We start from the raw sequence: 48,340 nt of genomic DNA, 5'->3' as shown, positions 1-48,340 counted from the left end.
CGAAGAAAACCCGATGCTCGGTTTTCGCGGTGCTTCGCGCTATACCCATGAAGCCTACGCTGCGGGGTTCGCGCTCGAATGCGCGGCCCTCAAGCATGCCAGAGAAACAATGGGTCTCAACAATATCAAAGTAATGATCCCATTCTGTCGGCGCATTCCGGAGGGAGAGCAGGTTCTGGAAGCGATGGCGGGACATGGCCTGCAACAGGGGGCCGATGGCCTCGAGGTTTATGTGATGTGTGAGATTCCGAACAATGTCGTGCAGATTGATGCGTTTAGCCGGCTGTTCGACGGAATTTCTATCGGCTCAAATGACCTGACACAGTTGGTTCTCGGTGTTGACCGCGACTCGGATATCGTCGCGTTTGATTTTGATGAGCGGGATCCCGGCGTTTACGAAATGATTCGTCAGGCTATCGAAGGCGCGAAACGCAACGGAATTCCCGCGGGCATCTGTGGCGAGGCGCCATCCAACTATCCAGAGGTTGCCGAATATCTGGTAAAACTGGGTATCGATTCCATCAGTCTCAGTCCGGATGCCCTGCTGCGAACGATTGAGAGAGTGGCAGCGATCGAACAACAGAATACGCCGTAGAAAACATCTCGAGCCGATAGTGACGAAAAGCAGGAGGCTAACCTATGCGTTCATCCAGCTGGTATTCGAAACTTGCCAAAAACGCCGCCCACTTCTGCGGTCGACCAAAGATTTTTGCAGGTGCGGTAGGGATTATCGTGTTTTGGGCATTATCCGGCCCGGTTTTTGGCTTCAGCAATACCTGGCAACTGATCATCAACACCATCACTACCACGGTTACTTTCCTGATGGTTTTCCTGATTCAGAACACCCAGAACCGCGATACCGAGGCTATTCAGATCAAGCTGGATGAACTCATCCGCGCGACCAAAGGTGCGCACAACGCATTGCTCGACTTGGAGGAGCTGGATGAAGATAGCCTACAGGACTTCCTGCACCGCTATGAGCATCTTGCCTCAGCTGCACGGGAAGAACTGACCCGCGGTGTTCAGGATACCGGCACACCTGAGGCCTGACATCGGTTATCCGTTCAAATCGATCGCTTTACGGGCCTGGCAACACGCAACAGTATTTCCATCGCCAGCAGTTGCAGTAGCGCGATGGTCAGTAGCGCACCCCACTGCACCGCACTGACAGGGGATACGCCTAGCACCTCCTGCATTAGCGGTGAATACAGGCAGAGAATGTGAATACCCTGCGCCACCAGTGTCCCCAGTAGCAGTATTGGGTTGGAAAAAAATGGCTGCCGGAAGATAGATCGATTTTCTGAGCGACTATTGAACACCTGTACATTTTCAAACAGCACCATCAGCAACAGGACACTGTTGCGCGCCGCTTCCACTTCCCAACCGTGCTGTAACAGCCAGTAAAAACTGGCGAATGCGAGCCCGCCCATCACCGCCCCCGACACCAGTACTCGGCGCAACATCACAGGATTGAACAGGGATTCCTCCGGTGGGCGCGGCGGCCTGCGCATCTCGTCGCCCTCACCCGGCTCCAGGGCAAGCCCCACACTCTGGATACTGTTGGTAACGAGGTTCAGCCAAAGTAGCTGTACTGGGGTCAGAGGCAGTGGCATTCCGAAAGTCGTGCTGAGGACAAACAAGACTACTTCGGCGGCGCCGGTGGATATCAGGAAGAAGATCACTTTGCGGATATTCTGGTAGGCAATCCGTCCCTCCTCGACACCGGCCACCACCGAGGCAAAATTATCATCGGTCAACAGTAGATCGGCGGACTCCTTTGCGACTTCCGTGCCCTGCTCCCCCATCGCCACACCGACATGTGCACTGCTGAGGGCCGGTGCATCATTGACACCGTCGCCGGTCACTGCCACAAACTGCCCCTGACGCTGTAGCGACTGGACGATAGTGAGCTTCTGTTCGGGCGAAACCCGCGCGTAAACACGCGTATCTGCGGTGAGCGCATCCAGGGCCGAAGGCCCATGCGCCTCCGCCTGGGCCAGATCAATACCGGTCACCGGCTTGTCTTCGTCGCCCGCAAGTTTCAGTTCCTGCGCAATAGAAAGCGCCGTCCGTGGATGATCGCCGGTAACCATACACACGTGAATACCCGCCGCACGACACTCGGATACGGCGGCAGCGGCCTCCGGGCGCAATGGATCAAACATCCCTACCAACCCGAGCAAACAGAGCCGGTGGAGGCTTTCCGGCACAAAGTGCTCGGGCGCGCCGCCCTCGCCATCTGCAAATGCCAATACGCGCGCGCCCTGTTCGGCAAGACGCGCCATTGCAGATAGCGCCCTGCCAGCATCCAGTGGTCTGTCCCCATCCGCAGTGGCCATTCGGTTGCACATGGGGAGCAGTTTCTCCAACGCGCCTTTCACGCAGGTCAATGTACGCTGACTTTGGGTATTCGCATGGAGAGTTGCAGCAAATCCAAGTGCCGGTTCGTAGTGTATCTGTGCCTGCTGCGGCCAGTGCCCCTGGAGCGTTTTGCGCTTGATTCCGACTTTATGTGCCATCACCAGCAGGGCCTGATCCACGGCATCACCACTGCTGTGCCAATCGCCATTCTCGAGAGGACGCAATTCTGCCTCGTTACACAGTGCCGCAACTAGGGCGAGGCGTGCCACACGAACGTCACCGTGCGGAGAAAACTCCTGTGCTGATGGCAATTTGCCTCCGTCAATGGAAACACTGACGTCATCACAGAAAACGATTTTGCGCGCTGTCAGATGATTCTCGGTCAGGGTACCGGTCTTGTCGGTTGCGATCACGGTACAGGAGCCCAGACTCTCGACCGCTACCAGTCTGCGTACAATCACGTGGCGCTTGACCATGCGCCGTGTGCCGACAGAAAGCACCAGCGTCAGGGCCATGGGCAGCCCCTCGGGAATTGCCGATACCGCGAGGGCCACAGCCGTCATAAATATCACCAACGGATCCGTGTCCCGGGCGAGCTCAATCGCCGCTAACAGCGCGACGGCTACCAGCAGTGCAATGGTCAGTTTTTTACTGAAACGCTCGATACGCTGAAATAGTGGTGGCGTGGCTGAGTGCGCCGCTTCCATGGTCTGGCTCAACTTGCCCATTTCTGTCCGCAACCCCGTGGCAGTCACCACGGCACGGGCACGGCCAGCGGCAACGAGCGTGCCCGCATAGCAGAGATTGATGCGCTCTGCGATCGGCGAACGAGGATCGCAGAGCGATTCGCTATTTTTGAATACCGGAAGAGACTCTCCGGTGAGTACCGATTCGTCCACTTCCAGGCCATCGGCCTCCAGCAGACGCATATCTGCGGGAACCCGGTCGCCAGAACTTAACAACACCTGGTCTCCGGGCACCAGATTCTCCGCGGAAACCTCTAAAACCTCTCCCCCACGCACCACCCGTGTACGAATCACCATTAACCCGCGCAGGGCCTGTGCGCTGCGATTGGCGTGGTTTTCCTGAAGGGCGCCAATCAGCGCGTTCAGCATCAGGATTAAACCGATAAAGGAAGCGTCAGCAAGTTTGCCGGCAACCAGTGATACCACCATCGCCGCAAGCAATACGTAAATCAACGGACTGATGAACTGACGAATGAACAGGCGCCCGAATCCCGTAAGCCGCGGTTGTGGCAGAGTGTTGGCACCATATCGGGCGAGACGGCGGGAAACTTCAGCACCACTCAAGCCCTCTCCGTCGCTACTCAGGCGCGTCGAGACTTCCGCTGCCGACAGGTTATGCCACAGGATGTTGGGATCGGAATCAGGATTGGTCATTCTTTTTTTACTAGGAGGGTAAAAGACAACAGAAGGCATCCATTACTTGCAAAAATAGCAGCCCACCGATCATATACTTTCCCCTATGACTCGACGTTCTTCTACCGAACAACATTCCTCTACCGAATCAGTGTCGCCGGCGCGTGGCACACCGCTATGGGAAATCTTCACACGCCACTTTCATATGGTGCTGGTGATGGTGATCGGCCTGTTACTCGGGGCTGGCGGCGTTGCCTGGATGCTCGGTGCCGATCCGTCACTGCCATGGATTGCCGCCGTGGTACTGATGTTGGCCGTCGCAACAGTGGATACGCTACGTGCCATCGCCCAGCGGCAGGCGGGGGTGGACCTGCTGGCATTGTTAACCATGATCGCTGCGCTGGCGCTATCTGAACATCTTGCGGGCGCGGTAATCGCCTTTATGTTTGCCAGCGGACGCGCACTTGAGGAGTACTCCGCCGGGCGTGCGCGGCGGGAGCTTTCGGCGTTGCTAGAACGCACCCCGCGCGTGGCCCACCGCCGAGTCGCAGCCGATGGGGATTCCGGAACGCTCGCTGACGAGGCGTCCACGCTCGAAGAAATCCCAGCGGACGCGGTGCAAATAGGGGATCTGCTGATTGTAAAACCGGGCGAAGCGGTGCCGGTCGACGGGCTACTGTTATCCGATGCCGCGGATCTTGACGAGTCCGCAGTCACCGGGGAGTCAAAACCGCGCCGCCATTGCCGGGGGGATCAGTTACTCAGTGGGGTTATCAATGCCGGTAGCCCACTGGAACTGCAGGCACTGAAGACGGCGGAGCACAGTACCTACGCCGGCATCGTGCGTATGGTTGCCGAAGCCCAGGCCGGCAAAGCCCCCTTTACCCGCCTCGCGGATCGCTATGCGCTCTGGTTTATCCCGCCAGTATTGATCCTGGCTGGCGCCGCCTGGTGGATCTCGGGCGATCCGGTGCGCGCTCTCGCCGTGCTTGTGGTGGCGACGCCCTGCCCGCTTATTCTGGCTGCACCCGTGGCCATCATCGCCGCCATATCCCAGGCTGCCAGGCACGGGATTTTGATCAAAAATGGAACGGCACTTGAGCAACTCGCTGATATTCAGAATCTGTTGTTTGACAAAACTGGCACCCTTACCACCGGACGGCCACAGCTGGTGGGTATCGAAGCCACAGAGGGCTTCCTTCCCGATGAAGTTTTGCGCTTGGCTGCGTCCTTGGATCAGGTATCCCAGCACAGCACGGCACAGTCCCTCGTGGCGGAAGCCCGGCGCAGGAAGCTCATCCTTAATATCCCGGACAAGGTCAAGGAGGAGCCTGGCGAAGGACTTACCGGAGAGGTCGAAGGACACCACGTTGCCGTGGGAAGTCTGGCACTAGTTTTAAACGGAAGGACTAGCGACAGCTGGACCAAATCCCGTTTGCGACATATGGCCCAACGCGGCTTGTCCGGTGCGTTCGTGGGTATCGATGGACGCATGGCCGGCGTGCTGTTACTGGCGGATCAGATTCGCCTCGACACGCCGCGGGCGCTCCGGGCACTGCATCGCGCGGGTATTCGTCGCACAGTCATGCTCAGCGGCGATCGCGAGGATGTCGCAGAAACAGTTGCGCTGTCGCTCGGTTTTGATGCGGTACTTGCCGACCGATCACCTGCCGACAAGGTGGCAGCCGTCAAATCTGAGTGTCGGCGCGGCAAAACCGGCATGGTCGGTGACGGTATCAACGACGCCCCCGCTTTGGCAGCGGCCGATGTGGGTATTGCCATGGGTGCGCGCGGCACTGGCGCGTCGGCGGAAGCCGCCGATGTGGTGTTGCTGGTGGACCGGCTCGATTGCCTGCCACATGGCTTGGGTATTGCGCGTCGTGGCCGTCAGATTGCGGTACAGAGTGTGGTCGCTGGTATGGCATTGTCTGTGTTGGCAATGGTTGTGGCAGCATTCGGATATTTGCCTCCTGTCGTCGGTGCACTGGTACAGGAAGCGATCGACGTCGCTGTGATTCTCAATGCCCTGCGCGCACTGCGGCCGCCGCCAGACAACGAGCCTGAAGCCAGGCTACCGACAGGACTCGTTGCACACCTGCAACGCCAGCACAGTGAGTTACAACCGGTCCTGGATCGCCTAGAAGCCGCAGGCCACTTTTTTAACGGCAACGCCAACAACACGCCAGAAAATCACAAAGATATCAATGCGGAAATTCATACCGTAGCCTCGGTCATCCGTGAAGAACTGCTACCCCACGAACGCGAGGATGAGGAGAAGCTGTATCCTGCACTGGCAAAGATGGTGCGTGGATTTGATCCCATGGGCGCGATGAGCCACACCCACCGCGAGATCTTCCGCCTCGCTCGCCGGTATGAACAGCTGACAGAAGAACTTGCCGATGAACCACCGGATGAACTACAGGTGCAGGAGCTTCGGCGCGTGCTGCTGAGCCTGATTGCTATCGTGCGCCTGCACTTTGCCCAGGAAGAAGAGCTTTACTTTACTCTGAGTGATGCGCAGCACTGACCTTCCTTGCCTCTTGTTTTCTCAGCCGCGCTTAGATTTACCGGAACTCAATCCACTCCAGGTGGCTTTACAGATGTAGCACTAAGCAGTATGACTTCGATCTCTTCGGTAATCTCTTCCTGGCGCAGCTGGTTACCGCGGCGTTTGAGAGTGTCCAGATTCTGATCGAGATACCGGACTGCACCTTCGAGGTGTTGCATTCGCTGCAGGTTTTCCGCCATTAGCGAGACGTACAGTATCTCCTGCAGGGTGGCAAACAGATACTGATCGACAAGCGCGATAAGAAACTGGGTGGGAGAAAGATTCAGATTCGGTGGACCGTTTGATGCTGCGTCGCCTGCCGGAAGTTGCTGAAATGGCGGAAGCAGATCACGGACAACCACAGCTTCCTGTTCCGGATCGTGATAAAGCACCGTTAGTGTCAGCGTATGCTCTCCACGCTGAAGATCACCCAAAGTATCCACCAGCCTGTTCAGGGTTCCGGTCACTTCATCAAGTACAGCAGCTCCATCGAGATCCGCAATCAGGTGTGGATGCACTTCCATCCTGCTGCAAAGCTTTCTGCCACAGGCGATCACCGCGATATTCTTTCCGACATCCTCTTTTTCATTGATAGCCTGGTCCACGGCGCTCACCAGGCTCTCATTGAAATTGCCGCAAAAGCCGCGCTCTGATCCGACTAGCAGGAATATCTGTCGGAGCGGCTCACCGGAAACTTCTGCACTCTGCAGCGTTTGTCCATGGAACTGCAGGAAGTCCGCCGCTGCCGCTTCCATGGCCGTCACCACCTGCCTCTGTATGTCCAGAAAGTTGTCCAGGCGACGACTTTCCATAAACGCCAGGGATTTTATCGACGAAACGATCTCGCGCGCTTCCCCCAATTTCCTGAACTGGTGCAATAGCTCCCGTCGCCTGCTCATACTTCGTCCTTTACGCCGGACTGAATGCCAAGCCAGTTCTGTATATGGCTGTGCCAGTGATCACGGTCAGCTTCCAGGCTCAACACTGAGGTCGATAAACGCTGCTGTATTTTTCTCAGCTTTTCAGACACCTGATCCGGTGCCAGCGCATCCAGCAGGCCATCGTTAAACGCGACCATCCACGCAAGCTGGAACTCGATTGGCAGGGGTGCCAGGCGCTCCTGCTTTAAAATCTCGCGCAAGATACGCCCTCGGTGAATTGCCGTCTCCATGCTTTCTTCCAGTTTGGCACCAAAGCGGGTAAACATTTCCAGCTCGAGAAACTGCAGGTAGTCGAGCTTCATCCGCCCCGCCTCTTTTTTAATCGCCGGATGCTGGGCGCGACCGCCAATACGGGAGACAGATTTGCCGATGTCGATCGCCGGGCGGAAGCCACCGGCGAACAGCTCGCGGTCCAGGTAAACCTGGCCATCGGTAATGGAGATCAGGTTGGTCGGGATATAGGCCGCGATCTCACCCTGCTGGGTTTCGATAATCGGCAGTGCGGTCATACTGCCGCCGCCATTGGCGGCATTGAGGCAGGTGGCCCGCTCCAGCAGGCCCGCATGCACCGAAAAGATATCGCCGGGATAGGCCTCGCGTCCCGGGGGACGCCGCAGCAACAAGGAGAGCTGCCGGTAATTCTTCGCATGGGTAGAAAGGTCGTCATACACCACCAGCGTGTGTAACCCACTGCGCATCCAGTATTCAGCAATGCTGCAACCGGCAAATGGCGCCAGATGCTGGAGACCGGGCAATGCACTCGCCTCGGCGACAACCAGCGTCGTGTAATCCAGCGCACCATAGTCCCGGAGAAGCTCGATCGTATTGACGACCGCAGAGCGCTTTTGGCCGATCAGCACGTAAACACAATACACACCCTGCTCGCGCTGGTTGATGACCGTGTCCAGCGCCAGTGAGCTTCGCCCCAGGCCCTCATCACCCACCAGTAATTGTCGCTGCCCGCGGCCGATAGGAATCAGGGTATCCAGTACCTTGCTTCCGGTATAGAGCGGCTGACTGACAAAATCCCGTGCGACAATGCCCGGCGCACCCTTCTCCAATGGCTGCCAGCCGCTACATTCAGGAATGCCGCCACCGTCCAGTGGATTGCCGAGGGGATCAATTGTCCGTCCGAGCAATGCGTCGCCAACCGCGATGCCAAGGGGTTGGCCCCGCAGTCGCGCGGTGGTCCCGGCGGTAAGCTCCGGTGTTTCTTCGAGTAAAATCGCACCGACCAGATCACCGGTGAGGTCGAAAACCAGCCCCCGGCTGCCGTCGGCAAAATCCAGCAGGTCATCCATTGCCGCAGTGGGCAAGCCCGCTACCCAGGCAATGCCGTCTCCCACCGATACCACCCGCCCCTGCTGGTGAACACGCAGCTGCGGGCGGTAGCGTTTCAGCCATTCTTCCCGATGGGCCAACAGGCTGTCATTCACTGGGAGCCGCCTCTTCGAGGTGTGCAAACGCCTCCAGCTCGTCGCGTAAATTAGCGCCCAGCACCCAAGGTCCAATGGCAATGCGGAGTCCTGCGATCAATTGCTCGTCCTGCCGAAAGTGACTTTGCACTTCGTGCCCTGACAATTCGTTCAAACCGCTCTCAATACGCTGGCGCTGCCCGGCAGACAGTGGAAAAGCGCTCGACACTTCCACGGGACCGTGTTGTCCTGCAAGAGATTGCTGCAGTGATACGCGCTGTTCCGCTGGTAGCTTGTGCAGTGCATCGAGTAAAAATTCCAGCAGGCGGGACTCAAGCTCCGGTCCCGCACCGGCTTGCAACAGGCTCGCGGCAAATCGGCTCCCCTGCTCCAGTGCCTGCTTTTCCTGCTGCCGATGTGACTCCCTCAGCTGGCGCTGCTCAATTACATGGGCTTTCTGGCGCTTTTGCTGCAATAACTCAGTCAGATGTTTTTCCTGTTTCTCCCGTTCCATATTGAGTTCACGCTGTAATTTGGCGTGCGCCTCTTCTCGCCCCTGCTCCAGGGCAGCAAGATCATTTTCGTACGATTGCTGCAACCGCTGCGCTTCTTTCTTCATCTTCCGGGCATCGTCTAGCTGCTGCTGTATCGCCGACTGGCGACGCGCAATGGCATTCTGCAGCGGTTTATAGAAAAATCGCTTTAGCAGCCACAGCAATACCAGGAAATTGAGGATCTCGAGAAGGAAAGTCGTCCAGTTGAGCTCCATGGGGCTACCCCTACCCCTTTGCGATATATTCCAGCAACGGGTTGCGGAACAGTACGATGAGAATGATGACCAGCACATAGATGGCCAGGGACTCGATCATCGCCAGGCCAATAAACAGTGTGCGCATAATGGATTTTTCCGCTTCCGGTTGTCGCGCCATGGCCTCCAGCGCGCTGCTAATGGCGCGCCCCATGGCAAAAGCCGGGCCGAGTACGCCGATGGCAATACCGATCACGGCAGCCACAGTGGAAAGCCCTGAAAACCAGGTCATATCACTCACGCTTTTCTCCTATTCTATTTTTTCCCTTGGGATGCCTGTTTGAGCTGCTGCAGTTGCAGGCCACCGGCCACATAGATCAGCGCGAGCATGCCGAAAATGTATGCCTGCACCAGGGCCTCAATGATGTGGAGCATCAGTATCGGAATTGGAGCAAGAAAGCCTGCCACTAGCAGAACCAGTAGCGCGGCCATTTCCAGGCTCATCATGTTGCCAAACAAGCGTACCGCCAGTGCAACAGTACGGGTTATCTCACTGAGTACATGGAACGGTAGCAGTATAGGATTCGGCGAAACGTAGTGACGCAGGTAGCTGCGCAGGCCCTGATCGCGGATACCGAACCAGTGCACCGACAGAAATACCAGTATCGCCAGCGCCGCGGTGGCAGAGAGATCCCGTGTGGGAGAATGCAGGCCGGGTATCAAGCCGGTGAGATTGGCCACCACCAGAAAAATCCATAAAGTGCCCACAAATGGCATCAGCAGCTTTACATGGTCCGGGGCCACGGCGCGCACCGCGTCTTCCATTGCAATAAATACGGCTTCCGCGGCCGTTTGCAGCGCGCCGGGTTGATCCCGCAAACGCTTACTCAGCAACCAAGCCAGAAGCCCGAGTGCAGCGACAATACCCAGTGTGGTCAGCGCCGTACCGGTGAACTGCAGCCAACCAATATGAAACACGACCTCCGGAGACAGTTCTCCGCTATTCACCGGATTTATCCTCACTCCCTGATCAGCAGGTAAACATTGACACCGCCTACCACCACACCGAGAAAAATCAGGCTGAGTGTCCAGCGGGTGGAGTAACCAGCAGCGAGCTCATCGATCCACCGGCCCAGGTAGGCCCCCGCTACCACCGGCAATACGAATACCAGCCCCAGAGTGCCGATATATATCGTCTGAGCCAGCAATGTGCGGCGGTCGTGCTCGGCCTGCTTCATTCTTTTGGCCTGCCGTGTCACCTGTTGCCGCAGCTCTTCGTCTCTATTCCTTCGGTTGTCAGCCATAGCATTCCAGAGTGCATGGTTTATTCCCCACCCGATCGTCCCAGTTCCCACAATCGCCGCAGTATCGATTCCTCCATGCGACGCAGCCCCTCCTTGATCTTGTGCAGCTCACGCTCTTCGGCGACGAGCTGCTGTTGCAGGGTCAGGGAGATGCGCTCGTAATCACTATCGATCAGATAGTGCCGGGTACATATTTGCAGGTGGTTATCGACAAAATAGAGCAGCCCCCCGGGAATCGCCAGATACCGCCAGTCGTTGTCTGTACGGCGAAAACGCGCCAGACCAAAAAGCAGAACCGTCATTGACCGTTCATGCCCTGCCATAAGGCCGAAACTGCCGGAGGCATCCTCACCGACAAAGGAAACCACGCCTTCTATCCGCTCTTGTTCGGTGGCGGCGAGCAACTCCAGGGTGAACGTATTCACCGCGCTTTTTCTCCCATCCCACCGCGCATATAGCACGCCTCTTCCGATAGCTCGTCGTAGTCCCCACGAAGAAACCCCTCGCAATCGTCAAGCGTAGTTTCCAGTGGCACAGATACACCGGAAATACCGGTCTGCGAGGTGATCACCTGGAAGGGTTGGGTCAGGTACCGCTGTAGTTTTCGTGCGCGCTGAACGATTAGACGATCCCGGGAGGAAAGCTCTTCGATCCCCAGCATGGCAATAATGTCTTCCAGTTCGCGGTAGCGGGCCAGATGCTCGCGCACCGCCTCCGCCACCGCGTAGTGTCGATCGCCGAGGGTATGGCGATCCATCATCCGGCTGCTGGATAGTAACGGCTCCACCGCCGGGTAGATCCCCTTGCCTGCCTGAGCCCGGGATAACACCACCGACGAATCCAGATGGCTGAAAATGGCGCTCACTGCGGGGTCGGTCATATCGTCAGCGGGGACGTATACCGCCTGGACTGCGGTGACAGCGCCTTCGCGGGTGGAGAGAATCCGCTCCTGCAGCTCTGCTACTTCACTGATCAGTGTGGGCTGGTAGCCTACGGTGGCGGGCATACGACCGAGCAGGCTGGATATCTCGCTGCCTGCCTGTACAAAGCGAAAGATATTGTCCATCACGAACAGCACTTCCTTCTGCATTGTGTCGCGCAGGTATTCTGCATAGGCCAGTGCGGACAGGCCGATACGAAAGCGTACCCCGGGGGATTCATCCATCTGCCCGAAGCACATCAGCGTCTGTTCCATCACCCCCGCTTTGCGCATTTCGTGCCACAGTTCGTGGCCTTCGCGAATGCGCTCTCCCACACCGGCAAATACCGATACGCCACGATGCAATGACGCCACCGCGTGCATAAACTCCATCACGAGTACCGTTTTACCGACACCGGCGCCACCGAAAAGGCCGGTTTTGCCGCCACGCACAAACGGACACAGCAGATCGATGACCTTGATTCCGGTCTGTAGGGTTTCGCCGGTACCCACTACATCCCAGAGCGGCGCCGGATCAGTATGGATATTGCGGAATTCCCGGGGGCTGAGCGGATCGCCCCCGTCCAGAGGCTCGCCGAAGATATTCAGCAGGCGCCCCAGGCAATCCGGTGTAGCCGGCACATGCAATGGTGCGCCGGTATCGAAAACCGGCAGGCCGCGACTTAATCCGGCCGTACGGTGCAGGGTAATTGCGCGTACGTGGTGCTGATCCACATGCTGATGCACTTCGAACAGGTAGCTTTCATGGTCAATTGATGCGCGCAGTGCCTGTCGTAATGGCGGCAGAGTATCACAACGGATAACCACCACCGGTCCGTGTACTTCGGCAATGGTTCCGATGGGAATCGTTTTATTGGCGCTCCGTTCCAGGTCGAGCATCGTGGATGATTTCAAGTCATTTGTTTCTTCTAGAATAGAAGCTGCGATCGGTCATGGTGAAGCATCGGGAGCGGCTCGAGAATGACGGGCCGCCAATCAACAGTGAATAACCAGCTTGATAGAAACGGACAACTGAACGGGAGCGTCTGAAACGCGCTGCATAACATGGAACCAGAGAATCTGCCGGCGATCCGCGCCGAAGGTCTGACAAAAACATACGGCAGCGGGGAATCAACCGTACATGCACTGCGCGGGGTGAGCCTCTCAGTGCCACGAGGGGAAATGGTTGTACTACTTGGTCCGTCCGGTAGCGGAAAATCCACCCTGCTCAATATTCTTGGCGGCCTGGACTCCCCCACATCCGGCCGGGTCTTTTTCGACCACGATGAGCTAACTGCATTCGATGATCGGCACCTGACGCAGTTTCGTCGAGAGTTTGTCGGTTTCGTGTTTCAGTTTTACAACCTGATACCGAGCCTCACGGCACGGGAAAATGTGGCGCTGGTAACCGAGATTGCACGAAACCCGATGACACCGGAACAGGCACTGGAGCTTGTCGGTCTGGGCAAGCGCATGGATCACTTTCCCGCGCAGCTCTCTGGCGGCGAGCAGCAGCGTGTTGCCATCGCCCGCGCGATTGCCAAGCAGCCGCGGGTACTCTTGTGTGATGAGCCGACCGGCGCGCTGGATAGTAAAACCGGCATAGTGGTATTGGAGGCCATTGCCCGGGTAAACCGCGAACTGGGCACCACGACCATGGTAATCACCCACAATGCGGCCATTGCAAGGATGGCAGACCGTATCCTGAGCATGGCGGACGGCGAGATACAACGCACTGAGACCAATCCGGCTCCATGTGCGCCGGCAGAGCTCAGCTGGTAGCGGCGCCGTGATCGAATTCCTGGCTCCCCTGGACCGCAAGCTCGCACGCGATCTCTGGGCCATCAAAGGTCAGGCTCTGGCCATTGCCGTCGTGATCGGCTGTGGTGTCGGCATGTACCTGATGTCCAAAGGCATGCTGGCATCACTGGCAGATACGCGCGCAGCCTATTACGAACGCTACCGTTTCGCAGACGTCTGGGTACCGGTCAAGCGCGCCCCCAGCGCCCAGCTTGCCCACATCACCGAATTGCCCGGCGTACGCCGTGCGGAGACCCGTATCCGTGCAGGCGTCATTCTCGATGTTGAAGGCGCCTCAGCGCCGATCACCGGAGAGATACAGTCTCTCCCATTCATCCGTGGCCCGCACATCAATGACTTCGTTCTGCGCCGAGGTCGTTATCCGGACCCGGTGCGGGAGGAAGAAGTACTCGCCCTGGAAGCCTTTGCCGATGCACACAACCTGGCACCGGGGGACCATCTATACGCGATTCTCAATGGCACCAAAAAAAAACTCACGATCAGTGGCATAGCACTGTCTCCGGAATATGTATATGCGATTTCTCCCGGAGAGATCGTCCCGGACAAGAAGCGATTTGGTGTGCTCTGGATGAACCGCGATGCCCTGGCCAATGCTTTTGACCTGGACGGTGCCTTCAATGAAGTCGTGTTACTCACGTCTACCGGGGATAACCAGGAGCCTTTGCTGGAACAGCTCGACCGCTTGCTAAAACGCTATGGTGCAACCGGCGCTTATGGCCGAGACCAGCAGATATCCGACCAGTTTCTCACCAACGAGATACAGGAACTGGAAACACTGGGCCGTCTGTTACCCCCTATTTTCTTGCTGGTGGCGGCATTTCTGTTGAATGTCGTCATTGGACGACTGGTCGATACGGAGCGGGAGCAGATCGGTTTACTCAAGGCGTTTGGATACAGTAACAGCGCGGTTGCACTGCATTACCTGAAGATGATCGGCGTGATTACCTTTCTCGGCATTGTGGTTGGGGTAGCGCTGGGGTTGTGGCTCGGGCACGGCCTGGCACGTTTGTATATGGACTACTTCAAGTTTCCATTCCTGCTTTTTCGCGCTCCGCCTGAAGTCTACCTTGTGGGTATCGGCTTCTGTTTGCTTGTATCCGCAGCAGGTACGTTTACTGCTGTACGTAAAGTGGTGCGCCTGGATCCGGCAGTGGCGATGGTACCGCCGCCCCCGCCCGACTACAGCCGTTCCGGACGCTGGCTAGAGATGCTGACACGTTGGATCGACCAGCCGTCCCGCATGATCCTGCGACACCTGTACCGATGGCCAAAGCGCGCAGCGATGAGCTGTATTGGCATCGCTATGTCCATGGGCCTGCTAATTGGAGCAAGCTTTTCCATGGACGCGGTTATGGTGATGGTGGATATCAGTTTTAACGTGATTGATCGCCAGGATGTGACGGTGAATTTCGTCGAACCACGTAATATACGCGCGGTACAAGACGTGCTGCACGCACCGGGCGCCATGACAGCAGAACCCTTTCGCGCTATCCCGGTGGTGTTACGCAATGGCCCCCGAACCCGTCGCGAAGCAGTCATTGGACTTGCACCACAGCCAGAGCTGAGCCGTGTGGTCGATACCGATCTGAATCCGGTCGTCCTGCCCGATTACGGGATTGTATTGTCGGACAAACTCGCAGAGCTCTTGGCAATCGAAACCGGCGATACCCTGCGAATGGAAGTGCGCACTGGGCGTCGCCCTGAAGTCGATGTGGTGGTGAGCGGCATCGTGAAAACCTATATGGGCACCGCTGCCTTTATGGATCTTGCTGAAATGAACCGGATGTTGCGAGATGACATGGTCATCTCCGGTACCTACCTGCTTATCGATCCCGAACAAGCCGATGCATTCTATCGTGCGCTAAAAAACACACCTGTTGTTGCGGGGGTCAGTTTACAGGAGCAGGCTCAAAATGCGTTCTACGATACGCTGCAGGACAGCCTCGGTACGTTTGTATTTTTCAACACCCTGTTCGCTGGGTTGATCGCAATAGGTGTGGTGTACAACAGTGCCCGCATCTCGCTTTCCGAGCGCGGCCGTGAGCTCGCCAGCCTGCGGGTGCTCGGGCTTACCCGCGGTGAGGTATCCTACATACTACTTGGGGAATTGGCCGTGCTGACCCTGCTGGCATTGCCGCTCGGCGCCCTGCTCGGGTATCTGCTTGCGTGGACGCTGGTGCAATCGTTTGACACGGAGCTGTTCCGAATCCCGCTGATCATCAATCCCTCGACCTATGGGCATGCCGCGCTGGTCGTCCTGTTTTCCGCGGCGGCTTCGGGCTTGCTGGTACATCGCCGCATACAACGACTCGACCTGATCGCCGTACTGAAGACCAGGGAGTGAGCCAGGGACATGGGACTCCGGAGCACTATGGGCCACAAACTGTTCAAACGCATGCTAGGTCTCGCGATTCTGCTCGGGCTCGGGGCATTTTTTATCTATGCGTTCTCCCCCAAGCCGGTCCCCGTCGATATGACCGAGGTTACTCGCGGTCCCATGCAGGTGGCGGTCACCGATGAGGGCTATACCCGGGTGCACGATGTATTCGTGGTTTCCGCACCGGTCACTGGCTACCTGCTCCGCATACAAAGTGAAGTGGGCGATGTGGTAAAAACAGGGTCCACGCCTCTCGCGGAACTACTGCCCACCCACCCGCAGTTTCTGGATGAACGCGGGCGCCGTCAGGCACAAGCCGCTATTCGTAGCGCCGAGGCGGCGCTCAAGCTTTCCAGCGCAGAGCGTCGCGATGCAGAAGCACAGCTTAATTTTGCCCGGGCCGACGCCAATCGAGCGCGCAAGCTCGCCACAAAGGGGCACATTTCCAAGGTTGAGGTCGAGCGCATCGAGCTGGCACTGGATAGCGCCGAAGCCGCACTCGATACCGCCCGCGCTGCAGAGCGGGTAAGTCAGGGAGAGCTTGAGAATGCACGCGCGGCATTGATCGAACCTCATCCGGGTAAACCGGCTTTGAACAGGGAGAAAATCGTCGAGGTCACCGCGCCGGTTTCCGGTCGTGTACTCAGGTTGCTACAAGAAAGCGAACGGGTCGTACCCGTCGGCACCCCTCTGCTGGAAATCGGCAATCCGGGAGAGCTGGAGATAGTTATCGACCTGCTATCTCGCGACGCAGTCCGGGTACAGCCGAACGCCCCGGTGAATATCACCAACTGGGGTGGCGAACAGCCGCTGCATGGCCGTGTGCGACTCATAGAGCCTTACGGCTTTACCAAAATCTCCGCCTTGGGTATCGAAGAGCAACGGGTCAATGTCATCGTGGACTTTATCGATCCCAGAGAAGTCTGGTCGCGACTCGGCCATGGTTATCGGGTGGATGCTGCAATCGAAACGTGGCGTGCGCAGGACGTAGTCCAAGTACCCACCGGCGCCCTGTTCCGCCACCAGAAATCCTGGGCGCTGTTTCGGGTCATTGGAGGGCACGCAGTGCGCACAGAAATTGATATTGGCCACAACAATGGGCAAGTGGCTGAAGTGCTGTCCGGGGTTGAGCCGGGAGAGATTGTCGTGCTTCACCCCAGTGAGCGGATCGCCGACGGTATCGAGGTTGTACAGCGGGAACAGTAGCGTGGCTTGAATCCGCTGGATTTTAACCGTGTGATTTGTTGTGCGGTCATGTGCGAGAGGCTAAGTGCCCGAAGCTTGACTCATCAGGCTCACCAGTAACGGCAACCGGTTGCGCCAGTTTTCGTGCGAGCTCGAGTTGATACTCCGATGCGGGCGTCACTGGCAGCTGCTGTAATACCTGTGCGCCGCGATAAGAGTCACTGCCAATAAGAAAATAGTGATCATGCCTATCACACACTTCGGTCATGACCAGATCTCCGGGTGGGGCCATTTCGTCTCCTGATTCCGACCCCACAGAGTTACAAACACAGTCGCTTTTCGCGGGCGGGCAATTAACTGAAACGGAGAAGAAATCATGGCTCCGGTGCGCTGCACGTCCGTCCCAATGTCCCATGGCTTCCGCAACGGTACCTGACTCAGTGATCGCATGCAGCTCGCAGCTGCGTATCCCGATAATCGCCAGCGGTTGTGGATCTTCGATAATTTTTGTGATCGGATGACGCCCGGCCCCATCATGGGTTTGGGCCACCCTTCGCCAGGGAAATTGCAATGACCTGATCCACGCCCTGAGACCAGCGGCACGGCCGAAATAGGCATTCCTGGAAGAGTGAGGCCGCAAATCCGGACGATCAGCAATGCCTGCATAGAGGTCGGAACAGGACCCGATTTCTCCACAGCTGACTGCATTTTTCCGCGCTACCGGACCCAGTAGCCGGTACCCCTCGGCGCGAATCGTACGAATAAGTATCTCGAGGTCATTCGCCTGTAGCACAAAGACTTGCATGGTCTGGGCTCCCCACCCGGTCAATCACCGTGAGTTAGTGAATGTGCTCTGCCAAGATCATCAGCAGCGCTATTATTGTCGGAGATTGTAGGAACTCGTAGAGGATTTGAGAGGAGAACGATGACATTTCCCCAATCAGCGTTTATTCGCTGACCTCAAACTGGAACCCGCGTACTTTTTCCTTGATGGCCTCGTGGGCCGCCTCCTGTTCATGCAGTAACTTGCGGCGCAACATCGCCGCCTCAAAACGTTGTTTCTCTACCAGAGTTTGCGGCTTGAATGGCGGTACCTTTACGGGTTTACCATCGTCATCCAGTGCCACCATGGTCAAATAGCAACTGTTTGTATGCCGGACCACACGGGTGCGGATGTCTTCGGTCACCACTTTAATTCCCACCTCAAGGGAGGTGTTGCCGGTGTAATTCACCGAAGCGAGAAAAGTAACCAGCTCGCCGACATTGATTGCCTGCCGGAACATGACCCGATCTACAGAAAGCGTCACGACATACCGGCCGGCATAGCGACTGGCGCAGGCGTAGGCCACTTTATCCAGGTATGACAGTAACTCACCCCCGTGAACCTTACCGGTAAAGTTCGCCATATCCGGTGTCATCAGTACGCTCATACTGAGCTGGTGATCGCGAGGCTTTTCCATAACTGCTTTCCCGTTAATACTGTGGAATGGAATCTTTGGTTCGAACCGAGCCTATTCTGCGTTGGCCCCCTCAAGGGATTGTTGCAGTTGTGCGAATTTCCCCTGAAGAATGGCCTTATCCTGTAATACCTGTCGATTCTCCGCCTCTACCGCAGCAAGCTTTTCCCTCACTTTGTGCACTTCCCGCTCATACCGGTCAAAGACATTGCTGCGTAACTCAATTTCTTTTACATAGGCTTCATTACGCGCGCGCTCTGCGGCGAGCTCTCGTTTTAGCCCTTCTGTTTCTCGCTCCCCGATATCCATTTGTGCGCGCAACTCGTCAAGCAGCTGATCCTGCTTTTTCCGCACAGCGTCAATTTCAGACTCCCGCCGCATCCACTGTGCCCGCTCCGATTCCAGTCCCAGTTTCTGCGCCTGCAGCGCTTCGACATTGGCCTGGCTATCCTCTAGCCTGGCGACAGCAGTGCTCAACTGCTCATTGGTCTCCGCAAGCTGATGTCGGAGCTGGTCGCTGGTTAATCGAAACTGGTCCCTTTCGAGCTGACGATCATCCGCAATTTGCTGCTGAAAGTGCTCGAAATGCTGGCGAACATCGCGATTTTCTTGCTTCAGCTCCCCGATAGTGTCCTGAAGCTCAGTAATTCGCGTATCCCCCTGCTCCCGCAGGAACTCACTTTTTGCCAGTGCAGCTTGCCTCTCCTCAGCATTTTTCTTCAGTTGCTGACAGTCACTAGTGGACCCCTGCAACTTTTGCTCCAACTTTTCCAACTCTGTGTTTCTACTGGCCAATTGGGTCCGCAGGGCTGCTAGCTCTTCCCCGAGGGCAGTGGTCGCCGCGTTACAGGACTCGTTGATCTGCTGGATCTTCGTTTCGGCTTCCTGATGTACCCGCTGGTGCAATGCCTTCACCGCATCCAGGAGATCAACCGGCAACCCGTGGTTGTGCGCAATGCCCTCCCCGGTTTCCTGTCGCCAGCGCTTTAACAGCGGGGCGATTGTGCTCTTGCTGCCGGTACCCAGCTCGTTCCGCACTCGGTCCACCGTCGGCTCTTCTGCTCTCTGTCGAATTGCTTCCGCTGCGTTTACCACATCGATGTAACCCACACCTGCGCGCGCCATGCCGCCCCCTCGTGACTGTTTTGAAAGCGAGAATTTAATACCGTATTACATGGTACGTAATATTACATACTTTTTACTCCAAAATCCTATCTTGAGAAAAAGTTTCTAACCCACGATAATCAAACTTATCGTGAGCTAGAAACACATCAATGCTCCTTGTACGCATACAGCCCGGTACAGCTACCGGGCTCGAAGGTGCATTGGGACCACAAACCGGTCTGGGCAAATCGGCAATTCAAGAGAAAGCGACATGGATGACCTGGAAGTAGACGCACTCGAATCCGAACTCCCCAATACCCCGCAACGGGAAACTGACCGCTGCCAGGAACTCGCCCTGTCGGCCGAGCTCTCCCCCACGTCCTTTCGAAGCACATTGCAGACGTATCTGCATGCAGCCACATCGGATAGCACACGCACCGCCTACCGCTCCGCAATCCGTCAATTCGAGAAATGGGGTGGACGACTGCCCACGGATAGCCAGGTACTGGTGCGCTACCTCATCAACCGCAGTGAGGCGGTAAACCCGCGCACCCTGGAGCTGCACCTCACCGCGATCGGTCAATGGCACCTGTATCAGGGGATGACTAACCCGGCTGCGGACCCGGTGGTGCGCAAGACGATAAACGGCATACGTCGGCTTCGCGGCCGCCCCAAACAGAAAGCCAAGGCACTGCGCCCCGAGCATATTGCCGCGATGGCGCAGACGATTCGCGCCCTGCCGGACTCGAAGAAATCTCGCCGCGACCTGGCACTGGTGTTAATCGGGTACTTCGGTGCATTTCGTCGCAGTGAACTGGTGGCGATTCAGGTAGAAGATCTGCATTGGGAAGATGAGGGCGTGATCGTGCGCATTCCCCGCTCCAAGACCGACCAACAGGGACAGGGCATGAGTCGCGCACTGCCCTTCGGACCCGACAGCGTATGCCCGGCGACCGCACTCCGAGGATGGCTCGACTGCACCGGTACTAAAGAAGGGCCAGTTTTCCGGAGCATCAACCGGTGGGATCAGGTGCAGACCACCCAGCTCGGTGCAGGATCTGTAAACACCCTGCTGAAGAAGCTCGGTACCGACTGCGACTTCGACTTTGTGGACACACTCAGCAGCCACAGCTTCCGCCGCGGCATGTCTACTTCAGCAGCGCGGGAGAAAGTGGAATTTGAGCTCATCAAGAAACAGGGAGGTTGGAAAAGTGACGCCACAGTACGGGAATATATCGATGAGGGCCGCCGGTTTACCGACAATGCCACGCATATCTTGATGCAGAAAATGGCAGCTCTACTGGACTAGGAACCGATATCAGTCCCACGCCATCAACGGATCCGCAAAATGAACGAATCCCGGTTGCGGCAATTTCATCGACTCGGATACACTCCCGCCAAGTTTTGCCCGGGCTTCGGCCCGGTACACCATAATCTCAATAGACCCCAGCGCCCGCGAACCCGCCTCTGGCCGCGGAGACAGTCGCCCTTCCCTGCACAGCACTACTGAGCCCTCGATGAATACTGAAGTCTTGCGTCAACTCCTCGAAAACAAACTGGCCTGGAGCCTGCTATTGATCGCGGCAGTATTGCTGTTTCGCTACCTGCTGGTGACGCTGTTTCGGCGCTCCAGCTGGCAGCGACAGGATATCCGCCGCCGGGTGCATATGGTGCACAACTTCGCCAACCTGGTAATGGTCATCGGCTTATTCGCTATCTGGGTGTCGGAGCTCCGTGACTTTGCGCTGTCTATCGCTGCGTTTTCCGTGGCGATCGTGATTGCTTTGCGGGATGTGGTTGCGTGCCTGGTGGGAGGCATTTACCAGGCGAGCATGCGCTCTTTTACCATCGGCGACTGGGTACGTATTGGCGACCAGTTCGGCGAGGTTATCGACAACAACTGGCTCAGCACCACACTCCTGGAAATCGACCCCCACGGGCTGGGCAACGGCTATACCGGCACCACCCTGTACGTGCCCAACAATGTGTTTTTCACACAGCCGGTAAAAAACCTGAACTTTATGCGGCGCTATATCGAGCACACGTTTTCGATCGTGCGTGAGAGCAAGGGCAAGAACCCGTTCGACATCAAGCCGTTTATTACCGAACGGGTATTGGAGCACTGTGAGTCGTTCAAGGAAGTGGCGGAGCGCTACTGCAAACTGATCGAGAGTCGTATGGGTGTGGACCTGGCAGGCACCGAACCCAAGATCAAGATCAGCACCAGTGAGCTGGGCCACGATGTGCTCACCATTACCCTGTTCTGTCCACGGGAGGACGCGACGGAGATTGAGCAGAAGGTTACCGAGGATTACTACCGCTTCTGGTATGGGGACTCTGAACGCTGTCAGGAATCAGCGGTAGCGCCCAGTGCCGGGTAAGCCGGCCGGGAAACCCTTGCGCCTACTTTGTTTCACTGTCCTCTGACGATGGGGACTCGCCTTTTGCATAGCCCCTGGAAATCGCACGCAGTGAGTCCATCTGTCCGGCAAAGTTCCTGCACCCCTTGCACAGCATAAGGTGAAGCCGCAGGCTGAATTTTTCACCGCGATTGAGCGGGCGCTCCTGCCGCTGTGACAGGAGCTGGGTGGCCTGTTTACACTCCATCACGGGCGCTCTCCTTCTCTTGTTACTTTGTTATTGCCGGATTCCTCGTTATTTGTGGGGGTATTAAACCAGCTGTTTTCCAGGCACTCCCTTAATCGCAGCCTTGCGCGATACAGCAATACGTGGAGATTGCTGGTGGAAAGGCCGAGCTGATCGCAGATTTCGGGGGATTCCAATTCGATGAATTCCCGCATCATAAATACCCGCGCCTGCTTCTCGGGAAGCCCATTCAGGCATGCGTCAAACACCCGCCAGAAATGCTCGCTCTGTACACCACCCTGGGGGCCACTCCAGCTCGTGGGCCGCTCCGCACGATGCCAGTGCCCATTGGCCTTGAATAAGCCATCGATAAATACCTGATCCTGACGCTCTGTGTCACCCAGCTCGCTGGTGGCGATCACCCGCTGCCGGTAGCGCAAAATATCCGCAATCTTGTATTTGAGAATGGAGAAGACCCAGGTGCGCAGCGCGGATTGACGAGCGAATGAGCCTGCATTCTTGAGCGCACCAGCCAGTGCCTCTTGCACGGCATCCTCCGCCTGGTGTTCGTCGCGCAGCTGAAGCCGGGCAAAGCGGATCATCTGGCTGCGCAATGCCTCGAGAAACCGTGGGTCGGAAAGCGATTCGGCATTCCCCGCAGCCCCCCTGGCTGAGGAGTTTGCGGGCTTTTCGGGTGCGGTATTGTTGTGGGACATCTGTGGTGGCTCAAGCAATACGCGCCGCTATGGGCAGCGAATATGGTGGCAGCATTAAGGATAGGTCGGTGAGTACGCCGGATTCTTACACTCGGTTTTTCACGCCCCGTTTTAAGGTCATCCGGAGCATTAAAACCCAGGCCATTTCCTACTGTAAACCGTCCCCCGGATTTATGGCGCGGCCTTGTAAATACGGCCCGGAGGCGCACAGAGGTTGCGCTATTCCGACGTATCGCCAACCATATAGCGAATACCGGGTGGTGCGATACCCGATTGTGGTCAATTGGTACACAGATGCATATGCGATTCCACGGCCTTCGCCAGTACCTGCTTGGGTACGGACACAGCTTGAAAACCAGAGGGGTGGCGCTGCTCACAAGCCTCACAGCGGCGCTGGCTGCGACAACAGTTGTTGCAGATGAGGTGACCATTGCGGTGGCCTCTAACTTCACCGCCCCTATGCAGGCAATCGCCGCCCGTTACGAGGCAAGCAGCAATCACAAGATAAGGCTGGCCTTTGGCTCTTCAGGGAAGATCTACGCGCAAATCCGTCATGGCGCCCCATTCGATGCATTTTTCTCCGCTGACAAGGAGAAGCCGGCACACTTGATTAACCAGGGTCTGGCAGAGAAAGACTCGCGAATCACCTACGCGGAGGGGAAGCTGGTGTTGTGGTCCACACACAGCGATCTGGTGGACGACAGCGGCGCAATTCTGAAAACCACGCGATTCAACATACTCGCCCTCGCGAATCCGAAACTCGCGCCCTATGGAGCGGCGGCACAGCAAGTGCTGCAAAACATCCGCCTGGATGCGGACACCCGGTCCCGCTGGGTACAGGGCGAGAATATCTCCCAGACGTATCAATTCGTGGCCAGTGGCAATGCCGATCTGGGATTCGTCGCGCTGTCCCAGGTAATGCGCGATGGTGAAATCGTGGAGGGCTCAGCCTGGATTGTTCCGCAGTCCCTGTACTCACCGATCCAGCAGGATGCCGTCATACTTAAACGCGCAGCCGATAAGCCTGCGCTCGCGGAATTCTGGGCATTTATCCAGGGCCCGGAAGCGCGTGCGATCATGGCCGCTTACGGTTACTCAGCGGCTCAGGGGAAACACAGCCATGCTGAGTGAAGCCGACATCGGCGCCATCTGGTTAACTTTCCGGCTCGCTACCACCGTGACCATTCTGTTGCTGATTCTGGGTACGCCTCTGGCACTGTGGCTGGCCAAGACCCGTTCGATCATCAAGGGACCGGTCAGCGCCCTGGTGGCGTTGCCACTGGTACTCCCCCCCACGGTACTGGGCTTTTATCTACTGGTATTTATGGGCCCTAGCGGTCCCATGGGAAAGTTTACCGAGGCGTTGGGGCTCGGCACCTTGCCGTTTACCTTCTGGGGACTTGTTTTCGCGTCACTCCTGTACTCGCTGCCGTTTGTGGTGCAGCCCATTCAAAACGCCATAGAGGCACAAGGTGAGCGCCATGCAGAAGTGGCGGCCACACTGCGTGCTAGCCCGTGGGACACCTTCTGGCATGTGACTCTGCCCCTGGCCAAGCCAGGAATTCTAACCGCGGCAGTACTGGGGTTTGCACACACCGTCGGGGAATTTGGTGTTGTACTGATGATCGGCGGAAATATTCCCGGTGAGACCCGGGTGGTTTCTGTGCAGATTTACGACCATGTGGAAGCACTGGAATATACCCAGGCGCACTGGCTGTCGGCAGCGATGATCGGCTTTTCGTTTGCCGTATTACTCCTGCTCTACCTACTGCAACACCGCAAGTCATCGCGGGGACTGCGCTATGGAATATAAGCCGACATCCGGGCACGGCATTCAAGGACATTTCTATTTGCCGCGAAGTGGCGGTCACGCGCCTTTCGCCCTGGACGTGCAGCTGGATATACCCGGCCGCGGGGTAACCGGAATCTTTGGTCCATCGGGTTGTGGCAAAACCACCCTGCTTCGCTGTATTGCCGGTCTGCAACCCTGCGAGAACGGCAGTCTCGCGGTAAATGGTGAAACCTGGCAATCCTCGGGGAATAAACGGAATTCATTGCCTGTGCACCGTCGGCCGCTGGGGTTTGTTTTTCAGCAGCCGAGCCTGTTCCCACACCTGAGCGCGGGCGAAAACCTGGAGTTTGCACGCAAGCGCGCCCGGCAAAAGGTATCGGACGATGAGTACCGGGAAATCACAGAGTTGATGGGTATTACCCGACTGCTATCCCAGCAACCGGAAGCACTATCCGGCGGCGAACAGCAAAGAGTGGCCATTGCCCGCGCACTATTGATCAAACCGCGCCTGCTGTTAATGGATGAGCCCCTGGCCTCACTCGACCAGATGCGCAAACGGGAGATTCTTCCCTACCTCGAAAAACTGCACCGCTCCCTTGAAATTCCAATCCTGTACGTAAGCCACTCCGTAGAGGAAGTTGCGCGGCTTGCAGATCACCTGCTGTTGATGGATGAAGGAAAGATCGTCAATGAGGGGCCTGCAACCGCACTGCTCTCCCGCGCGGATTTTCCTGTACAGCTGGGAGACGATCTGGGCGTGCTGCTTGAGGCGCAAATTGCACAGCAAGATAGTCAGTGGAGTCTGCTCAGCGCGAGCTTTGACGGTGGCAGCCTGTGGTTGCGGGATACCGGAGAACAAGTCGGGGATTCGATTCGCGTGCGGGTTCTCGCGCGCGACATCAGTCTGACGCGGGAGGAGGATATGCAATCCAGCATCCTGAACCGATTGCCAGTACAGGTTGAGGAGATCTGTCCGGATCGCGATCCCGCCATGATGCTGATCCGATTAAAGCCACAATCTGCATCTGCAGCAGCCAGCGATGCCAATGTCTCGCGCCTGATCGCACGCATCACGCGCCGCTCCGTACATCAGTTATCGCTCGAAATCGGGACCACCCTCTGGGCACAGATCAAATCCGTGGCCATCGTCCGTTAACCAGACAAAAAAAGGCCGGGCTGCTTGCGCTAGGCCCGGCCAAGGTTTACAGACTGGTCGACTGATTACGCGGGGTCTGTAGTCGTTTCCCGCTTCTCCTGAACCTCTTTTTCAAGGGCCAGCGAATCGGTAAAGCGGCTTTCTGTGTCGATTGCCTTGCGGCCACCAAACAGCTTTTGCACCACCACGAAGAACAGTGGAATAAAGAAAATACCCAGCAGCGTACCGACGATCATGCCACCCAGTACACCGGTGCCGATCGCCTGCTGTGCACCGGAACCGGCACCGGAGGCGAGTGCCAGCGGCAACACACCCAGACCAAAGGCCAGCGAGGTCATGATGATTGGACGCAGGCGGTCGCGCACCGCGTGCATGGTCGCATCAATCAGCTCCATACCCGCCTCCAGATTCTGCTTGGCGAACTCCACGATCAGGATCGCGTTTTTACTGGTCAAGCCCACGGTGGTCAGCATCGCCACCTGGAAGTAGATATCCCGGTCGAAGCCACGCAGGTAGCTTGCAAGTACGGCACCGAGAATACCCAGCGGCGCTACCAGCAGTACGGCGGTCGGCACGGTCCAGCTTTCGTACAGTGCGGCGAGGCACAGGAACACGATCAGAATCGACAGCCCATACAGCAGCGTGGTCTGCGAACCCGCCTGCTGCTCCTGGTAAGAAAGCGCGGTCCACTCAAGGCCAAACCCTTCAGGCAACTGACTCACCAAACGCTCCATTTCCGCCATCGCTTCACCAGAACTCACGCCTACAGCGCCCTGCCCCTGGATCTGCAATGCGGGCACACCGTTGTAGCGCTCGAGCCGCGGTGAACCGTACTCCCAGTCAAAGCTGGCAAAAGAAGACACGGGCACCATCTCGCCGTTGTTGTTGCGTACAGACCACAGGCGGAAGTCCTCGGGGTTCATCCGGAACGGTGCATCAGCCTGCATGTAAACGCGCTTGATACGACCGCGGTCGATAAAGTCATCGATGTACTGGCCGCCCCAGGCAACACCCAGGGTGCTGTTGATATCACCAATTGAAACACCCAAGGAAGATGCCTTGGCGTTGTTCACTTTCAAGCGGAATTGCGGCGTATCCTCCTGGCCGTTGGGGCGCACGCCGGTCAACAGCGGGCTCTGCGCCGCCATACCGAGCAACTGGTTGCGCGCCGCGATCAGGGCCTCGTGCCCCTGGTTGGCATTGTCCTTCAGGTACATCGCAAAGCCAGCAGAGGTGCCCAGCTCCGGCAATGCCGGCGGCGAAAACGCGTAAGCGATCGCGTCCTTGATCTGGCTCAGGGCACCCATGCCGCGCATCGCTACCGACTGAGCCTGCTCCGAATCTTCCTCGCGCTCGTCCCAGTCTTTCAGCTTGATAAAGGCCATGGCATTGTTCTGGCCACTACCGGCAAAGCTGAAACCCTGCACCGAGAATACGGATTCCACCAGATCGCTCTCGTTGTTCAGGAAGTGGTCTTCCACCTTGCCCACGGATTCCATGGTGCGCTCCTGGGTCGCACCCACGGGCGTCTGGATCAGGGAGAACAGTACACCCTGATCCTCTTCCGGCAGGAAGGAGCTCGGGGAGCGCATAAACAGGAATACCATTACCCCGGCCAACAGCACGAAGATCATCATAAAGCGGCCGCTGCGAGCGAGAATGCCGCGCACACCGCGCTGATAAGATGACGCACCGCGATCGAAGGTGCGGTTAAACCAGCCAAAGAACCCTTTGTTGGTCGCGTGTGAGCCCGGCTTGAGCATGGTCGCGCACAGTGCCGGGGTCAGTACGATCGCGACCAGCACGGAGAACGCCATAGCGGCAACGATGGTGGCCGAGAACTGTCGGTAAATAACCCCGGTGGAGCCGTCCATAAACGCCATGGGTACGAATACCGCAGAAAGCACTACCCCGATACCCACAAGGGCGCCGGTAATCTGTTTCATGGACTTTTTGGTGGCTTCCTTGGGCGACAGATTTTCTTCGTGCATTACCCGCTCGACGTTCTCCACCACGACAATGGCATCGTCCACCAGCAGGCCGATCGCCAGCACCATGGCGAACATGGTCAGCATGTTGACGGAGAAGCCCATCAGCGAGAGCACGCCGAAGGTACCCAGCAATACAACCGGCACGGCAATCGTCGGAATGATGGTTGCCCGCAAATTCTGCAGGAACAGCAACATCACCAGGAATACCAGTACAACCGCTTCGGTCAGGGTATGCATCACACCTTCGATCGACACTTTCACAAACGGCGTGGTGTCGAACGGAATCACGGTTTTCAGGCCCGCCGGGAAGTTGGGCTTCAGTTCCTCGAGCTTCGCCTTGACCGCCTCTGCAGTATCCAGCGCATTCGCACCCGTAGCCAGAGACACAGCGATGCCCGTTGCCGGGGCACGGTTATAGCGGGTGATGTTGCCGTAGCTTTCCGCACCCAGTTCCACACGCGCCACGTCACCCAGCCTGAGCAGAGAACCGTCGGTATTCGCACGGATCACCACATTGCGGAACTCTTCCGGGGTCTGCATACGACTCTGGGCGGTAATGCTCGCAGTCAGCTGCTGCCCCTGAACCGCCGGGGTTCCACCGAGACTGCCGATGGCAACCTGCTGGTTCTGGTTGCGCACCGCGGCCATGATGTCAGTGGGGGCGAGCTTGTAGGCATCGAGCTTGTTCGGATCCAGCCAGATACGCATGGCGTACTTAGAGCCAAACACCTGAATACTGCCGACACCGGGTACACGGCTCAGCGGATCAACCACATTGGATACGACAAAGTCCGCAATGTCGGCCTTTTCCATACTGCCATCGGATGAGACGAAACCGGCCACCAGCAGGAAGCCGCTGCGGCCCTTGCCGACGGTGATTCCCTGGCGCTGCACCTCTTCCGGCAGTAACGGCATGGCCAATTGCAGCTTGTTCTGCACCTGAACCTGGGCAATATCCGGGTCAGTGCCGTTTTCGAACGTCAGCGTGATACCCACGGTACCAATGGACTCACTGGTAGCAGACATATAGATCAGACCATCGAGGCCTTTCATATTCTGCTCGATTACCTGAGTGACCGTATCCTCAATCACCTTCGCCGATGCGCCGGGATAAGCCGCCGAAATCGAAACCACGGGTGGCGCAATATCCGGGTAGCGCTCTACGGGCAACTTGGTGATCGCAAGGCTGCCGAACAGCATGACCACGATCGCCATCACCCATGCGAAAATCGGGCGATCAATAAAGAAACCTGCCATCGCTATTACCCCTTGCGCGCTTTGCCGGTTTGTTCTGGGCTCCCGGAAGAGTCGGACGGTGAAGCCGCCGCTTCTGCGGTGCTATTGCCCGGTGCCGGCAAATCCACCGGCGCCGGCGCAGCCGCCTCACCGGGATTTACCACGACGCCGGGACGGATCTTCTGCAGGCCTTCGACGATCACGCGATCACCGGCCTGCAGGCCGCTTTCCACCAGCCAGTTGCTGCCGACGGTCTGGGAAACCCTGACCGGACGCGCCTCAACGGTATTTCCCTCACCCACCACCATGGCGGAAGTGTTGCCTTTAGGGTCGCGGGCGATCCCCTGCTGCGGCACCAGAACCGCATTCTGGCGCTGGCCACTTCCTACCGATGCACGCACGTACATGCCAGGCAAAAGGAGATGGTCCGGATTGGGAACAACCACGCGCAGGCGAACACTTCCGGTGGTCGGATCCACACTCACTTCAGAGAATTCGAGTTTTCCAGCGTGGGGGTACTGGCTGCCGTCTTCGAGCAGAATGGTCACGGGCAGGTTCTGCGCGCTCTGCATACTGCCCGAGGCCACTGCCTGACGCAGGGACAGCAGTTCGCTGACCGACTGGGTCAGGTCTACATAAATCGGGTCCAGTTGCTGCACTGTGGCGAGCGCTGCGGACTGATTGGCGGTCACCAACGCACCCTGAGTTACCGAAGAGATACCGATCCGACCGCTGATCGGCGCACTGATACGGGCAAACTCCAGCATCACCTTGCTGCGCTGCAGCGCAGCCCTGGCGGCCGCCACGTCGGCTTTCGCCTGTTGCAGTGAGGCAATTGCGGTGTCGTTGTCCTGTTTGCTCACTGCTCCGGTCTTTACCAGGTCTTTGGTGCGGCCCGCATTCAGGCTTGCGATGTTCAACGCCGCCTGCGCGCGCTCAAGAGAAGCCTTGGCGCTGTCGTAGTCCGCTTGATAGCGCGCGTCATCCAGCTGATACAGCGCCTCGCCGGCTTCCACCATGCCGCCCTCATTGAACAGCTGCGCTTTCACCAGGCCATCAACCTGCGGACGCACTTCTGCCACCTTGTAGGGATTAGTACGCCCTGGCAGTTCGCGTGTGAGCGTGACGGGCTCACTGGTGAGCGTAACGACGGTGACCTGCGGCGTATGTCCCTGCATGGCCTGCTGCTTTTCGCCGCAAGCGGACAACAATACCGCTGCCAGCAGCAGACTGCCGGAGATCAACGACTTCTTCTTGTGCAACATGGAAACCTCGTTATTGCGTCCATACCGGCATCGAACTGCTGACGCCCGGTTGGCTGAATTCAAAAACAAAAGGCATCGCAGCCGGCAATTCCCCGGCATCACGATGCGTGACAAACGTGACGGGCTGACTGACCCGGTCAAAAACAAGACAAATTCACCAGACTAACGTGACTTATCTGGCCTAATGCATGCAATTTAAATACATGCATGAATGAATATCAACTATTTATTCACGCATGACTATGAATTAAACTGCGTCTTATAACGTGCCGTTTGGTACATAGATTTTGTTGCCGGTCAACGGCACGCATGAGAGTTACCCAGGAGCCGATTCATGGCGAAACGCAGAAAAGAAGATGCACTGGAGACCCGCGAACGCATACTCGACGCGGCTATCGACGTTTTCGACCGCCGCGGTGTTTCTCGTCCTTCGCTTACCGAAGTAGCCGAGCTGGCAGGTGTGACCCGAGGGGCGGTATATGGTCACTTCCAGAACAAGGCCGACCTGTTCAGCGCCCTCGCCGACCGCATCCAGCTGCCCGATGAATCCCTCTGTCAGGCGCCAATGGAAGGCTGCAAAGACCCTCTCGGTGAGCTGACCAACCGCTGGCTGTATATGTACCGGGAAGTGATGCTCAATGAGCAGTGGCGGAGAATCTTCTCCATCATTCTTTTGCGCTGTGAGTGGGTTGCGGAAAATGGCGAGATCCACCAGCGCTGCTCCGAAGGGCACGAAGAAGGAACCCGGCGCCTGCGAAGCCTCGTGACCACCGCAGTGGCGGTAGGCCAGCTACCAGAAGACCTCGACATTGAAATGGCGGTGCCGATTCTTCACGCTGGCGTGCTGGGCCTGCTGCAGGACTGGCTGATGAACCCGGATGCGTACAACCTGCTCGCGGTCGGTGAAAAGCAGATACCTGCGATGCTCGAGATGCTTAAATCTTCGCAACACCTGCGCAAAACCACGACGCCGGCTACGTTCAATATCTAAGGGGCATTCACCTCACAGCCAAGATACCGATATGGCTCCGAATAATCGTGCAGCTCGTCGCAGATGCGGTTCAATCCGGCGAATCCGCCCATCCGCGCCGTCGAATGTGCGATATTTGAACAGAGTGAACCGGGTCCAGCCGAAAATTTGTGCAACTTCCTGCCCGGAAACACTTGATGGCGGGAAAAGCTTTCTCCAAGCTGTCTCAGTTAAGGCACCTTTCGCCTCGATGAGGAAGCAATTCATGCCTTTCGGAGCTTTCAGCCTTTATACTTGTCCTAAGCTATAAGTCGCCACTGCTCCGGAAGACCGCTTCCGGCCCTACTTAGCAGTGGGGCGCCTTGAAGTAGGACGTATAAAGAGACTCCTTATGCTTAGCAATCGAATAGCCGCACTGATTTCCGGCCTTTCCTTTTCCTTCCTGGTTCTGACCTCGCCCGTTTCACTGGCAGAAGTCGAAGATCTCAAACCGCACGAAGATCAGGGTGGCACCGCCCGCGAGATCGTCAGCAAACTCGAAATGCTGCACTACAACAAGCTCAAGGTGGGTGACGAGATGTCCACCGGACTGTGGGATGAATACATCGACAGCCTGGATCCTACCAAAAGCTATTTCCTGTCTTCGGACATCAGCGAGTTCCGCCAATGGCGCACTAAGCTGGACGACGACCTCAAGGCCGGAAATGTCGATCGCGGGTTTGAAATCTACAACCGCTATCGCTTGCGCGTATCCGACCGCCTGAACAATATCGTGTCCCAGCTGGACAACGGCCTGCCGAACTTCGATTTCACCAAGGACGAGTCGCTAGAGCTGGACCGCGAGAAAAGCGACTGGCCCCAGTCCATCGGTGCGGCCGACGACCTCTGGCGTAAACGCCTCAAGTCCAGCGTGCTCAATCTGCGCCTGACCGGTAAGACCGACGAGGAGATCGCCGACTTACTGAAGCGCCGTTACAAGGGGCAGCTCAAACGTCTCGGCCAGCAGAATTCGGACGATGTATTCGAGCTCTACATGAATTCCCTCACCCGCCTGTACGATCCGCACAGCAACTACCTGTCACCGCGCTCGCTGGAAAACTTCAACATGAGCATGTCGCTCTCGCTGGAGGGCATTGGCGCCGTGTTGCAGATGGAAGACGAATACACCAAGGTTGCGCGCCTGGTTGCCGGCGGTCCGGCAGATCGCACCGGCAAGATCAAGCCGAACGACAAGATCGTAGCCGTGGGCCAGGACCAGGACGGTGAAATGGTGGATGTCGTAGGCTGGCGCCTCGACGACGTGGTTGACCTGATCCGCGGCTCAGCCGGCACCTTTGTGCGCCTCGAAACCATTCCCACCGGCAGCGACGGCACCCATCGGACGATCACCATCAAGCGCAGCAAAGTGAAGCTCGAAGACCAGGCAGCCAAAAAAGCCATTTTTGAGTTCTCTGATGGCGAACAGAATTACAAGGTGGGGGTGATCAACCTGCCCACCTTCTACATCGACTTCGAGGCCTACCGTCGTCGCGATCCGAACTACAAGAGCACCACCCGCGATGTAGCCCGCCTGTTGGACGAGCTGCAGAAAGAAGGCGTGGACGGCATTATCCTCGACCTGCGCAACAACGGCGGCGGCTCCCTCCAAGAAGCCACCATGCTCACTGACCTGTTTATCGACCAGGGCCCGGTAGTGCAGATCCGCCATGCCAACGAGCAGATTTCCCGTCACAACCGCTCGCGCTCACGCGCCATGTACCGCGGTCCACTGATGGTCCTGATCAATCGCCTGTCCGCATCGGCATCGGAGATTTTTGCCGGCGCCATCCAGGACTACAATCGCGGTCTGGTCGTGGGCAACCAGTCTTTCGGTAAAGGCACCGTGCAGACCATGGCGCCCCTGAAAGAGGGTCAGCTCAAGATTACCCAGTCGAAGTTCTATCGGGTATCCGGTGACAGCACCCAGCATGCGGGCGTATCCCCGGATATCAGCATGCCGCAGCTGATCGACAGCGAAAGCGTGGGTGAGAGCGCGTACGATACTGCCCTGCCGTGGGATCGCATCCACGCTGTGCGTCACGCCAAGTACTTCAACCTGAAGGAAATGGTTCCAGACCTGACCCGCAAGCACGACAAGCGCACTCAGGTCGATCCCGACTTCGTGTTCCTGCGTGCACAGTTCGACTACCAGACCGAACGGGCAAACCGCAAAAGTGTTTCCCTTAACGAGGAAGCGCGCATCCAGGAGCGGGAGGAGATGAACCAGGAGTTGCTCACCATGGAAAACAAGCGTCGTGCAGCGAAAGGGCTCGAGCCCTACGAGAGCTTCGAAGCCATGGAGAAAAGCGAATCCGAAGACACCGAGCCGGTAGGCGGCCCGGTTGAGATCACTCTGGAAGATGATCCGGTATTGAATGAAGCGGGCTACATCATGGCGGACTTTATCGGCCTAAAAAAGCACGCTAGCTCGCCGCAAGTTGCCAATTTCGACTGAGAGATTGCGCTGAGTAAATAGACAACCTGGCCGGATTACATGCCGGCCCACAATTGATTGCACACCTGGCCCGGTATTCTTGCGAATACCGGGCTTTGGTTTTTATGAATTCCGGGGGAGGAAAAATGAAAGTCGTATCGTTCAACGTCAACAGCATCCGTGCGCGGCTGCATCAGATGGAAGCACTGGTAGAAAGCCAGGCGCCCGACATTATTGGCCTGCAGGAAACCAAGGTTACCGACGAAGACTTTCCCGTCGATGTTATCCGCGACCTCGGCTACGAGGTAATTTACTTTGGCCAGAAGACCCACTACGGCGTCGCCCTGCTCTCCCGCTACCCGTTTATCAAAAAGCAATATGGCTTCCCAACGGATGCGGAAGATGCCCAGCGTCGTCTGGTTGCGGGCCAGTTCGATATTGGCGCAGACCAGCCGCTGACGGTCATCAATGGCTACTTTCCGCAGGGTGAAAACCGCGAACATCCGATCAAGTTCCCGGCCAAGCAGAAATACTACGCAGACCTGGACACCTACCTGAACCAAGAGTGCGACAGTAACGCGCCTGTTCTGGTGATCGGCGATATGAATATTTCCCCTACCGACCTCGATATCGGTATCGGCGAACCCAACCGCAAACGCTGGCTGCGGGACGGCAAGTGCAGCTTCCTGCCCGAAGAGCGGGAATGGCTTGAGAAGCTGCAGGGCTGGGGTCTTGTCGACACCTTCCGCGCGCAGAACCCTGAGACCAATGACCTGTTCAGCTGGTTTGACTACCGCAGTCGCGGATTCGACCGCGAGCCGCGGCGCGGCCTGCGTATTGACCTGATCCTTGCCAGCCAGTCCCTCGCCGACAAGTGTGTCGATACCGGAATTGACTACGATATCCGGGGTATGGAGCGCCCTTCGGATCACGCGCCGGTGTGGGCCGAATTCAAACTCTAAACCGCCGTCCGATAACCTGATTACCGGTGGTGGACGCTGCTCCATCACCGGCCTGAACCTTTCGCTTCTGTCCCGGCCGCGACCTCGCCGCTTATCCTTCCGCCCCCACATGCTACAGCGACCGTGCGCTGTGCCCGGCTACATCTGCAAATTCATATATTCGGTATTCCATATATGTGGATGATCGAATATGCTTCGCGCACATCGTGTGGAGCCTGTTCATGAACCCCGTGAATTTTTACAAATGCCTGGCGGATGATATTCGCCTGCGGAGCCTTCTGCTGATCACCCGCGAGGGAGAGCTCTGTGTGTGCGAACTCATGGCAGCACTGGATCAGAGCCAGCCCAAGATCTCGAGACATCTTGCGCAGCTGCGCCAGTGCGGATTGCTGAGTGATCGACGCCAGGGACAATGGGTTTTCTACAGCCTGAGCAGCGCCCTCCCCGCCTGGGTCATTCAGGTGCTCCAGACCACGCTCAAATCCAATTCGGACTTTATCGCGGAAAACGCAAAAGCCCTTACCCAGATGCAATCCCGCCCGGCCCGACAGGGCCAATGCGGGTGACCACAGCGGAAACCCTGTAAAACAAAAGGAATTCCATGAAGTTACTGTACATCTGCACTCACAATCGCTGCCGTAGCATCCTGAGTGAAGCCATTACCAATCAGTTTGGTGAAGGACGCCTGGAAGCGCGCAGTGCGGGTAGCCAGCCTTCCGGTGTCGTTCATCCCCTGTCACTGAAGTATCTGGAAGCCCAGGGGATCGCCATTGGCGGCCTGCACAGCAAGTCCTGGGACAACCTGGATAGCTGGCAGCCCGACGTCGTGGTTACCGTGTGCGACAGCGCTGCGGGCGAAGCCTGCCCAATCTGGCTGGATGACACCATCAAGGTGCACTGGGGACTGGCGGATCCGTCAAAGCTGGAAGGTAGTGACGAGGAAAAGGCTGCGGCGTTCAACCACACCATAGCAATCATCCAGAAGCGGGTAAGCAATATGCTTGAGCTTCAGCTCGATGGCCTGCGTGGCAGCGCACTGCAGGACGCCCTCACCAAATTGGCGACAGAGGAAAAGTAAACATGGGCATTTTTGAACGATACCTCTCTGTCTGGGTTGGCCTGTGTATTCTCGCCGGGCTGTTCCTCGGTAATTTTGCGCCGGACCTCTTCCAGGCAATTGCCGCCATGGAGATTGCCCACGTCAATCTGCCGGTAGCAGTGTTTATCTGGGTGATGATCTACCCCATGATGGTGCAAGTGGACTTCTCTTCCATCCGTCATGTTGGCGACAAGCCAAAAGGCCTCGCCCTGACCCTGGTGGTCAACTGGCTGATAAAGCCATTTACCATGGCCGCCCTGGGCTGGCTGTTCTTCCGTGTAATTTTCGCCGATCTTGTCGACCCCCAGACCGCGTCCGAATATATCGCCGGTATGATTTTACTCGGCGTTGCTCCGTGCACCGCTATGGTGTTCGTGTGGAGCCAGCTCACCCGTGGCGATGCGAACTACACCCTGGTTCAGGTGTCCGTGAACGACGTCATCATGATCTTCGCATTTGCCCCCATTGCGGCGCTGTTACTCGGTGTCAGCAATATCACGGTTCCCTGGGAAACCCTGATTCTCTCAGTCATTCTGTATGTGCTATTACCGCTGATTGCCGGAATCCTCACCCGTCGCAAACTCGATTCCGCCAATGACCATAGCCGGCTGAATAGTTTTCTCGACCGGGTGAAGCCAATTTCCATCGCCGGTCTGCTGGCTACGGTCATCCTGCTGTTCGGATTCCAGGCGCAAACCATTATCGAGAATCCGCTCGCCATCCTGTTGATCGCCATCCCCCTGCTGATCCAAACCTATGGCATATTTGCCATCAGCTATGCTGCGGCGCGCAGCATGAAGCTTCCACACAACATCGCAGCCCCCGCGTGCATGATCGGTACATCCAATTTCTTTGAACTGGCAGTGGCGGTAGCCATTTCCGTGTTTGGCCTGCATTCCGGTGCCGCACTGGCCACGGTGGTCGGTGTCCTCGTGGAAGTTCCCGTTATGTTGTCGCTGGTGGCGTTTGCCAACAGAACCCGTCACTGGTTTGGAGCCGTGTCATGAAATCTCAAGATCTACCCCCTAACACTGAGCACATGCCCAATATGGAAGCGGAATGTTTTCAGGCCACGGACCTCGCGCAATTGCAGGCGCCGATCGCCAATGAACGTCCGAAAATCCTGTTGCTGTACGGATCACTACGCAAACGATCGTTCAGCCGCCTGGCAGCCCAGGAAGCGCAGCGGATCCTCGAAGCCCTCGGTGCCGAGACCCGGATTTTCAATCCGTCCGGGCTACCCCTGCCGGATGATGCAGATGCGACGCACCCCAAGGTCCAGGAGTTGCGCGACCTCGCCACCTGGTGTGACGGTATGGTGTGGTCCTCCCCGGAGCGGCACGGCGCCATGACCGGGATCATGAAAGCGCAGATTGACTGGATTCCCCTCGCCCTTGAGGGTGTTCGCCCAACCCAGGGAAAGACACTGGCAGTGATGCAGGTCTGCGGAGGCTCACAGTCTTTCAATGCGGTAAATCAGATGCGAATTCTGGGGCGCTGGATGCGCATGGTCACCATTCCAAACCAGTCCTCGGTGGCCAAGGCCTGGCTGGAATTTGATGATGATGACCGGATGAAACCCTCGTCTTACTACGATCGCATCGTGGATGTGATGGAAGAGCTGATGAAATTTACTTATCTGCTGAAGGACAAGCGGGATTACTTCACCGATCGCTACTCCGAACGCAAGGAAACCAGCGAAGAATTTCGCAAGAGGATCGATCAACGCTCCATGTAATCCGGCGTTGGAATCTGGCAGCGTCTGGTTGAAAGCGGGTTAGCGCCGGGAGTTTCTCCAGCGCCAGATACCACCCACCTGACGAGCGAAAGCGGGGCTGAAATACAGATTCTGATCCGCGAAAACGAAAAAGGCCTGTCGCAATGACAGGCCTTTTTTTATTCCCCGAGCCAGCGTTCGAGCGTCTCCGCAAGACTGTCCTTACTCAGGGGTTTGGTGAGATAGTCGTCCATGCCCGCGGCGAGGCAGCGCCCCTCAAATTGCTCTTCGGTTGTACTGGTAAGCGCAACGATTGGCAGGCGGTCATCGGGGGAAAACTCATTCTCCCACAGACGTAATTGCTCGATAATTTCCGCACTGTGTGCCGTGTTCTGCTGGCAATCTACCAGGACCAGGTCGTAATTGTTGTCCGGCAAGCGGGCCAGCGCATCCTCCACTGCCGCCACCACCTCAACCTGATAACCCAGAGCCTGCAGCATCTCTTCGGTAACCCCGAGATGCTGGCGGGACTCTTCTATCAGCAACAGCTTGCGCTTGCGGTTGACTTCGGCATTGGCACATACGACCCGGCGGCTGGCTTTTTTACTTCCGCCGAACAGGCGCAGGACCACAGCATCGTGAAACTCCTTGCGCGTTACCGGCCGAGCGAGATATTGCGCTTCAGGCTCAGCGGCCGCCAGAGGTGTGAACTCGAGTTTATGGCCGTACCCCCCCATACACAGCAGCGGAAACTTCTTCGGCGCAGACTGCGATGAGCTAATAACCTGAGTGATGCCACTCAGCATCCGCGCATCGCCCATAGCCGGCGCCAGAACCACCAGCTGGCCACGATCCATTGCCTGCATCAGGTGATCCATCGGCTCGGTACTGCCGTCGTCCCAGTTCTTGCTGGTCACATCCATGCCGAAAGACTGGAGCATCTGCACAATACCGCTGACAAACAGGCCTTTCTGATGCAGCAGGAGCACTTCGGCATCCTGCAGTCGCCGATCCGCCTGCAGATAAATTCGCTGATTGGGCTCAATCGCAAACTTCACCACTGCCAAGTATCGGTTGCCATCGTCAGACGAATGCAATTGCAGGTAACCGCCCATCGCCTCGGCCAGTCCCTTCGCAATGTTCAGACCGAGCCCCGTGGTGACCTGGGTGGTATCCATACGCGAGAAGGCGCCGAACAGTTCGGATTCGTCGGGCAGGATCTCTCCGCGGCCATTATCGATCAGCTTCAGGGTCAGCTGCCCCTCGTCGGTGGTCAGCTGTTCAAAAGATGCCTCTCCCCAGAGCTCACCGCTCTGGGCGATCACGGTGGCGGAATCCACCAGGTTGCGAATCAACTGGGCGGTTTTGCGGTTGTCGCCAGTCACCATTACCGGCAGGTCTTCACTGATCTGGAAGTTAAACTCCAGGCGCTGCCGCTGTGCCGAGCGTGCCGCGAACTTGAATGCTTTCTCCATCGTACGTACGAGATTGAATGGCGCCTGTCGCAGATGGATGTCCTTGCGCGCAACGCGGGTAAACATGCCCACGTTGTCGACCAGCTTCAGCTGCTGGTTGTTGGAGTTTTTCGCCAACCGTACCCACTCCCGCTGGCGCGCAGATAACCGGTCGCCATCCAGCAACGCCAGGGCGCCAAGAGAATCGGACAACTGGCTGCGGAACTCCTGCCCCACATTGGCGAGAAATTCATTGGTGACTTCTACCGCTGCCTCGGAGTGCTTGCGGGCTGCCGCGAGATTGCTCGCCTTTTGCTGCAACGCCTGCATTGCCGCCACCCGGTCCCAATAGTTTTCTGATTCCCGACGCGCCTGGTGCGCCATCAACCAGACAAATGCCAGCGTCAGTGCCCCGTATATCGCGCCGAGAATATCCGCGGTCAGGAACCCCTGCAGGGCCGCAGGCACCAGCGAACCAGCGAGAAACCAGGTGAGGAAGCGATGGTAGGGAGAGAATACCGAGGCAACACTGGCGCAAAACACTACGGTGTATAGCCACAAGAACTGGGTCGCGGGCGAAAACCCGAGAAGGAATACGTGACTGAGCAGAATCACACCCCACCAGACAGCGCCGATGGTGGATGCAAGAAAATAGCGATGTCGCCAGCGCTTGGGACCGGTAGCGTAGATATGGCCGAACCGGAACACATAGTAGCCGCGAATCAGGGTTACCAGCACCAGCACGATGGCCAGCACCAGCACCAGTTTCGGCGCAATGGTGCGAAGCTCACCAATGGCAACAGCGATGGCAAACGCCACCACCGAGAAAAGCATACCCCTGCGAGAGTACTTGGCGATGCGGGTATCCGTGTTGCGGCATACCTTGCGATCTTTCTGAACTTTCAGTTCGGGGTGATCAAATAACGGCATAAGACAATTCCGGCGAACGCTCCCTGTGTCCGAAAGGGGTGAGGAGCTGGCGAGGCGCTACTGCCCCAACCCCATGACTTCGACCAGTACGGTTTTCACCACAAAGCCCAGCAAGCCTAGTCCAAGGGCGGTAAACAGGATGAAAGTACCGAAACGCCCGGCTTTGGACTCCTTGGCCAGGTTCCACACAATAAAGATCATAAACAGGATTAACCCGCCGATCCCCAGGAACAGGGAGTACTCTTCAAACAACTCAAAGCTCATGGCTCTACTTCCGCTTCGGCTTTCCGGGATTCTCGTAACAGATGCACCAGGATTGATCAGCGTTTACCCGCTCCCCATCCAAAACACTAATCTGCCCGCGAAAAATTGGCGCGTATTGTATAGGAGGAAATGGTACGAAACCACGAAATAGCGGCCGAGTTTCTTATGGCCCTGTGTCGAAATAGTCTGAAGGCGCTTAGTACCGTCCCGGCGCAACTCTAATGAAAGTAATCCCGGGCATGATCACAATGCCACGGGATCGTGTTGAGATAACTGCGTCGATCAGATCCGACGATCAGGCACCCTGGTAATAGTCGCTGTCATCAATACGGGTACCGCACTTGATACGGCGGACTTCTCTATCCCGGTAGCGGCTGTCGTGCCAACAGCGCGGCAGGGACTCACCCGACAGGAACTGCAGCTGAGCCTTATCGAACACTTCCGGGTCCTGAATTTCTTCGCCCCACAGGTATCGCCCAACCACAGTGAGCTCATAGGGATTGGCAAGCGTGACGATATCGGCCACGTCAATCAGATGGTTAGTACCGGAGTCTCGAAGCAGCATGATCTCGCCCCTGTTTCTTCTCAATACCCTTGAGTATAGGGAGAAACCGGCGCCATTTGTGGCAGAAATAGCCCTCTCTGCTCTCGATAAAGGCCGGAATATCAAAGGCAACCCAAGCTAACCCACCGAAATAACCGACAGGGTTAACACGAAAAACCCATAAATAACGCAAAAAATAGAACAATAGGCCAATAATTGGACTCAGCTAATTATTGGTTTGCGAGTGGAGCGAAATCCGGTAGAAGAATCCCGTGGATACCCGAACACGCGATCAACGCTCCAGCGTCAAGCGCGCCGACACCATCCCCTCTTCTGCTAGCGCATCCACACTGACAGAGCGAATCACAAAACGCTGCTGCAACAAGGTATTGAGCCACGGCTGCAGATCCTGGTAACGGGCTTCATCAATCCACAAGCGGATACGGCCACTGCCCTCCGGTTCAAATCGCTTGATGGTCACCTTGTGATTGTTCGCCGCCGCGGTTACGCGTTGAAGCAGGGTCCCCTGCCCCTGTGACTGGCCACCGCTGCTGCGTTCAATACGCTCCAGTTGCGGGCGCTGCTTTTCGATCCACGCAAGAAGCTCGCGGGACTGTTCCGCTTCGGTGCGGGCGCCGTCGAAAAAGGACTGGGCCGGCTGAAAGAGCCCGAACACGATAAACATGGCGCCGAGGAAAAGCCCCAGCAACCCCAACGCCCGCTGGTCACTTGCCGGTAATGCAGTCCACTTCTGGCGCCACTGTTCGATGGTTTGTTTCATAGTGATGGATTGTCTTGTTCTGATTATTCCGCTGCGCGGTCCCGTCAGCGGCTACCGGAGGCGAATGCGCCCGGATACACCCTCTTCCAGCTCGTTTGCGGCCAGTAATTCGGCCTTGAACTGGCCGCTACTCAACTTGCCGACCACGGAGTCCAGCTGCCCCAGATTGGCCGCGCGCAACTGCAACACCAGCTCGCCGCGGTTGCCGTCGAAACGCAGGGACTGCAATTTCAGCTCACCCGGTTTACCCGTTGCCCAGACTTTACTCAATTGCTGCAATTGACCGGCAAACTCGCCACCACCACCCGAGGCCTGATTCAGGTACCCGGTGATCTGACGACGGAGATCGGCGCTGGGACTATCGCCAGGGAAGATCTCCGTAAACAGGGCTTTTGCTGCCGCATCCGCCTTACCTGCCTGCACCTTGTAATAGATGCCGGCACCCACAAAAAAGCCCAACTGCAGGACAAAACAGGCCGCCACGGCGATCGCAGGCTTTTTCCACCAGGGACCGGCGTCAGACTTGAGCGCGATCTGGAAGTCACCGCTCAGAAGGTTCCCTGGAACCGCGGTACCAATCGACTTCAGGAAATCCGCTTCCGGGGACTCCGCGACCGCGTCAACAGTAGCTAGCTGCTCAAAAGTCGCGAGTTCAAGCTCGGTAGCATTCCCTCTTACACTCAGAGCCAACTCATCACTGGATTCTGATGAGGTCGCACCCTCTTCTACGGTTTCCGCCACGGGCGCAAACAGACTCTCGGCAATTACTCCTGCCAACGGACGCGCTACCGACAAACCCTTACCGCAGGACTGCCAGAAATGTGCGCGCTCGGCATCGAGCCAGACCGCAGAGCGCTTATCGGTTTCGGCGAGGATCCGATATTCCGGAATCGCTGCAATAACCGGCCAGCCCAATCGCTCGATCTGCCCTTTTAGTGCTGCCAGCTTGTCGCTAGCCACAGCCATGACACTACAGAGATCGCCTGAGACCGGCTCACACACGAAGTGCAGGTCCTCGACATCTTCCGCAAGCTGCTCTTCCACCATGTAACCGACAGCGCTGCTCTGGCGACGGGCCGCCCGCGGGATGGTCTCCAGGCCATTCCACACCCAGCTGCCCGGAATCAGGATAACTGCCCGCTCTTCCGGCTCGAAGGTCACGGCGCTGGACTGATCTCCCGATTCCGCGACATCCGCCTCGGACTCACTGATTTGAAAACCGGAGTCTGGCGCATCCGCTGCAAAAGCGAGCTGGAATGCAGTATCGGTAGTGACATCCTGCCACTCGCCTTGCTGCCAGCTCTGCAACAGCACGCTGCCCGCCGCAAGCACCTGTTCGCCACTATGCGAACCGGCCACCGGCTCACGCAGCCTTAGTAATTTCACTTCCTGGCTCAATTAATCCCCCAGTAACTCCTGCAATAATTGCCCGGAAAATTCGCGTCTTTGGCGTTGTATGACTTTGACTGCACCGGTAGTGGTGTCGACCTTCAAGATCGACTCCCAGTACTGCCGGTGTTCCGGGCCCAGTTGCACAGCAATATGCGCGACATAATACGCGCTGTTGAAATCCAGTTCGCCCCCACTGGTAATACCAAATGGCGACAGATCCGCCACCTGACTAAAAAACATCCCGCCCTCTCGCTGGTTGATAAGTCCGGCGATATTCGCTGACGGATACATCGCCGACAGCAGCGCTTCAGATGCGGTATTCACATTCACCTTGGTGGGAGACTCCGGCAGCGCACAGAGCTCCGGCTCGATTGCGCGCCACTCTTCCGGTTCTATACCCTGCCCGGCACTCAGCTCGGACACATCGGTGATAAAGGTATCCGGGGTGCGATGTGCCACTTCCAGCCCCAGATAGCCGGTGTCTTCGGTGCCGGACGCCAGCGGCGTATCGCCGGGGTCAATCCAGTCAACCATGGCCAGAGCGGTTTCATTGCGCCCCCCAAGATTCCGTACCAGGCGTTGCAGAACCGCACTGTGCGTGGTGCCAGAAGCGCCGCTGCCACTGCCTCCGCCAGAAGTTCCAGCTCGACTCTCTGTTAAATTATTCACGTTAAAACAAGACTGTAAGTCTTTGATTTTTATCCGAATCTTTCCGTTATCAGGATTAAACTCGAGCATCTTCTGGGCCCAGGGTTCCTGAAGATTGTCGCTTGCGGTCGTCGCTGCGAGGTCATCGGCGAAATCTTTCTCCAGGGCGATAATGGCCCAAGCCTCAGCACCGTGTACAAATTCAGCCAGCTGGGTGTTGGCCAGAATGGCGCTGGTGCGGGAGATCGCCAGGCGGTTACGAGTCACCGCATGGGTGACGGCAGCCACCGCAATAACCATGACCAGCAAAACGGTGATCAACGCCACGCCGCGCTGCTGTTTCATTGCGCGCGCGATCATTGCCTCTCCCCGCGGTCACTGTCGGAATCCCGATTGCCACCGCTGGTGCTGCCGCCAGAACCAGTGCTGCCCCCACTACCTGTAGCACCGGAGCTGCCAGTACTGCCGCCTCCGGAACTCGTGCTACTACCCGAGCTGGCAGTACCGCCAGACGAGCCACCACCTCCTGCTGAAACGGTGTAATCGGGCAGGGAAAAAACACGACGCATCTCGCCGCCCGTTCGGGTCAGCAGGGTAATCTCAATCGCCAGGGGAAGACGCAAATCCACCGCACCCGGAGTGGTGGCCGAGGAAGCCGGTGGCCACTGGGCAAGCCAGGTGCGGGTATCGCGGTCGTAGTAGCGCACATTCAGATCGACAATACCGTCCAGAATTGGCTCGGCAATAGGCTCTGAATCGGGCCCACGATCCAGAATCTGCCAGCGGCTGCGCAGCAGCAGTGCGGCGTCGTCATCCGGGTCGGGCTCGAAACGACTCACCGCATCCTCGTCTGGATAGCCCAGGCCGTAGTGCAGACGCTGAACATTACCGCGCGGCTCGCGCGTGAGATTGGCTGCTCCCAGGCGGGTAAATTCGAACTCGTTGGTGACGCCCTGAAAAGCCGGCTCATAGCCGCTATAGGCGTTCTTGACTGGCCGTACCGTGAGCTGCCGCAGATCATCGTCCAGACGGTACATGGCCATGGACAGACGGCGCATCTCATCGGCGCGCGCGGTCAAAACCCGATCGGTGGTAAAGAAAGTTTCCAGCAGTGAATAGGAGCCGATACCGATGATCGAGACGATCACCAGCACCACCATAATCTCGATCAGGGTAAAACCGCGGGCCGGCGATTTGAGGAGGTGGCTCATGGAGTTCGCCCTCCCCCTGTACCGGAGCTTGAGGTACCGGCACTGCCGACAGATTGCGCCACCCAGGAGTCAATGGTGAGTATCGGCGGCTGCTCCGGCATGCCGACCTGGACAATGATTTGCCGCATCTTCGGCTCGTTGGTGCTTTTGACTTCTGCCGAAACTTCCCAATCCCGGTCTGCCAGGGACACCTTCTCGGTCTTTTTACCCAGCGGCGGCCAGTCGCTTCGCAGGCGAATCTCAGCAAGTGCCTGCTGGGCCACCCAGTTGGCCGTGAGCCGCTGCTCCAGCGCCGCCTGCTGGCGCACACTGTCCTGCAGGGTTTTGAGCACGCTCGCAGCAATCACCCCGAAGATGACCAGTGCAACCAGTACCTCTACCAGGGTAAACCCGCACTGGCGATACCGCGGGCTGCGAAAGGTATATCTCGCAGTGTGATTCGGCCAGGGCTCAGTATTCATCGCTCTGCCACTCCAGCTGCATTCCGTAGAGGCTGCTGTAAGAAATAATGGCAGCACGCCCTACATCCCCATCCTTGAGGAGCAGGAACGCGATTTCCACCGGCAGTACTTCACCACTGGAAAGTGCAGCGAACTGGGGCAGGATTTCTTCCTCTTTGCCCTTCTTGCCTGCGTTGTCATCTGCGGCGGAAGGGCCTGCCGATGCCCGACTGCCACCGAAACTGGAATCAGCATCCTTGGCGCCGGGCAGCTCCGTCTGGGAAAGGATTTCCAGACGCATATTGGGCGTGAGTTGATGGGCGGTGAAGCGTCGCGCGTTGGCGGAAGCACCGGGTTGCCCGGAGAAATCGATTGTCTGCCACTTCATGGTGGCGGTGTCATAGCGCACCACCTGATAGCTGTCCTCTTCGAACACCACACCGTAGTGCATCTTGTCGATCAAGGCCCGGTCTGAAACCAGCTGCAGGAGGTTTGCCAGTCGCTGGACCTCACCGGTCCAGTTGCGACTGTCAGTATTGTTCAGGGACAACGTCGCCATACCCGCCAGAGAGGCGATGATGACAATCACCACCAACAGCTCAATCAGGGTAAATCCCCGTTGGCGACAGGCTGCGACGCGCATAGCCAAGGCCCTGCCAGGCCTCAGAGCTCGGAAGCGAAGAGGTCAGCCGCCTCGCCTTCACCGCCGGGCTTGCCGTCCGCACCCAGCGAGAACAGATCGTAAGGACCTGAGCTGCCCGGGCTGATGTACTGGTACTGGTTGCCCCAGGGATCTTTCGGCGCTTTTTTCAGGTAAGGCTCGGTCCAGTTTTTAGCCTCCGGGAAACCGGATGGCTTGGACACCAGTGCCTCCAGGCCCTGATCCGAGCTCGGGTATACGAAGTTGTCCATACGGTACATGTCCAGCGCGGTGGAAATGGCCCGCAGGTCGACGGTCGCAGCCTTCATGCGGGCCTCGCCGGTACGCCCCATGATGTTGGGCACAACCAGGGCGCCAAGCACCCCGAGAATCACGATTACCACCATGATCTCAATGAGGGTAAAGCCCCCGTTTTTGCGCAGATTTTTCATATCTCACCTCGCGAGTACAGATCTCAGGCAACGGACCAGCCGGCACCACCAGATTTTCCAAGTTTTGAGGGACCGCGTAGCACCGTCCCGGTTATTCAAGCCCGATCGCTCAACCTGAGATCAAACGACCAGCTGATTCATGTTCATAATCGGCATCATGATTGCCATTACGATAAACAGCACGATACCCGCCATCACCAGCAACATAATCGGTTCAAACAGGCTGACAAACGCGGTCACCGCACCCTGCAGGTCCCGCTCCTGGTTTTCTGCCGCCCGCACCAGCATCTGGTCGAGCGTACCGGAGGATTCACCGCTGGCCACCATATAGGTCATCATCGGCGGGAAATATTCCACATCTTCAAGGGCCTTGCGCAGGCTGCCGCCCTCGCGCACAAACTTCTGCGCGATCTGCAGGCGTTCTTTCAGGAAATCGTTGGTCATTACCCCGCTGGCGATGCCCATCGCCTGCACCAGTGGCACACTACTGCCCGTCAAAATTGCCAGGGTACCGACATAGCGCGAGCTCTGACCACCGCGCACCAACCAGCCAATCGCCGGCATATCTAACAAGCGGTGGTGGAAGCGATAACGGAAACCCGGGCGCCGCAGCAACAGGGTCCAGCACACCACCAGGGCGACAATCACCGGCGGAATCAGCCAGCCCCAGGCAGAAATGAAATCACTGATCGAAACCAGTATCCGGGTTGCCAGCGGGAGCTGCTGGCCGGTGCCGGTGAATACCTCGATCACATCCGGCACCACATAGACCATGAGGCCGGTCACCACCAGAACACAGATAACCACCAACACCAGTGGGTAGATCAGTGCCAGCTGTACCTTCTGCCGGAACTGCTGCTGGTTCTCGGTGTAATCGGCGAGACGCTCGAGAACGTCATCCAGGTGGCCGGAATGCTCTCCCGCTTCCACCGTGGCACGGTACAGTTTGGGAAACGCACGCGGAAAGCTTGCTAACGCCTGCGCGAAGCTGTGCCCTTCAAGAACCTTGGCACGCACCGCAAGCACAATACGGCGAACTTTCTGATTGCGTGACTGGTTGGCAATGGCGCTGAGGGTTTCTTCGAGGGGAATACCGGCGCGCAAAAGTGTCGCGATCTGACGGGTAAGCAACGCCAGCGCCTTGACACTCAGTCCAGGGCTGCCAGACAGGATACTGGCTCCCGCGGAACCCGAAGACTCGGAAGCAGCGGTTACCTCCAGGGGAATCAGGCCCTTGGCACGCAGCTGCTGCCGCGCCGCCTTGGCGCTGTCGGCTTCCAGTGTGCCGCGGTTTTTGCGGCCACCACTGTTGAGGGCAGTGTACTCGAATGCACCCATCTCAGGACTCCTGGGTTACCCGAAGTACTTCTTCCAATGAAGTGGTCCCGGCTAGCACCTTGGCCATGCCGTCATCGCGGATACTCGGCCCCAGCGTGCGGGCTTCCTGGACCAACGCACTCTCTGAGTCGCGGTCGTGAATCATCTGCCGCAGTTTCTCATTCACCGGCACCAGTTCATAGATGCCAACGCGACCGAGATAACCACTGTGGTTACATTTCTCGCAGCCACCGGGACGGTAGATGGTTGCACCCCTACTCTCATCCACACCCAGCACCTTGCACTCGAAGCTGTCCGCCGGATGGGGCTGGCGGCAGTCGGGGCAAAGCACCCGCACCAGACGCTGGGCGAGCACGCCGATGACACTGGAAGACAACAGGAAGGGTTCGATCCCCATATCCACCAGTCGTGTCACCGCACCCAGTGCGGTATTGGTGTGCAGGGTCGAAAGCACCAGGTGCCCGGTCAAACTTGCCTGAATGGCAATCTGCATGGTTTCCAGGTCGCGAATCTCACCGACCATCACCACATCCGGGTCCTGTCGCAGGATCGCGCGCAGACCACGGGCGAACGTCATATCCGCCTTGGTATTGACCTGTGTCTGCCCCACCCCTTCCAGGTTGTATTCCACCGGGTCTTCCACGGTCAGAATATTCTTTTCGCGGTGATTGATGCTGGCAAGGCCCGCATACAGGGTGGTGGTTTTACCGGAGCCGGTGGGACC

The 48,340-nt window shown here is 57.4% G+C and carries 46 protein-coding genes; 18 read left to right on the top strand and 28 right to left on the bottom strand.

Annotation, left to right across the window (positions count from 1 at the left end; genetic code table 11):
• The coding region (locus B4U49_RS13470) for a putative PEP-binding protein (RefSeq protein WP_338036832.1) at positions 1 to 595 on the top strand (595 nt) is incomplete at its 5' end.
• Positions 596 to 639: 44 nt separating this feature from the next.
• Positions 640 to 1,050: a low affinity iron permease family protein gene (locus B4U49_RS13465; protein ID WP_078085124.1), complete on the top strand. Its 411-nt coding sequence runs from the start codon at positions 640 to 642 to the stop codon at positions 1,048 to 1,050.
• A gap of 14 nt (positions 1,051 to 1,064) precedes the next feature.
• Here B4U49_RS13465 and B4U49_RS13460 read toward each other — a convergent pair whose 3' ends face one another.
• Complete coding sequence (locus tag B4U49_RS13460) at positions 1,065 to 3,761, bottom strand: cation-translocating P-type ATPase (RefSeq protein ID WP_078085123.1); 2,697 nt, start codon at positions 3,759 to 3,761, stop codon at positions 1,065 to 1,067.
• A gap of 85 nt (positions 3,762 to 3,846) precedes the next feature.
• Here B4U49_RS13460 and B4U49_RS13455 point away from each other — a divergent pair, with 85 nt between their 5' ends.
• The gene (locus B4U49_RS13455) at positions 3,847 to 6,267 is read left to right on the top strand and encodes a heavy metal translocating P-type ATPase (RefSeq protein WP_204903044.1); all 2,421 of its coding nucleotides are present in this window, start codon (positions 3,847 to 3,849) and stop codon (positions 6,265 to 6,267) included.
• Between the two features lie 47 nt (positions 6,268 to 6,314).
• On the opposite strand, the gene B4U49_RS13450 is transcribed toward B4U49_RS13455, so the two are convergent.
• The 8 genes from B4U49_RS13450 to atpD are packed head-to-tail and all read right to left on the bottom strand — an operon-like array spanning position 6,315 to position 12,530.
• Positions 6,315 to 7,187 carry a F0F1 ATP synthase subunit gamma gene (locus B4U49_RS13450; RefSeq protein ID WP_078085121.1) on the bottom strand — a complete coding sequence of 291 codons (873 nt, stop codon included), beginning with the start codon at positions 7,185 to 7,187 and terminating at the stop codon, positions 6,315 to 6,317.
• Positions 7,184 to 8,665, bottom strand: coding sequence for a F0F1 ATP synthase subunit alpha (locus tag B4U49_RS13445; protein ID WP_204903043.1), 1,482 nt, complete (start codon positions 8,663 to 8,665; stop codon positions 7,184 to 7,186). Before B4U49_RS13445 ends, B4U49_RS13450 begins: the two co-directional genes overlap by 4 nt.
• Complete coding sequence (locus B4U49_RS13440; protein WP_158078624.1) at positions 8,658 to 9,413, bottom strand: F0F1 ATP synthase subunit delta; 756 nt, start codon at positions 9,411 to 9,413, stop codon at positions 8,658 to 8,660. The genes B4U49_RS13445 and B4U49_RS13440 overlap by 8 nt, the downstream gene beginning before the upstream one ends.
• Positions 9,414 to 9,423: 10 nt before the next feature.
• Positions 9,424 to 9,684, bottom strand: coding sequence for an ATP synthase F0 subunit C (gene atpE, locus B4U49_RS13435; RefSeq protein ID WP_239692627.1), 261 nt, complete (start codon positions 9,682 to 9,684; stop codon positions 9,424 to 9,426).
• A 23-nt stretch (positions 9,685 to 9,707) separates the two neighbouring features.
• Positions 9,708 to 10,400: a F0F1 ATP synthase subunit A gene (locus B4U49_RS13430; protein ID WP_078085117.1), complete on the bottom strand. Its 693-nt coding sequence runs from the start codon at positions 10,398 to 10,400 to the stop codon at positions 9,708 to 9,710.
• 11 nt (positions 10,401 to 10,411) lie between these two features.
• The gene (locus tag B4U49_RS13425) at positions 10,412 to 10,696 is read right to left on the bottom strand and encodes an AtpZ/AtpI family protein (protein ID WP_078085116.1); all 285 of its coding nucleotides are present in this window, start codon (positions 10,694 to 10,696) and stop codon (positions 10,412 to 10,414) included.
• Positions 10,697 to 10,716: 20 nt separating this feature from the next.
• Positions 10,717 to 11,121 (bottom strand): F0F1 ATP synthase subunit delta/epsilon, encoded by a 405-nt coding sequence (locus tag B4U49_RS13420; protein WP_078085115.1) that lies wholly within the window; start codon positions 11,119 to 11,121, stop codon positions 10,717 to 10,719.
• On the bottom strand, positions 11,118 to 12,530 hold the full coding sequence (atpD, locus tag B4U49_RS13415) for a F0F1 ATP synthase subunit beta (RefSeq protein ID WP_239692625.1): 1,413 nt from the start codon (positions 12,528 to 12,530) through the stop codon (positions 11,118 to 11,120). The genes B4U49_RS13420 and atpD overlap by 4 nt, the downstream gene beginning before the upstream one ends.
• 150 nt (positions 12,531 to 12,680) lie before the next feature.
• Between atpD and B4U49_RS13410 the strand changes: the two genes are divergently transcribed.
• From B4U49_RS13410 to B4U49_RS13400, 3 genes are read left to right on the top strand one after another with little or no spacing between them, the layout of a single operon-like run.
• Complete coding sequence (locus tag B4U49_RS13410; protein WP_078085113.1) at positions 12,681 to 13,397, top strand: ABC transporter ATP-binding protein; 717 nt, start codon at positions 12,681 to 12,683, stop codon at positions 13,395 to 13,397.
• A gap of 7 nt (positions 13,398 to 13,404) precedes the next feature.
• Positions 13,405 to 15,780 carry an ABC transporter permease gene (locus tag B4U49_RS13405; protein WP_204903042.1) on the top strand — a complete coding sequence of 792 codons (2,376 nt, stop codon included), beginning with the start codon at positions 13,405 to 13,407 and terminating at the stop codon, positions 15,778 to 15,780.
• 27 nt (positions 15,781 to 15,807) lie between these two features.
• Positions 15,808 to 17,019: an efflux RND transporter periplasmic adaptor subunit gene (locus B4U49_RS13400; protein WP_158078623.1), complete on the top strand. Its 1,212-nt coding sequence runs from the start codon at positions 15,808 to 15,810 to the stop codon at positions 17,017 to 17,019.
• Positions 17,020 to 17,065: 46 nt separating this feature from the next.
• On the opposite strand, the gene B4U49_RS13395 is transcribed toward B4U49_RS13400, so the two are convergent.
• The 3 genes from B4U49_RS13395 to B4U49_RS13385 form a co-directional block, all read right to left on the bottom strand.
• Positions 17,066 to 17,803, bottom strand: coding sequence for a hypothetical protein (locus tag B4U49_RS13395; RefSeq protein WP_078085111.1), 738 nt, complete (start codon positions 17,801 to 17,803; stop codon positions 17,066 to 17,068).
• Positions 17,804 to 17,945: 142 nt separating this feature from the next.
• Positions 17,946 to 18,458, bottom strand: coding sequence for an acyl-CoA thioesterase (locus B4U49_RS13390; protein WP_078085110.1), 513 nt, complete (start codon positions 18,456 to 18,458; stop codon positions 17,946 to 17,948).
• A gap of 51 nt (positions 18,459 to 18,509) precedes the next feature.
• Complete coding sequence (locus tag B4U49_RS13385) at positions 18,510 to 19,580, bottom strand: DNA-binding protein (protein ID WP_078085109.1); 1,071 nt, start codon at positions 19,578 to 19,580, stop codon at positions 18,510 to 18,512.
• A gap of 250 nt (positions 19,581 to 19,830) precedes the next feature.
• Between B4U49_RS13385 and B4U49_RS13380 the strand changes: the two genes are divergently transcribed.
• Both B4U49_RS13380 and B4U49_RS13375 read left to right on the top strand, forming a co-directional pair.
• The gene (locus B4U49_RS13380; RefSeq protein ID WP_078085108.1) at positions 19,831 to 20,868 is read left to right on the top strand and encodes a site-specific integrase; all 1,038 of its coding nucleotides are present in this window, start codon (positions 19,831 to 19,833) and stop codon (positions 20,866 to 20,868) included.
• 208 nt (positions 20,869 to 21,076) lie between these two features.
• Positions 21,077 to 21,940, top strand: a complete 864-nt coding sequence (locus B4U49_RS13375; RefSeq protein ID WP_078085107.1) for a mechanosensitive ion channel family protein — start codon at positions 21,077 to 21,079, stop codon at positions 21,938 to 21,940.
• 22 nt (positions 21,941 to 21,962) lie between these two features.
• Here the strand turns inward: B4U49_RS13375 and B4U49_RS13370 are convergent, their stop codons facing one another.
• Together B4U49_RS13370 and B4U49_RS13365 are read right to left on the bottom strand one after the other, a co-directional pair.
• Complete coding sequence (locus B4U49_RS13370) at positions 21,963 to 22,166, bottom strand: zf-HC2 domain-containing protein (protein ID WP_239692626.1); 204 nt, start codon at positions 22,164 to 22,166, stop codon at positions 21,963 to 21,965.
• Positions 22,166 to 22,861: an RNA polymerase factor sigma-70 gene (locus B4U49_RS13365; RefSeq protein ID WP_078085105.1), complete on the bottom strand. Its 696-nt coding sequence runs from the start codon at positions 22,859 to 22,861 to the stop codon at positions 22,166 to 22,168. The genes B4U49_RS13370 and B4U49_RS13365 overlap by 1 nt, the downstream gene beginning before the upstream one ends.
• Before the next feature lie 348 nt (positions 22,862 to 23,209).
• Here B4U49_RS13365 and modA point away from each other — a divergent pair, with 348 nt between their 5' ends.
• The 3 genes from modA to modC are packed head-to-tail and all read left to right on the top strand — an operon-like array spanning position 23,210 to position 25,809.
• The gene (gene modA / locus B4U49_RS13360) at positions 23,210 to 23,992 is read left to right on the top strand and encodes a molybdate ABC transporter substrate-binding protein (protein ID WP_239692623.1); all 783 of its coding nucleotides are present in this window, start codon (positions 23,210 to 23,212) and stop codon (positions 23,990 to 23,992) included.
• Positions 23,982 to 24,674, top strand: coding sequence for a molybdate ABC transporter permease subunit (gene modB / locus B4U49_RS13355; RefSeq protein WP_078085104.1), 693 nt, complete (start codon positions 23,982 to 23,984; stop codon positions 24,672 to 24,674). Before modA ends, modB begins: the two co-directional genes overlap by 11 nt.
• Positions 24,664 to 25,809, top strand: coding sequence for a molybdenum ABC transporter ATP-binding protein (gene modC / locus B4U49_RS13350; RefSeq protein ID WP_078085103.1), 1,146 nt, complete (start codon positions 24,664 to 24,666; stop codon positions 25,807 to 25,809). Before modB ends, modC begins: the two co-directional genes overlap by 11 nt.
• Before the next feature lie 65 nt (positions 25,810 to 25,874).
• On the opposite strand, the gene B4U49_RS13345 is transcribed toward modC, so the two are convergent.
• Both B4U49_RS13345 and B4U49_RS13340 read right to left on the bottom strand, forming a co-directional pair.
• Positions 25,875 to 29,057, bottom strand: coding sequence for an efflux RND transporter permease subunit (locus B4U49_RS13345; protein WP_078085102.1), 3,183 nt, complete (start codon positions 29,055 to 29,057; stop codon positions 25,875 to 25,877).
• A gap of 5 nt (positions 29,058 to 29,062) precedes the next feature.
• Complete coding sequence (locus tag B4U49_RS13340) at positions 29,063 to 30,301, bottom strand: efflux RND transporter periplasmic adaptor subunit (protein ID WP_078085101.1); 1,239 nt, start codon at positions 30,299 to 30,301, stop codon at positions 29,063 to 29,065.
• Between the two features lie 334 nt (positions 30,302 to 30,635).
• Here B4U49_RS13340 and B4U49_RS13335 point away from each other — a divergent pair, with 334 nt between their 5' ends.
• From B4U49_RS13335 to arsH, 7 genes are all read left to right on the top strand, one after another.
• On the top strand, positions 30,636 to 31,292 hold the full coding sequence (locus B4U49_RS13335) for a TetR family transcriptional regulator (RefSeq protein WP_078085100.1): 657 nt from the start codon (positions 30,636 to 30,638) through the stop codon (positions 31,290 to 31,292).
• Positions 31,293 to 31,662: 370 nt separating this feature from the next.
• The gene (locus B4U49_RS13330; RefSeq protein ID WP_078085099.1) at positions 31,663 to 33,765 is read left to right on the top strand and encodes a carboxy terminal-processing peptidase; all 2,103 of its coding nucleotides are present in this window, start codon (positions 31,663 to 31,665) and stop codon (positions 33,763 to 33,765) included.
• Between the two features lie 125 nt (positions 33,766 to 33,890).
• Entirely contained in the window at positions 33,891 to 34,706 is an 816-nt protein-coding gene (gene xthA / locus B4U49_RS13325) for an exodeoxyribonuclease III (protein ID WP_078085098.1), read from the top strand.
• 221 nt (positions 34,707 to 34,927) lie between these two features.
• The gene (locus B4U49_RS13320; RefSeq protein ID WP_078085097.1) at positions 34,928 to 35,272 is read left to right on the top strand and encodes a metalloregulator ArsR/SmtB family transcription factor; all 345 of its coding nucleotides are present in this window, start codon (positions 34,928 to 34,930) and stop codon (positions 35,270 to 35,272) included.
• A 35-nt stretch (positions 35,273 to 35,307) separates the two neighbouring features.
• Complete coding sequence (locus B4U49_RS13315; RefSeq protein WP_078085096.1) at positions 35,308 to 35,784, top strand: arsenate reductase ArsC; 477 nt, start codon at positions 35,308 to 35,310, stop codon at positions 35,782 to 35,784.
• A 2-nt stretch (positions 35,785 to 35,786) separates the two neighbouring features.
• Positions 35,787 to 36,812, top strand: a complete 1,026-nt coding sequence (arsB, locus tag B4U49_RS13310) for an ACR3 family arsenite efflux transporter (protein ID WP_078085095.1) — start codon at positions 35,787 to 35,789, stop codon at positions 36,810 to 36,812.
• Positions 36,809 to 37,543, top strand: a complete 735-nt coding sequence (gene arsH, locus B4U49_RS13305; protein ID WP_078085094.1) for an arsenical resistance protein ArsH — start codon at positions 36,809 to 36,811, stop codon at positions 37,541 to 37,543. Before arsB ends, arsH begins: the two co-directional genes overlap by 4 nt.
• Before the next feature lie 158 nt (positions 37,544 to 37,701).
• On the opposite strand, the gene B4U49_RS13300 is transcribed toward arsH, so the two are convergent.
• The 12 genes from B4U49_RS13300 to B4U49_RS13245 all read right to left on the bottom strand — a co-directional run.
• Positions 37,702 to 39,906 carry a hybrid sensor histidine kinase/response regulator gene (locus B4U49_RS13300; RefSeq protein WP_078085093.1) on the bottom strand — a complete coding sequence of 735 codons (2,205 nt, stop codon included), beginning with the start codon at positions 39,904 to 39,906 and terminating at the stop codon, positions 37,702 to 37,704.
• A gap of 57 nt (positions 39,907 to 39,963) precedes the next feature.
• On the bottom strand, positions 39,964 to 40,170 hold the full coding sequence (locus tag B4U49_RS13295; protein WP_078085092.1) for a DUF2788 domain-containing protein: 207 nt from the start codon (positions 40,168 to 40,170) through the stop codon (positions 39,964 to 39,966).
• A 295-nt stretch (positions 40,171 to 40,465) separates the two neighbouring features.
• Entirely contained in the window at positions 40,466 to 40,735 is a 270-nt protein-coding gene (locus tag B4U49_RS13290) for an acetyltransferase (protein ID WP_078085091.1), read from the bottom strand.
• A 271-nt stretch (positions 40,736 to 41,006) separates the two neighbouring features.
• The gene (gene gspM, locus B4U49_RS13285; protein WP_078085090.1) at positions 41,007 to 41,495 is read right to left on the bottom strand and encodes a type II secretion system protein GspM; all 489 of its coding nucleotides are present in this window, start codon (positions 41,493 to 41,495) and stop codon (positions 41,007 to 41,009) included.
• A gap of 51 nt (positions 41,496 to 41,546) precedes the next feature.
• Positions 41,547 to 42,881 carry a type II secretion system protein GspL gene (gene gspL, locus B4U49_RS13280; protein WP_158078622.1) on the bottom strand — a complete coding sequence of 445 codons (1,335 nt, stop codon included), beginning with the start codon at positions 42,879 to 42,881 and terminating at the stop codon, positions 41,547 to 41,549.
• Positions 42,882 to 42,893: 12 nt separating this feature from the next.
• On the bottom strand, positions 42,894 to 43,895 hold the full coding sequence (gene gspK, locus B4U49_RS13275) for a type II secretion system minor pseudopilin GspK (protein WP_078085088.1): 1,002 nt from the start codon (positions 43,893 to 43,895) through the stop codon (positions 42,894 to 42,896).
• Complete coding sequence (gene gspJ / locus B4U49_RS13270) at positions 43,892 to 44,746, bottom strand: type II secretion system minor pseudopilin GspJ (protein WP_078085087.1); 855 nt, start codon at positions 44,744 to 44,746, stop codon at positions 43,892 to 43,894. Before gspJ ends, gspK begins: the two co-directional genes overlap by 4 nt.
• On the bottom strand, positions 44,743 to 45,207 hold the full coding sequence (gspI, locus tag B4U49_RS13265; RefSeq protein ID WP_078085086.1) for a type II secretion system minor pseudopilin GspI: 465 nt from the start codon (positions 45,205 to 45,207) through the stop codon (positions 44,743 to 44,745). Before gspI ends, gspJ begins: the two co-directional genes overlap by 4 nt.
• Complete coding sequence (locus tag B4U49_RS13260) at positions 45,197 to 45,829, bottom strand: prepilin-type N-terminal cleavage/methylation domain-containing protein (RefSeq protein WP_078085085.1); 633 nt, start codon at positions 45,827 to 45,829, stop codon at positions 45,197 to 45,199. The genes gspI and B4U49_RS13260 overlap by 11 nt, the downstream gene beginning before the upstream one ends.
• A 20-nt stretch (positions 45,830 to 45,849) precedes the next feature.
• Positions 45,850 to 46,278, bottom strand: coding sequence for a type II secretion system major pseudopilin GspG (gene gspG, locus B4U49_RS13255; RefSeq protein WP_078085084.1), 429 nt, complete (start codon positions 46,276 to 46,278; stop codon positions 45,850 to 45,852).
• 120 nt (positions 46,279 to 46,398) lie between these two features.
• Positions 46,399 to 47,616 carry a type II secretion system inner membrane protein GspF gene (gene gspF, locus B4U49_RS13250; protein ID WP_078085083.1) on the bottom strand — a complete coding sequence of 406 codons (1,218 nt, stop codon included), beginning with the start codon at positions 47,614 to 47,616 and terminating at the stop codon, positions 46,399 to 46,401.
• A 1-nt stretch (position 47,617) separates the two neighbouring features.
• The coding region (locus B4U49_RS13245; protein WP_162276140.1) for a GspE/PulE family protein at positions 47,618 to 48,340 on the bottom strand (723 nt) is incomplete at its 5' end.

The sequence above is a fragment of the Microbulbifer mangrovi genome (genome assembly GCF_002009015.1).
GTDB lineage: Bacteria > Pseudomonadota > Gammaproteobacteria > Pseudomonadales > Cellvibrionaceae > Microbulbifer > Microbulbifer mangrovi.
The sequence above is the reverse complement of the archived record's forward strand: the minus strand, read 5'-3'. Positions and strand labels throughout refer to the sequence as shown.

Coding starts and splice junctions, on each gene's coding strand:
- gspI (WP_078085086.1), bottom strand. CDS start 45,207: ATGAATACTGAGCCCTGGCCGAATCACACTGCGAGATATACCTTTCGC.
- B4U49_RS13455 (WP_204903044.1), top strand. CDS start 3,847: ATGACTCGACGTTCTTCTACCGAACAACATTCCTCTACCGAATCAGTG.
- gspM (WP_078085090.1), bottom strand. CDS start 41,495: ATGAAACAAACCATCGAACAGTGGCGCCAGAAGTGGACTGCATTACCG.
- modB (WP_078085104.1), top strand. CDS start 23,982: ATGCTGAGTGAAGCCGACATCGGCGCCATCTGGTTAACTTTCCGGCTC.
- B4U49_RS13345 (WP_078085102.1), bottom strand. CDS start 29,057: ATGGCAGGTTTCTTTATTGATCGCCCGATTTTCGCATGGGTGATGGCG.
- B4U49_RS13465 (WP_078085124.1), top strand. CDS start 640: ATGCGTTCATCCAGCTGGTATTCGAAACTTGCCAAAAACGCCGCCCAC.
- B4U49_RS13370 (WP_239692626.1), bottom strand. CDS start 22,166: ATGGAGTGTAAACAGGCCACCCAGCTCCTGTCACAGCGGCAGGAGCGC.
- B4U49_RS13295 (WP_078085092.1), bottom strand. CDS start 40,170: ATGAGCTTTGAGTTGTTTGAAGAGTACTCCCTGTTCCTGGGGATCGGC.
- modC (WP_078085103.1), top strand. CDS start 24,664: ATGGAATATAAGCCGACATCCGGGCACGGCATTCAAGGACATTTCTAT.
- xthA (WP_078085098.1), top strand. CDS start 33,891: ATGAAAGTCGTATCGTTCAACGTCAACAGCATCCGTGCGCGGCTGCAT.
- B4U49_RS13340 (WP_078085101.1), bottom strand. CDS start 30,301: ATGTTGCACAAGAAGAAGTCGTTGATCTCCGGCAGTCTGCTGCTGGCA.
- B4U49_RS13395 (WP_078085111.1), bottom strand. CDS start 17,803: ATGCAAGTCTTTGTGCTACAGGCGAATGACCTCGAGATACTTATTCGT.
- B4U49_RS13425 (WP_078085116.1), bottom strand. CDS start 10,696: ATGGCTGACAACCGAAGGAATAGAGACGAAGAGCTGCGGCAACAGGTG.
- gspG (WP_078085084.1), bottom strand. CDS start 46,278: ATGAAAAATCTGCGCAAAAACGGGGGCTTTACCCTCATTGAGATCATG.
- B4U49_RS13300 (WP_078085093.1), bottom strand. CDS start 39,906: ATGCCGTTATTTGATCACCCCGAACTGAAAGTTCAGAAAGATCGCAAG.
- B4U49_RS13410 (WP_078085113.1), top strand. CDS start 12,681: ATGGAACCAGAGAATCTGCCGGCGATCCGCGCCGAAGGTCTGACAAAA.
- B4U49_RS13320 (WP_078085097.1), top strand. CDS start 34,928: ATGAACCCCGTGAATTTTTACAAATGCCTGGCGGATGATATTCGCCTG.
- B4U49_RS13440 (WP_158078624.1), bottom strand. CDS start 9,413: ATGGAGCTCAACTGGACGACTTTCCTTCTCGAGATCCTCAATTTCCTG.
- B4U49_RS13380 (WP_078085108.1), top strand. CDS start 19,831: ATGGATGACCTGGAAGTAGACGCACTCGAATCCGAACTCCCCAATACC.
- atpE (WP_239692627.1), bottom strand. CDS start 9,684: ATGACCTGGTTTTCAGGGCTTTCCACTGTGGCTGCCGTGATCGGTATT.
- gspK (WP_078085088.1), bottom strand. CDS start 43,895: ATGATCGCGCGCGCAATGAAACAGCAGCGCGGCGTGGCGTTGATCACC.
- B4U49_RS13315 (WP_078085096.1), top strand. CDS start 35,308: ATGAAGTTACTGTACATCTGCACTCACAATCGCTGCCGTAGCATCCTG.
- B4U49_RS13335 (WP_078085100.1), top strand. CDS start 30,636: ATGGCGAAACGCAGAAAAGAAGATGCACTGGAGACCCGCGAACGCATA.
- arsB (WP_078085095.1), top strand. CDS start 35,787: ATGGGCATTTTTGAACGATACCTCTCTGTCTGGGTTGGCCTGTGTATT.
- B4U49_RS13460 (WP_078085123.1), bottom strand. CDS start 3,761: ATGACCAATCCTGATTCCGATCCCAACATCCTGTGGCATAACCTGTCG.
- gspJ (WP_078085087.1), bottom strand. CDS start 44,746: ATGAGCCACCTCCTCAAATCGCCGGCCCGCGGTTTTACCCTGATCGAG.
- gspF (WP_078085083.1), bottom strand. CDS start 47,616: ATGGGTGCATTCGAGTACACTGCCCTCAACAGTGGTGGCCGCAAAAAC.
- B4U49_RS13375 (WP_078085107.1), top strand. CDS start 21,077: ATGAATACTGAAGTCTTGCGTCAACTCCTCGAAAACAAACTGGCCTGG.
- B4U49_RS13365 (WP_078085105.1), bottom strand. CDS start 22,861: ATGTCCCACAACAATACCGCACCCGAAAAGCCCGCAAACTCCTCAGCC.
- arsH (WP_078085094.1), top strand. CDS start 36,809: ATGAAATCTCAAGATCTACCCCCTAACACTGAGCACATGCCCAATATG.
- B4U49_RS13400 (WP_158078623.1), top strand. CDS start 15,808: ATGGGCCACAAACTGTTCAAACGCATGCTAGGTCTCGCGATTCTGCTC.
- B4U49_RS13260 (WP_078085085.1), bottom strand. CDS start 45,829: ATGCGCGTCGCAGCCTGTCGCCAACGGGGATTTACCCTGATTGAGCTG.
- B4U49_RS13390 (WP_078085110.1), bottom strand. CDS start 18,458: ATGGAAAAGCCTCGCGATCACCAGCTCAGTATGAGCGTACTGATGACA.
- B4U49_RS13330 (WP_078085099.1), top strand. CDS start 31,663: ATGCTTAGCAATCGAATAGCCGCACTGATTTCCGGCCTTTCCTTTTCC.
- B4U49_RS13290 (WP_078085091.1), bottom strand. CDS start 40,735: ATGCTGCTTCGAGACTCCGGTACTAACCATCTGATTGACGTGGCCGAT.
- B4U49_RS13385 (WP_078085109.1), bottom strand. CDS start 19,580: ATGGCGCGCGCAGGTGTGGGTTACATCGATGTGGTAAACGCAGCGGAA.
- B4U49_RS13450 (WP_078085121.1), bottom strand. CDS start 7,187: ATGAGCAGGCGACGGGAGCTATTGCACCAGTTCAGGAAATTGGGGGAA.